We start from the raw sequence: 57,671 nt of genomic DNA on the forward strand, positions 1-57,671 counted from the left end.
TCAGCCCCTCCCCGGATCAGCAGGCCCCCGGGGACTTCCCGCAGCACTGGCTCGATGAGTCCGTATTCGGGCCGCGGCGCGAAGATCACAGCGACGCGGACGGCGCCCTCTGTGCAGTGGATCCGGCGGACCAGCGCTCCGGGGGCGCCCGCGCCCAGGTCGTGGCCGCGGTTCCCGGCGCCCATGATCAGCCCGTCGGTGACGGTCACCATGCCATTCCGGGTGCGGTAGGTGGTCTCGAGGACCATGGTGGGGCCCGCATAGCGGCGGGTGCGCGAGGTCTCGCCGTCGGGGCGGATCGACCAATACCCGGCCTCGTCCCCGAGCAGGCGGCCGAAGATGGCCGGGCTGTCGAAATGCGGGAAACAGAGCCAGTCCACTGATCCGTCCGAGCTGACCAAGGCAGCGGACCTACAGTCCGAGAGAACGGCATACTCCGTGATAGGGCGACGGCTCATTCTCCGACCTCCCTTCCGTATGGCAAACAATGTCCGGAATTCCGGTTTGAGCGGGGCCGGTCGGCTGGCGGTGATCGCGCCGACGGCCGGAGCCGCGCTGTTCAGCCTGAGTTTCGCGAGTTCACGTGTCTGTCCCGCCTCACCCCGCCCCTATAGGGCTTCATCCCGCTCGGGGCATCACGCCGCGTGCGGAACGGACAGGATCCCCAGATGATCCGGCACATCAGAACGGACCGCGGCCAAAAGGCTTCGGCTTATGAACATTGGCGCGCCGGGTCCTTCATTTGTCAAGAGAATCCTGGGACGGCCTCCGTTATGAATCTTCGCCTTACTGCCCGGTTACTTGCAAAGAGGCGTTCCGGACGTCAGCATTCCTTGGATCTGGCTCAGCCTAAGAGATTAGTCAGCACTCTTTCTACCGCACCATCGCCAAAGAGCCCGTCAGGCGGATCCTGTTCATCTATCCGGGGAAACGGTAGCGGCCATTTTCCTCGTTGCCAATCCGTGGGGTGGCCGAGAATCGGACGGCATGGTCAGATACGCCGAGACGAATTGACATAGTCACATGATCGAGGATAAACGCCGGGAACGCCTGTACAACGAAGGGAACCGCTTCACAGGTGGCGACGAAAAGCTGGCCCCAGGGCGCAAGATTCAGTTTTGATGTTTTGCCGCTTTTGACAGTGAAGACATCAAAGATTCTTTTGTGTGCGCTTATGAGGCGTCGGTGGCGCTGAAGACTGGTAACCGGGGCTGCTAGCGCTGGTTTTCAGGAGGGTTTGAATTGCGCGGCCAAAGAGTTGTGCGCGGACGTCCACGTCGTCGGCGGGCTCCTATGCAAGCAGCCTGGCTAGCCGCTTCGGCCAGAGTATGTGAACACCGGTGGTTGAGAACGAGCCGCCGATCTGGGGCCAGTCGGCTTCGACGAAGCACAGCGCCCCCGTGACGGGTGCATCCCCGGCGAGGTGCCGCACGGCGTCGACCTGCTTGAGCACTCCGTCCACCAGCTTCGTGCAGTCGCGGCCGCCGACGAGGACCTTCTCGTTGCGCGGCCGAATGATCCCGCCCTCGATCTTTAACTCGGGCCGCCCCTTGTAACGCTTGGCGTCGACTACCCAGATTCCCAGTGGGATCTGCTCTCTGCCTCCATCAACCAACGCATCGCGGACGCGGTTGAGCGCCTGTGGACGATGATGCTGTTTGTGGCCGGAACCATGCCCTAGGCGAAGCCGGAGCCATGTTCGGTTTCGAAATCCACTCCAACGCAGTACGCCGGCAGTAGTCACTGGAGCGTCGGCAGGACAGCTGTCATCAAACAACCGATATCTTTAGTCCCTTTCGCTCGGCTACCTGCAGACAAATTTATTCAGAGCATCTGGAGTGTCCGGTAAGGGATCGTTGAGCGGGCCTTGCTGGGAGCAGTTTCGCTGTGTTCATCGGCCCACGTCTGGGCGCCTTTGCTAGTACCAGTACCGGCGCCCAGCGAAGATGGGACGATTGAGCGCGCCGAGAATAAGCAGGATGACGCCAATGGCCAGCACAATCCAGCCGATGGTGGTGAGGATGCCGATGTTGAGTAGCCAGCCGGCGATCAGCAGAACAAGTCCCAGGACGATCATTTCTTTCCTCTCGCATTGTCGAGCAAGTAAGTACCCTTACTAAATCAAGATTACCTGAACGGTGAGGAAATGAGCAGGCTGCTAAACCCTTGCCCTGCCTACAAATCACACTGCCTTGGCCGGCATGATTACCCAGCCACCTGCTGCCGCACCCTGCACAAGAAGGTCCCAGGGATCTTCTCCCGAGACATGGTTCGCCAGCATGCCATCGTTGCGTATATAGACATCGGCCGCCCCATCACCGACCTGGATTTGAAGGAAACCGCCCGGATCTTCTAACACAACATGGGGATCTAGAACTTTGCGCATCGCTTCCTCGCCGAAAGAACCGGAGTCTCCGCTACCCAATGTTTGGAAGAACACGTCAAACACCCATACAGACACCATCACACGCCGCCGCGCAATGCCAGTCAACCCAACTCACCGATCCGTGTCTGGTGTGCAGCAACAAATGCTCGTCTCGCTGGAAGGCTATACTCGTGACGAAGCAGTACTTCAAGCGGCGTTGGGATGAATCCCGTGGCGATGAATTCGACATGTGGGGCGAAGCTACGTACTACTTCGCGGTGGGCGACGATGGCCTGCTGGCGCGTCAGGTCGAGGTTTACCAAAGCGGGCCTACGCTGAGTTACGGTCCAGATCGTCCTGAAGACCGCTTTGGCTTCTTGGGACACATCCGACTGGACGAGGTCGAAGACTGGACACCGTGGGCCATAACTCAGAGCGAGTTCGAGGCCATCTGGGCGATCGAGCAATGATGGTGCCTCCCACTGGCTCCGAGAGCTCGTCCGGTCGAGTCCCGGCTTGCCACTGGAGCTAACCAGTCCGCCTTGGTAGCTTCAACGCATGGCCATCAAACTTGAAAACGTGGGTATCGCCGTTCGCGATCTCGAAGCAACCATCGCCTTTTTCACAGACCTCGGGCTTACGGTCATCGGTCGTGATACGGTCAGCGGCGAGTGGACCGATATCGCCGTCGGGCTTGATGGCAACCACGCCAACATTGCGATGCTCCAGACCCCAGACGGTCATGGTCGACTTGAGCTCTTCGAATATATCCACCCCGATGCGATCGAGACGGACCCCACTCGTCCCAACGACATCGGCATGCACCGCGTGGCCTTCTCGGTCGACAACATCGACAAGGCCCTTGAGATAGCCGCGAAGCACGGATGCCATCCGCTTCGCGGCGTGGCAACCTACAAGGACATCTACAAGCTCACATACCTCCGAGGTCCCAGCGGCATCCTCGTGATGCTTGCCGAGGAGCTCAAGAAGAACTGACAGTCGGATCGGCGATGGGCCCTCCGGAGGGGGAACTGATGGCCTCTGACCTTGGTCACTCAGTCAGAGTGTTTGTAGTTGCTGGCCGGTTCCTACCTTCCGCCCTCGAGGTGTCGAATTCAGCCAGATTTGCCCCACCAAGTCATTCTCAGCGGGTTCCAGACATCCGATCGACCAGGAATTCGGCGTCCGCGCCAACCCCTGAGAGCAGGCCTGACTTGAAGGTGTGCATCCAGTGCAGCCCAAGGAAGTACAGGCCGGGAACTGGGGTGACGCCGCGCTGTTGGACCGGGCGGCCGCGCTCATCGAAAACCGGAATCCTGACCCAGCCGTAGTCGTAGGCGTACCCCGTCGCCCAGATGATCGTGGTGATGCCCTCATCAGCAAGGCTGAGCGACTCGACCTCTTGCACACGGGGAAGAGGACCCGGTTCCCCAGGCTCTTCCTCGGCAAACTCATCCTCGACGCCTTTGTTGATGAAGTCCCGTACCGCCGTCAAGAACCCGGCGTAAGCCTGATCGGCCTCATCGAGGATCTGATTCGCATTGGCCTGCACCCTGAACTCGCCGTCGGAAGCTGCGATGACCCTGCCGATCACCTTCGCGCCAGCTGCCGCGAGCTTGCGAACGTCGACGTCGTAGCCGCCGTCCACTCCCGTCAAGACCGACGACGGCGGGTACTGACGGTCGGGAAAGCTGTCTATGGTCTGCGCGAAACGTCCAAGCGCCTCGAACCACCAGTAGACATCCTTACCCCGAAAGCGCCGCGGGACTCGCCGGTGCCTGCTCACCGAAAGGTAGACACGGCGCCCGGCGCGCAGCAGCTCGTCTGCGATCTGGGTCCCGGAGGCGCCGCTGCCGACGACCAGTACAGCACCTTCCGGGAGGGCTTCGGGGTTCCGATAATGCGTGGGGTCGAGCTGCATCACCGAGGGTGAGACCTCGCGCGCCAAGTCGGGGATCCGAGGAAGCTGGAAGGGCCCGGTGGCGATCACCACGTTCCGCGCGTGGATGGAAGTGTCAGCCAAGGACAGCTCGAAGCCCTCATTCCCGTCGAGCGCAGCGAGAGCCCGGACTTCGGTGTGTTTACGCACGGGCGCTCCCACACGCCCCGCGTAGTCCTCCACGAGACGAACGATCTCGCCGTAGTGCGCAAAGCCCTCGGGATCATGCCCCTGGTATGTGTAGCCAGGCAGTTGCAGGGTCCAGTTCGGGAACTGAAAACGAAGGGAGTCCCATCGTTCGGTTCGCCAGCGTTCGCCGACGCGCCCACGCTCCAGGACGATGTGCTCCCGCCCTTGCTGCTGCAGCACCCGGCTCATCGCGAGCCCGGCCTGACCGCCTCCGATAACAACGATGTCCTGCTGTTCGTGCATGCTCAGCTCCTAAGAACCGGCGGACACACTGAGCGTATCAGCGGCACAAACACACTGGCAGCAGCCAGAACCGGTGGTTCCAATATTGCAGGCACGGTCACCACAGAACACGGTCAACACAGACACGAAAAGCGGAACCACCACGGCCCGTTACTTGGGACCGCCGAAACATTCCCGGCCCCCGCTATCCGTGAGCCTCGAGCCGCTCCTTGAGCCGCTTGTGGCTCGCCGGAGCACCTCGCGACGCGAGCTGGCGTACGGCGGATACGAGTGCCTTGCCGAAGCCGTGCCCCTCGAAATCGAGCTCGAACGTCACCCGGGACCTTTCGCCGTCGTCGAGCGGTTCGACGTCGATACTCGCGTGAGGCCGGATCGGACCGTCGACGCCGTGGGCGGCGAACCGACGGGGCGGCTGGACCTCCGTGATCTCCTGGGTCATCGTTCGCTCGTTGGGGCCGATCTTGCGGGTGGTGGTGAACCGCGACCCCACTTCCATGCCGCCCGTTCCCTCGAAGTGCACCTCGAGGACGTCAGCCTGCCACTCCGGGAAGTGCAGGGGGTCGCTCGCATACGCAAAAACTTCATCTGGCCGACGGTCGATTTCTATGGTGTTGGTAAGTGCTGACATGGCTCCTCCTTCTCCTCCATCGTCCCTCCGTTCAAGCGAATTCGGACCCCTGGGGGCCTGACCTCAATCGGACGATTCCCGTAACGGTTGACACGACTCCCATTACGTGACTTTCCGACGTTAGCTGCAGTCAAGGTAAGGGTGTTGACACGCATTAGTAACGCGCGTAACCTAACTCACACGTTCCAAGTAACGCGCGTTACTCACAAGGTTTCCGCGGGATAGTAAGACGGGCCGTGAACAACACAGAAGCACGGGCGCCCACCAGCACCCGAAGCACAGCAGCCAAAGCACAGCAGCACCACCCGAAGCAACACCCGCACACGGCACCACCCGAAGCAACACCCGCACACAGCACCACCCGCAGCACAGCAACACCCCGCACCACCACTAGCAAACAAAGCGCCAGCCACCCGGCCGGCGTCAACGGAGACCACCGGAGCATTCAATGGCGAAGCGCAGCCCCAACACCAAGTCCGCAGCAGTGCGGTCGCGGGGCGTCACCATGAACGACGTCGCGAACTACGCAGGCGTCTCCCGCACCACGGTCTCGTTCGTCCTGAGCAACCGGGCAACCGCCAATATCTCCGATGAGACCCGGGCCCGGATCTTCGAGGCAGTGCAGGTCCTGGGCTACCGCCCAAACGCCGGCGCCCGCGCCCTGGCCTCCCAACGGAGCGACTGGTACGGCCTGGTCACGGAGATCGTGACGGCACCATTCGCCGTCAACATCATCAAGGGCGCCCAGGACGAGGCATGGCGGGACCGTCGGTTCCTGCTGATCGCGTCCACCGAACAAGGTGCCGGCACCCCCGGACCGGCAGGCCAAGGCAGTAAAGGCATGGAAGATGCCGCCATCGAAAAGCTGCTGGAGCAGCGCGTCGAAGGACTCCTCTATGCGGCAACCTGGCACCGCGGCATCGACATCCCGGACATCGCCCGCGAAGTTCCAACAGTCCTTATCAACTGCTTCGACTCCAAAGGAGAACTACCTTCAATCGTCCCCGACGAACGGGCCGGCGGGCGCCGCGCCACAGAGCGGCTTCTCGCCGCCGGACACACCCGAATCGGAATCATCAACCTAGACCCTGACATTCCTGCCGCCGTCGGACGCCTTGAAGGGTGCCGCGAAGCGCTCGCCGAGGCGGGGCTGGAACTCGACCCGGGCCTTGTGGTCTCGGGACACGCGACGGCGGACGGCGGCTACGCGGCCGCCAGCACCATTCTGGACCGCGCCGGCTGGGGAAAACGCTCAGTCGGTGGAAGCAAAGGCAGGCCGACCGCGCTTTTCTGCCTCAACGACCGAATGGCGATGGGCGCCTATGACGCCATCAAAGAACGGGGCCTGACCATCCCCGGAGACATCGCCGTAATCGGCTTCGACAACCAGGAACTCATTGCGGCCTACCTCAGGCCAAAACTGACCACGGTTGCGCTGCCGTTTGAACAAATGGGCGCTCTGGGAGTCCGGACGCTCGCTGCTCTGACAGCAGGACAGCCGATCGCTGCCGACCAGCAGCTGGTCGACTGTCCGCTGCTAGAACGCTCCTCAGTCTGACCGCGAAATCACCACTGATGAGCAAACCCCAACCACCTTTCAGCATCTGCTGCGAAAAGAGGAAGAGAAAACCATCATGACACAATCCCGGTTCCTGAGGTCTGCCCGCATTACCGCGGCCGGCCTCGCCGTCGGAGCGTTGCTCCTGACCGGCTGTGCCGCCCAAGGCGGCAAGACCGCCGGTTCCGCGGACGCCGCCAACCAAAACGCTTTCCTCACCATCCCGCGCGAGGACATGGGAACGTTCGTGCAGAACTTCAACCCGTTCGCGCCCACAGTCAACCCGATGGTCCAGCAGTCGATTTACGAGTCATTGCTGGTCTTCAATCCCGCCAAGGGAAACACGACGCCGTGGCTCGCCACTGAATGGGACGTCGCCAAGGACGGCAAGTCCATCACGTTCACGCTACGGGACGGCGTCAAGTGGTCGGACGGCAAACCGCTGGTGGCCGATGACGTTGCCTATACTTTCGAGCTGCAAAAGAAGATCAAGGGCGGCTTTGATTACCTGGAGTCAGTGGCCGGCGAGGCCGGAAACAAGGTGAAGTTCACCTTCAACAAGCCGTGGTCACCTGCCCTGTACGACGTCGGCCAGCTCACCATCCTGCCCAAGCACATCTGGTCCACCTACGCGGACCCGGCCAAGGAAGCCAACGCCAAGCCCGTAGGCACCGGCCCGTACACGGAGATTGACAGCTTCCAGCCGCAGTCCTTCGTGCTGAAGAAGAGCCCCAACTACTGGCAGCCGGAGAAGCAGAAGATAGCCGGCATCAAGATGCTCGCCTTCGCAGGGAACGACGGCGCCAACCTCGCCGCAGCGAACGGCGACGTGGACTGGGCCCCGCAGTACATCCCCAACATCGAGAAGACCTACATCGCCAAGGACAAAGACCACCGCCACTACTGGTTCCCGCCGACGGGCGCCATGATCAACTGGCAGCTGAACACCACCAAGGCACCGTTCAGTGATGCAGAAGTTCGCAAAGCGCTCAGCATGGCCGTGGACCGCGATTCCGTCACCAAGATCGGCATGAGCGGTTATGCGAAGCCCGCAGACTGCACAGGACTTTCCGGCAACTACGAGACCTGGAAGGACAGCAAGGTCAAGGACAACTGCACCTGGACCAAACTGGATGTGGAGGGCGCCAATAAGCTCCTGGACCAGGCCGGCTACGCCAAGGGTGCCGACGGCAAGCGGACGCTCAAGGACGGCAAGCCGTTCGAGTTCAAGATCTCCGTCGGCGCTTCATCATCCGACTGGCTGTCCGTGGCCAACGTGATCTCGCAGAACCTGGCAGAAATTGGCGTCACTGCCAAGGTGGATTCACCGGACTGGGCGGCCGTCGTGGCCGGCTATGAGACCGGCACATTCGACTCCGGCATCGTCTGGAGCGCCAACGACCCCAGCCCGTACAAGTACTTCAACACCTCCATGGGCAGTTCTACGGTCAAGCCGGTAGGCACCAAGGCGTTCGACAACTACCACCGCTTCGGCGACCCCAAGGCTGACGAACTGCTGAGCCAATTCGCCGCCACGGGTGACGAAGCCAAGCAGCACGAGATCGCCAACAAGCTCCAGGAGGAGTACAACGCCGTCGCACCGCTGGTTCCTTTGTTCTCCGGACCGGAGTGGGGCGCCTACTCGGACACGCGATTCACCGGCTGGCCGACCCAGGACAACCCGTACGCGACGCTCTCCGTCAAGTCGCCCACTACGGTCCTGGTGTTGACTTCGCTGGAGCCCAAGTCCAAGTAAAGGCATTCTCCAACCCCGCTGCCCGGCGGCCCGGCACTGTGGCTGAGCTACCGCCGTCGAGCCCCAAGCGCCCGCCGGGCAGCGAACCATCCACTTTTCACGCTTTACCCGAACGGAGGAAACCGTGCGCTTCATCCTGCGCCGCCTGGGTTTCTACCTGATCGCCTTCTGGGTCTCCATCACCCTGAATTTCCTGCTCCCGCGTTTCATGCCAGGCGACCCGGTTTCGCGTATGTTTGCCCGTTCCCAGGCTCAGATGAAACCCGAGCAGATGGACCAGTTGCGCAAGATGCTCGGCGTCGACGACCGTCCGCTGTGGGAGCAATACATCGACTATTTGCACAACCTCTTCACGGGCAACATGGGCACGTCCATTTCCCGATTCCCAACCCCCGTCACCGAGGTCATCGCGTCCCAGATCGGCTGGACGCTCCTGCTGGGCGGAACAGCACTGGCGTTTGCCGCCGTCGTCGGCAATCTGTTGGGAGTCTTCGCCGCTTGGCGGCGCGGCGGGGCCATCGACTCGGCCCTGCCGCCGCTGCTGATCTTCATTGGCTCCTTCCCGTACTTCTGGCTCGCGATGGGCGCACTGTACCTGTTCGGGGTGGTGCTGGGCTGGTTCCCGCTGCGGCACGCGTTCAGCGACACATTGCAGCCGGATTTCAGCTGGGAGTTTGTGTCCGACGTCGGCGCGCACCTTGTGCTGCCGGCCCTCACCATCGTGCTGGTCACCATCGGCGGTTGGATGCTGGGCATGCGCAACACAATGATTGCTACGAATGCCGAGGACTACATCACCATGGCCGAAGCCAAGGGACTCCGGCCAGGACGCATCATGTTCCGCTACGCCGCCCGTAACGCCATGCTCCCGTCGGTGACCAGCTTCGGAATGAGCCTTGGCTTTGTGGTGGGCGGTGCGCTCCTCACTGAGGTGGTGTTCGCGTACCCGGGTGTCGGGTACCAGCTGCTCAATGCCGTGCAGGGCCTCGATTACCCACTCATGCAGGGGCTGTTCCTGACCATCACCGCGGCCGTGCTCTTGGCCAACTTCCTGGTGGATGTCCTCTATGTCCGTCTCGACCCCCGCGTTCGCGTCAGCTAGGCGCACGGCTATGAAGGAAGCAGAGTAATGACCGCTTCACTGGCATCAACCCCCACGGATCCGGCCATCCTGTCACCGCAAGCGGTGACGCCGGGTTCCGGAAAGTACGACGACGACAGCTCCGGCGGTTCGGACGCCCCGGGCGGCGCCGCGAACCCGGGAGGCTCGGGTGTTTCCGGCGGTCGCTGCCGCGCAACTCGACGATCGTTCACGCAGGGCCTGCTGACCAACAAGAAGGCCCTGGCAGGCACCGCGATCCTGTTGTTGTTCATCGCGTTGGCGCTCCTGGCACCTGTGTTGTTCCCGGACAATCCGTCCAAGATCACGGGTATGGCCTCCGAGGAACCGTCAGCTGAGCATTGGCTGGGCACCACGGCCAAGGGGCAGGACGTCCTGGCACTGACCATCCACGGCGCCCGGAGTTCCCTGCTTGTGGGTTTGACCGTTGGCTTGGCCTCCACGCTCATCGGCATCGTGGTGGGACTGGCCTCCGCGTACTTCGGCAAGTTCGTGGACGAGGCCCTGTCCGTCACCACCAACGTATTCTTGCTGCTCCCAGGTCTGCCGCTCCTGGTGGTGCTGGCGGCCTTCCTTCCGCCCGGCCTGGGCACCGTGATTGTAGTGCTCATTGTGACAGGGTGGGCAGGCTCTGCAAGGGTATTGCGATCGCAGGCCCTTTCCATCCGGTCCAAGGATTTCGTTGCGGCGGCAGTGGTTTCCGGCGAGGGACCGCTGCGGATCATGTTCCGGGAAATCCTGCCGAACATGGCGTCGAACGTGATGAGCACACTTCTGGGCTGCGTGATTTTCGGCATCGGGGCGCAGGCCGGGCTTGAGTTCCTGGGCCTCGGCGACGTCAGCACCGTGTCCTGGGGAACCAACCTGTACTGGGCCGGTAACGAGGGCGCTCTGCTGACGGGCAGTTGGTGGGTATTTGTTCCTTCGGGTCTGTGCATCGCCCTTGTTGCATTTGCGCTGGCACTCATCAACTACGCCGTGGACGAGGTAACCAATCCGCGCCTCCGCAAGATCCGGGCCCCCAAAGACCGCGTGCCGAAGACAGCTGCACACAAGTCCGGCTCCTCACACAGCAAGGCAGCACAATGACCATTTCCCAAACCTCATTCGGCTCCCATGAGCCCGTCCTGGAAGTCCGGGACCTTACCGTCCAGTACATCGGCGACGTCCGTTCCACCACCGCCGTCGACCGTGTTTCCTTCGATATCGGCGTTGGGGAGGTGTTCGGTTTGGCTGGCGAGTCCGGCTGCGGCAAATCCACCATCGCCAACTCGATCATGCGCCTCCTCAAGGAACCGGCCAGGATCGCGGGCGGCAGCATCCGGTTCGGCGGTCGCGACGTGCTGGCCATGAGCCAGGAAGAGCTGCGGCGTTTCCGCTGGCAGGACGTGGCAATGGTGTTCCAATCTGCCATGAACTCCCTGAACCCCGTTTTGACCATAGGCGAGCAGATCACGGACATCTTCACCACGCACGCTGGTTTTTCACGAAAGGAGTCCCTCCGCAGGGCCGGTGAATTGTTGGAACTGGTTCGTATTGATCAATCGAGGCTCAAGGCGTATCCCCATCAGCTGTCCGGAGGCATGCGGCAGCGCGCGGTCATCGCCATGGCGGTGGCACTCAAACCCTCGCTGCTGATCCTGGACGAGCCCACCACTGCCCTGGATGTGGTGGTGCAGCAGGAAATCATGGCCCAAATCAAGGAACTCCAGCGTGAACTGGGCTTTTCCGTCCTTTTCATCACGCATGACATGTCGCTCATGGTGGAACTCTCGCATCGGATGGGCGTGATGTACGCGGGGCGGATCGTGGAAACCGGGAAGGCCCACGACGTCCATAACAATCCGCACCACCCCTACACCCAAGCCCTAATGGGGGCCTTCCCGCCACTCACCGGGCCCCGGGTTCAGCTCAGGGGACTGGCCGACGGCGTGAAGTTCACCAACATCCCGGACCTTGAAGAAGTGGGGCCAGGCCACTACGCGGCCCCAGTACCAGCAACCTCGGTAGTCGGAACCACCGGAACCACCGGAACCGTCGGAACCGGGACCCCCGGAGCCACTGCCCCGATCCTGGAAGGAGCCAGCCGATGAGCCGGCATGCTGCCCCCGGAGCCACGCACGCCCCCGGAACCAGGCAAGCCCCCGGACCCACGGAGGCACCCGGAACGACGCAAGCCCCCGCAATCACCGAAGCAGCCGCCCTCGAAGTCCGTGGTCTCACCAAGACGTTCCCCATCGGCGGCCTCTTCTCGCGCAGCTCAGTACGCGCACTCGGCGGCGTGGACCTGAGCCTTGGCCGAGGCGAGATCGTCGCCTTGGTGGGGGAGTCCGGCTCCGGCAAGAGCACCCTTGCCCGCTGTGTGGCGCGGCTGGAAAAGCCGAGCTCCGGGCAAATCCTGCTTGACGGCGTCGACGTCCTCAAGAGGGACCGTTTCCAGGCCTCCAAGCACTACCGATCCCAGCTCCAAATGGTGTTCCAGGACCCGTTCGGCTCGCTGAATCCGGCCCACCGGATTGAGCACTTCCTCCTACGGTCGCTGCAGATCCACGGCAAGGCGGGCTCCTCCTCGCAAACGCAACAGCGGCTGGAAGAGCTCATGACAACCGTCGGCCTGCAGGCGGACATGCTGCACTCGTACCCCCACGAGCTGTCAGGCGGCCAACGGCAGCGCGTAGCCATTGCCAGGGCGCTCGCCGTGGAACCGCAGGTCATCCTGGCCGATGAGCCCACCTCCATGCTGGACGTTTCAGTCCGAATTGGCGTGCTCAACCTCATGGGCAAGCTTCGGGACAAGCAGGGTATCTCCATGCTCTACATCACGCACGACCTTGCCTCCGCACGTTACCTGGCCGACCGCATCGCCGTGATGTTCGCCGGGGAACTGGTGGAGGAAGGGGAGTCCCTGGAGCTCTTGGCGAATCCCGCACACCCATACACCCAATTGCTGGTGTCCGCCGTGCCGGATCCCGCCCGTGCAGGCTCCTACGATCCCGTCCAGCGGGCCAAGCTGCGGCAGGCCGTCTTGGCGTCAACGTCATGCGCGTACGACGGCGACCCGGACCAGCCCTGCTCCGCCGAGAAGCCGGTGCGGCACCGCGTCGGCACTACTGGCAACGACGGCAAGAACGCTCACTGGGTGCGCTGCCACCTCTACCGTCCCCGCTCCGGAGCAGCGAGCAACGCGCTCACTGTAGAACCCATCTCCGCGTAGAACCAGTCGCCGCCGAGCCGGACGGCACGCTTCCCTTCAATAGAAACAAAGGCTTCCATGACAGAACTGACCCATCCGCTGGCCACCGTGCCCCGGGACGAGCTCGTTGCCCGGGCAGAGGCAGACCCTCTGCGCCCCCGCTTCCACTTCGTGTCACCCGCTGGCTGGCTCAACGATCCCAACGGCGTCAGCCAGTGGGACGGTACCTATCACCTCTTCTACCAGTACAACCCGGATGGCGCGTTCCATCACCGCATTCATTGGGGCCACGCCACCAGCCGCGACCTCGTCAACTGGACGGACCAGCCTGTGGCGCTGTCGCCGTCGCCCGCTGATGACAGCTCCGCCGCGGTTGAGCAGGTCATTGACGGCGGGACGACCCCCGACTGGGACGGCTGCTGGTCCGGCGTTTTGGTCAACGACGGCGGCACGCCCACCATCGTCTACTCCGGCCGGCATGGGGACCGCGAACTGCCGTGCGCCGCAGTCGGGAGCCCGGACCTACTCACTTGGACCAAGGTGCCGGAGAATCCGGTAATCGCCGCGCCGCCAGCAGGGGTGGACATCACCGCCTACCGCGACCACTGCGTTTGGCGCGAGGGCGAGCGCTGGCGGCAGTTGGTCGGCTCCGGCATCCGCGGCCGTGGCGGCACAGCGTTCCTCTACGAATCGGCGGACCTTCGGAGCTGGGACTACATTGGACCGCTGTTCATCGGCGACTCCTCTGTCGGCGACCCCGCCAGTCCGGACTGGACGGGCACCATGTGGGAGTGCGTTGACCTCTTCAGGGCCGACGGAGGTGCAGCGGCACCCGTCCCCACACCGAGCGCTTCGGAGCCAGGCGGGACTGAGACAGTCCCGGACTCGCACGTCCTGGTCTTCTCGGCTTGGAACGACGGCGTAACCCACCATCCCCTCTATTGGACGGGCCGTTACGCTGGCGACACGTTTGAGCCCCACGACCTGCACCGGCTCGACTACGGCGGTCGCTACTTCTACGCCCCGCAATCGTTCCTGGACGAATCCGGCAGACGGATCATGTTTGGCTGGCTTCAGGAAGGCCGCAGCAACGAAGAGGCCATCGAGGCCGGCTGGTCCGGCGTGATGAGCCTGCCGCGTGTGGTCTCGCGCGATGCAGATGGATCGTTGTCCTTCGCGCCCGTTCCGGAGCTCACCGCGTTGCGCCGTGAGCACGTGAGTGTTCCCGCGGGGGAGATCCAGGCGCTCCTTTCCGAGGGAGCCATTGAGCCGCCGGGCATCGTGCCAGGCATCAACAGCCAACAACTAGACCTTGAACTCGAGCTGGAGCTGGAGCCGGGCGCTGTTGTACGGCTTGGGATTTTGGAGACACGGGACGCGGCCGGTAGCGCCGCCGACCAGCAGATCACCGAGCAGACCGCCAAGCAGATCACCGGGCAGATCACCGAGCCGATCGCTGGTCAGACCGCCGGGCCGATCACCGGTCAGACCGCCGGGCAGATCACGGAGCAGATGGCCGGTCAGACCGCCGGGCAGATCACGGAGCAGATGGCCGGTCAGACCGCCGGGCAGATCACCGAGCAGACCGTCGTCGAACTGTCCCGGAACCACCACGACGGCGGCGGCGCAGCTGACCACGGAACGCTCCGCCTCAACCGGAGCCGAAGCAGTGCTCGCGGCGAGGGCGGCCCGGATGCCACCGTAGACACCACTCCCAAGGAGGGCCCGGTCCCCATGCCTAACGGACGCGTGTCCCTGCGCGTCCTGGTGGACCGATCCGCCGTCGAAATCTTCGCAAACGGCAAGCCACTCACAGCCCGCGTGTACCCCCGGCTCGGCGGCGGAGGCATAAGCCTCCAGGCCGAGGGCGCAGCACGCGTGCACCGATTCGACGCCTGGACCATGGGCGAGATCTTTGGGGGTGAGCGAATCCTCTACCCCTGATTCCCCACGGCAACTTGTGATCAAAGGCGATCTGAATGAGCAAGCGAATGGTTTCCCGCATTACCGCAGCAGTTCTCAGTATCGGAGTCTTGGGAGGCAGCACAGTGATCGCACCTGCGGTACTGGCCGAGCCCGCCGTCGCTTTGGGGGGCGGCGGGCCCATCACCTTGGACAGCACCACCAGCCCCGTTCCCGACGTCGTCGGTGTCACCGGCGCGTGGACCCGCACCGCACAGGGCGGTTACACCGCGGCGGCGCAAGCGGAGCAGAATATCGCCGCCATCAGTGAGCAACTCGTGGACGGTACCGCGCGCTACACCGCGCAGGTAACGGTCGACGGCGGCACGCCGTTTGGCGTGGGAGCACTCCTTTTTAGGGCCTCGGCGGACGCGACCACGGGGTACGCGACCACGATCGACCCGAACCTTGATCGCGTGCGGCTCTTCGACCTGGCGACGGGCCAAGACGTGGCGACCCCTGCGTCAGTCCCGCTCAACGTGGGGCAGCCGTACTCCGTGGACGTGCACGTCGACGGTTCCCGGATCTACGTTGCGGTTGATGGCGTGGCCCGGATCGATGTCACGGACCACCGTTACTCCAGCGGCCACGTAGGCCTCCACGCGTACAACGGAACGGTAGCTTTCGGACCGCCGAGTGTCCGAAACGTGGACTCAACGGTCACAGGCTGGACAATTCCGGTAAGCGCGGGCGGCCCGGCGCCAGGTCAGTGGTCTGCGACGTCCACAGGACTTCGCGGGACGGCGCCGGCCGACACGAACATCCGGACCGTTGCCACGGATCAGGCTCCGGCGGACACCGATTTCACCGCCGACGTCCAGGTCAAATCCACGTTCGGCGTGGGTACGCTCTTGCTCCGGAGCAACGCCGAGGCGACTGCCGAATACGCTGTCGAGGTCGATCCGAATGCCGGGCGGCTGCGTCTCTACCGCATCGGGGACAACACCACGCTGGGAACGTTCGCTACGTCCATCCAGCTCAACAAGGTCTACAGGCTCCGCGTCACGGCAGTTGGTAATCAGCTTGCGGCATACTGGCAGACCGATTTCCTTGATCGCAACGGCTATATGCCCGTGATCACGGCTACGGACTCCACCCACGCCGCCGGCCACGTGGGACTTGGTGCCTACAACGGCACGGCAGTGTTCCAGGGGATGACGCTCAAGGGATTGGTTTCGCCGCTGCAGGGCTGGCGAACTGCCGCTGGTTCGTGGGAGCCGGACGTCCTCGGCCTTCGGGGAACCGCTGTGGCCGGCGACGCCGTGCGATTCCTTTCCGCGGCAGCGTCCGACGTGGTCGCGAGCCTGGATGTCACGGCCACCGCTCCGGCGACGGCCGCCGTCGTCGTGCGCTCCAATCCAGACGGCAGCGGCGGCACCGAGCTGCGCATCAATCCGGGCGCGGGCACTGTGATGCTGAGGGACAGGGGCACCGGAGGAACCTTGGTGAGCGGCACCATCCCGGCGGACAGCTTTGCCGGTCAGTCCGTCCCAGGGCAGGCCAATCGCGTCCAAATCACGGTTCGCGGCACGCAGGCGTCGGTCCTTATTAACGGGAGAACCGCCGTCGAAGGGCCGGCGGGAAGTGCCACGGGAACAGGCTTCGCACTGTTGGCCAGCGGCACCGCTTTCTTCCAGAATGTCCGGGCGGACGCTGTCGAGGACTTCATGAACGGGTTGTACCAGCCCGGCTATCACTACAGTCAGCAGTCGGGCACCAGCTCCGACCCCAATGGCCTGGTGTACTTTGACGGCGAGTACCACCTTTTTCACCAGGACCGCGGGCGTTGGGCGCATGCAGTCAGCAGCGACCTCCTGCATTGGAAGCAACTGCCCATCGCTTTGCCACACCTGGCTGCGGGGGAGTCATGGTCTGGTTCTGCCGTGGTTGACGCGGCCAACGCAAGCGGACTTTTCGCCGGGCAAGCCGGCGGCGGGCTTGTTGCGTTCTATACGTCCTTTAACCACGACGCCGCCAACGGTAACCAATCCATCCGTGCCGCCTACAGCCGCGACCACGGCCGCTCCTGGCAATTGGCACAGTCCCCTCCCGTGGTGGAGAACCCCGGCGGTCCCAATGGCAACTGGGATTTCCGCGACCCGAAGGTCACTTGGGATGCGGCGTCCGGGAAGTGGGTCATGGTGGTGGCCGCCTACGACAACATCCGCTTTTACACCTCCACGGACCTGCTGAACTGGACGTTCACCAGCGCGTTTGGCTACGGCGCGTGGGTGCGCGGCGGAGTGTGGGAGTGTCCGGACTTCTTCTCCATGCCTGTGGAGGGCCAGCCGGGAGTGTCACGCTGGGTCCTTTACTGGAGCACGGGCGCATCCCGTGCCACGAATGGTTCGGCCGCGCAGTACGTGACGGGCACGTGGAACGGGACCTCCTTCAGTCCAGATGTCCCCGCAGGCACGGTCCTCCAAGCCGATTACGGCCGGGACTTCTACGCCGCGATGAGCTTCTTCGGAGCGCCGAATGGCCGGCGGATCATGATCGGCTGGATGAGCAATTGGGACTATGCCTTCAGCCCACCAACAGGGCGTTGGAACGGGCAATTGAGCATTCCGCGCGAACTGAAGCTGGTGGACGTTCCGGGGCTCGGGTTGCGGTTGAGCCAGGAGCCAGTTCCTGAGCTCGCCTCGATCCGGAGTTCGGAGTGGCTGGCTTCGGACGTGTCCGTGGATCCCGGCTCGCCAAATCCATTGGCGGCATCCTCCGGGCGCTCCTTCGAATTGGAGGCGGAAGTGGGGATTCCGGCTTCAGGCGGGGCTGCGTCCTTCGCCTTTGGGTTGCGTAAAGGGAACGGTTCCACGGGAAACCAGGAGACTTTGGTGAGGTTCGACGCCGGAGCCGGCACCATGACGCTGGACCGCGGACTCTCCGGACGCGAGGACTTCACGCGGTACTTTGCAGGCTCCGCCGCGGACAATTCTTCGGCTCCCTGGGCCAGCGAGACAGTGGGTTCAGAGCGCCGCGTGAAATTGCGGGTCCTGGTTGATGCTTCCTCCATCGAGGTGTTCGGTGGAAACGGCACGGCTGCGATGACGTCGCTGGTGTTCCCGGACCCGTCCTCCACAGGGCTGTCCTTTAGCGCCCAGGGAGGCACAGCAAGGATTGTCTCTGTGGCTGTACGGCAACTGGGCGACGTCAGCCGACTCACCTCAGCGCCGCCGTCGAACCCATTGCCCCCGGCAGCAGGCACGGCCCGGCACAACCTCGGTACCTATACGGTGGTGCCCGGCGGGCGCTGGGAGAGCACGGGCGCGGGACTTGCCGGAACGTTCGACAAGGACTCCTCAGTCCTTACCCAAGGCACGTTTGCGAACGTCCGGGTCCAGGCGACAGTCCGCTTCGGCAGCGAACCCTACGCCGGAGCCATGCGCGGCCGGGAGTACGCTGAGCAGTACATTCCGGAACGCGGGTATGGCGGGGCCGGGTCCATCCTGCTGAGGTCGTCCGCGGATACCTCGAGCACCTACGCCGTGAACCTCGACCCGCAACTGCGCCTGGCAAGGGTGTTCAAGGTGGTCAATGGTGTGTTCGACCCGACCACAAGCATCATCGCCAGCGTCCCCGTAGCACTGAGCCACGGGGTGAGCTATGCCGTCGATGCTTCGGTGCTGGAGAATCGCATCACCCTATCCGTCGACGGCACGCAGCTCATCGACGTCACGGATACCCAGTTCTCGTCCGGACATGTAGGCGTCAACGTCTTCGACGGCCGCGCGGCCTACCAAGACGTGACCGTGACTGCGCTCCCGTAGGCCGTGACTCGCTCACCGAGGTGAGCGAGTGCGGCCAGGGAGCGGGCGCGGCCAGGGAGCGGGCGCGGCCAGGCGAGCGCCGGCACGTTAGACCGCGTCGAGGTCTGTTTCCAGCAGGGTAACCAGTGCGTCGAGGGCGGCGTCGGCGCCGTCGCCCTCGGCCCGCAGCACCACCACGTCTCCTCTCTCGGCGCCGAGCGTCATAAGGGACAGGATGCTGGCGGCGTCGACGGCGTCGTCTTCGGGTTCGCCAACTTTGGCGATGGTGACCTCAACCGGTTGCTCGCCGGCGGCCTCGGCAAAGAGGGCCGCCGGACGCGCGTGGAGACCGGAGCGGCTGGCAATAGTGGCTGTGCGTTCGGGCATTGTGGTGGTTCTCCTAGTGCGAATTTGCGGGGTTTAAAGGCCGAGTTCGTCGAGCACGGGAAGCTTTGCGCGCACCCAGGCACGGGCTTCCTCGGCACCCGGCGCGGACAGTGCCAGGCGGGCCAGTTCCTGGGCGTCCGCCAGGGTGACGGTCTTGAGGACCGCGGCGACGGCGGCAAGCGAGCGCGCGGTCATGGACAGCGTGGACACGCCCAACCCAACAAGCACGACGGCGAGGGCAGGGTCCGCGGCCGCCTCGCCGCAAACGCCAACCGGCTTGACGGTACCGGTCTCCGCCGACGCCTCAATGGAACCGACAACGGAGAGCTGCACGAGCCGCAGCACTGCGGGCTGCCACGGTGTGTTCAATTCGGCCAGGGGGCCAAGCTGGCGGTCGGCAGCCATGGCGTACTGAGTAAGGTCGTTGGTGCCCAGCGAAGCGAAATTGACGTTCCTTAGGACGGACCCCGCGGTGAGCGCGGCCGACGGGACCTCCACCATCACGCCGGGCGTCTGGATGCCCGCGGCCTGGCACAGCGACGCGAAGCGGGCAGCTTCCGCGGCCGTGGAAATCATCGGGGCCATCACCCACACATCGGCTTCGGACGCGGCGGCAGCCTGCGCCACCGCGAAAAGCTGGCGCTCCAGCACCCCGGGCGTGGTCCAGTCGGTCCGGTAACCCCGAACACCCAGGGCAGGGTTGGGTTCCGTAGCGTCGGTGAGAAACGGCAAGGGCTTGTCCGCACCGGCATCAAGAGTGCGCAGGACAACCTTCTTGCCGGGGAACGCGTCGAAAACTGCCTTGTACGCGGCCGACTGTTCTTCCACGGAGGGCTCGGTATCGCGCTCCAGGAAGCAGAACTCGGTTCGGAACAGCCCAACTCCCTGGGCCCCGAGCGCGGCAGCCGCCGTCGCATCCTTGGCGCCGCCCACATTGGCGAGCAGCGGCACCAAGTGGCCATCCGCCGTCGTACCGTTTCCGTCAAAAGCGCTCAGTGCGGCAGCGTTGTCCGCCCAGGCCTGCGCGGCTTCCTGCTGTTCCGCACCAGGGTCAAGGACGACGAGTCCGGCGGCGCCGTCCACGTACACTTCGGCGCCGTCGGGTATCTGCTCCACACCACGGGCAGCAACCATGGCGGGCAGTCCCAATGATCGGGCGATGATTGCGGTGTGCGACTGCGGCCCGCCCCCGGATGTCACCAACGCCAGCACCTTGGCGGGATCAAGCGTCGCGGTGTCAGCCGGAGCCAAATCTTCCGCCACAAGGATGAACGGCGTGTCCGACGTCGGGATGCCGGGCGCGGGGACGCCGCGCAGTTCCGCGACAATCCGGGCGCGCACATCCAGGATGTCCGCGGCACGCTCGGCCATGTAGCCGCCCAGGTTGTGCAGCATCTCCGACACCGAAGCGCCAGCTTCCCAGATGGCCCGCTCCGCCGACGTTCCGGCGTTGATGAGCTTGACCGCCGACTTCAGCAGCATGGCGTCCTTCGCCATCAAAGCCGTCGCCTCCAGGACAGCTTTGCCGTCCCCGCTCGCCATAGCGGCTCGCTCTTTGAGGTTGTTGTGTACGACGCCGGCAGCCGCCTTAAGCGCGGCGGCTGCGGTTTCCGGGCTGGTGTCCGCAGCCAGGCGCTCGCCGGCGGGTGGCTCGCTCACTGGGTGCGGCATATGGCGGATGGTCCCGATGATGCGTCCGGGGCTGACGCCCACTCCTGGGAGATTCTGCACTGAAGGTCCTCGGTTCTGTGGATTGAGTTCTGTGGATTGGGTTCTGCGGTGTGGGTTGTGCGGTGTGGGTTCTGCGGTTGGGTTCGTAGTTCTGCGGTGCGGGTTGTCGTGGATATGTGCTGTGTTGGTGCTGGGATTTCGCGGACGGCGTGCGGCGGCGCATGCCGTCGTGAACAAGTGCTGCAAAAAATTATGCTGTGAGCCAGTTCATATAGCAACGCTATAGGTGCTAGGGTAGCGGCTATGGGTTTCGATGACCAGCTCCCGCCAAAGACACGGCTGCTTCGCGCGGCGGCCGAGTTGCTGGCAAATTCGGAGGGGTCAGCGGTTTCCACGCGCCAGATCACCAAGCTTGCGGGGGTCACGGCGCCCACGCTCTACCACCACTTCGGAACCAAGGAAGGTCTGTTCGACGCGGTCGTATCAGCCGGCTTTGAGGAGTACGTGGCAGGGGAGCGGGATTTTGCACCTTCCGGGGAACCCCTGGAGGACGTAAGGCGAATGTGGGACAACCACGTGCGCTTTGGGCTCACGCAGCCTCACCTCTATTTGGTGATGTTCGGCAATATCCGCCCCGAAAGTCGCCCGAGCATCGTTGCCGATGCCGAGGCGCTAATGGAGGAGATGCTGAACAAGGCCGCGGCATCGGGCCAACTCAACGTGGCTCCCCGCGAAGCTGCCAGGAGCATCCTGGCAGCAAACGTCGGCGTCACGCTCATGCTGATCGCAGAACCGGTGGAAGACCGGAACCTCGAGCTCTCAACGATGACCCGGGATTCCATGATTTCCGCCGTGTCCACGGACAAAGCCCGTGGAGCCGCAACGGGAGACGCCGGCAAGTCTTCCGTCGTCGTTGCGGCCATCGCCCTGAATGCGGCACTGCAGGCCTCCCATTCGGACCAACTCTCCAGCTCGGAACTGAAGCTGTTCCTTGAGTGGCTTCACCGAATCTCCAGCAGCTCCTAAGGCTGCAATTTCTCGATCTATATCGAACTGACCCCGCGCCGCAGCGGGACACACGTTAGGAATACACATGGCAACAGAGACAGTTGCAAAACCGCGCACCAGCCTGCGCGTCGGTGTCCAGAAGTTCGGAACATTCCTCTCCGGCATGATCATGCCCAACATTGGTGCATTCATTGCCTGGGGCATTATCACCGCGCTCTTCATCAAGACTGGTTGGGTGCCCGTCCCCGAACTCGGTGGCTTCGGCAACAACGCCGCCGGTACGCCAAACGTGGGCCTTGTTGGGCCCATGATCACGTACCTGCTGCCGCTCCTGATTGCCTACACCGGCGGAAAGATGGTCTACGACGTCCGGGGTGGCGTGGTGGGTGCCATCGGTACGATGGGCGTGATTATTGGTGCCGGTATCCCCATGTTCATTGGCGCAATGATCATGGGTCCGCTAGGCGGCTGGACCATGAAGCACATCGACGCGATCTGGCACGGGAAGATCCGACCCGGCTTCGAAATGCTGGTCAACAACTTCTCCGCCGGTATTTGGGGCGCGCTCCTGGCACTGCTCGGCTTCTTCGGCATCTCCCCTGTGGTCCAGGCCTTCAGCCAGGCCGCGGGCAACTTCGTCCAGTTCCTGGTCCACAACGGCCTGCTGCCCCTGACGTCCCTGTTCATTGAACCTGCCAAGGTGCTCTTCCTCAACAACGCCATCAACCACGGTGTCCTGACCCCGTTGGGCATTCAGCAGTCGCTGGAGCAGGGCAAGTCCATCCTGTTCCTGCTCGAAGCCAACCCCGGACCAGGTTTCGGCATCCTGCTGGCGTACATGTTCTTCGGCCGCGGGGCTGCCAAGGCATCGGCTCCCGGTGCAGCCATCATTCAATTCCTCGGTGGTATCCACGAGATCTACTTCCCATACGTCCTGATGCGCCCGCTGCTGATCGTGGCTGCGATCGGAGGTGGCATGACGGGTATCGCTACCCTGGCCATCACGGGTTCGGGGCTCGTGGCTCCGGCCGCTCCGGGATCCATCTTCGCGGTGATTGCGCAAACCTCCCGCGACAGCTACGTCGGGGTCATCCTCGCTGTGGTGCTCGCGGCAACAGTTTCCTTTGTGATTGCCTCGGTGATCCTCCGGACGTCACGTAGCCGCGAAACTGAAGAGGACCTCCTCGTGGCCACCAGCCGCATGGAGGAGATGAAGGGTAAGAAGAGTTCCGTTGCTTCCGCACTGGTTGGTGCGGGCGGTGGTACCGCTGTACTGACCCGCCCCATCGAGAACATCGTCTTCGCCTGCGACGCCGGTATGGGCTCCAGCGCGATGGGCGCCTCCGTCCTGCGCAACAAGATCAAGGCAGCCGGCTACCCAAGCGTCAATGTCACCAACTCCGCTATTGCCAGCCTGAAGGACAGCTATGACGTAGTCGTGTCGCACCAGGACCTGACCGAACGGGCCCGGCAGGCAACCGCAAGCGCCGTGCACGTATCTGTGGACAACTTCATGAACAGCCCGCGCTACGACGAGATCGTGGAAATGGTGAAGTCCAGCCACGAGGGCGGGGCTGGCGTTGGAACGGCCGAAGCTGTTGCGCCCGCTGCCGGAGTGGCTGCCGGGGCCGCCGTAGCAGGCGGCGCACCTGCTGCGCCTGTTGCCGGTGGAGCACATGTTGCCGGGGCGCCGGCCACAGCAACCGCAAAGGACGTCCTGCGTCCGGACAGCATCGTCCTGAACGGTACCGCCACGGATCGTGACTCGGCGATCGATGAAGCGGGCCAGCTGCTGCTGGCGCGTGGCGCCGTCGACGAGGGCTACATCACTGCGATGCACGAACGCGAGGAATCCGTCTCCACCTATATGGGCAGTTTCCTGGCCATCCCGCACGGCACCAACGCCGCCAAGGACCACATCAAGCACTCCGCGGTGTCGTTCATCCGCTACCCGAACGGCATCGACTGGGCCGGCAAGCAGGTCAAGTTCGTGGTTGGCGTGGCCGGACTGAACAACGAGCACCTGCACATCCTGTCCTCGATCGCCAAGATCTTCACGGACAAGGAACAGGTGGCGCAGCTGGAGCAGGCCCAGTCGGCCGACGAGATCCTGGCCCTGTTCGGAAAGGTCAACGCATAGTGAAAGCAGTGCATTTCGGTGCAGGCAACATCGGCCGCGGCTTTGTGGGGCTCCTGCTCCACGAAGCCGGGTACGAGGTAGTGTTCGCCGACGTCGCTGACGCCTTGATCCACCAACTGGACGCGGCGGACAGCTACGAGGTCCACGAAGTGGGGGATCAGTCCGCGGTCAAAACCGTTGATAACTTCCGGGCGCTGAACTCGAGCACGCAGGAGGCCGCAGTCGTCGCGGAAATTTCAACGGCGGACGTGGTCACCACCGCGGTGGGTGCCAACATCCTGAAGTTCGTGGCTCCGGTGATCGCCCGCGGACTGGCCAGCCGGCCGGCGTCGTTGGCGCCTCTCCAGGTGATGGCGTGCGAGAACGCAATCAACGCCACCAACTTGCTGCGGTTCGAAATCGAGTCGGCCTGGGACAACGCGGCTGGCGAGCTGTCCGACGTCGCGGCCTTCGCCAACACCGCAGTGGACCGGATTGTTCCCAACCAAGAGCCAGGGCAGGGCTTGGACGTCACGGTGGAGACTTTCTACGAATGGGTGATCGACCGAACGCCGTTCGGGGATTCTGCACCGGTCATCCCCGGGGCGACGTTCGTGGATGAGCTGGGGCCGTACATCGAGCGGAAGCTGTTCACGGTGAACACAGGCCACGCTTCGGCCGCCTACTTTGGCTACGCTGCCGGGCTGGAGAAGATCTCCGAAGCCATGGCCGAGCCCGGAGTTGCTGGCAAAGTGCGTTCTGTGCTCGATGAGACCAAGCAGCTGCTCGTGGCTAAGCACGGCTTCCCGGAGCCTGAGCAGGAAGCCTACGTGCAGAAGATCCTGGGTCGTTTCAGCAACCCCTACTTGCCGGACACCGTTACGCGCGTGGGCCGCGCCCCGCTGCGGAAACTCGGCCGGCACGAGCGGTTTATCGGCCCCGCTGCGGAACTCGCGGAGCGTGGTGTCACCCCGGTGGCGTTGCTGGATGCGATTTCCGCTGCATTGAGGTTCGACGACGGCAACGACGACGAAGCGGTGGAGCTCGCCCAGGTCCTGGCCGAGTCGGACGCAGCCGAAGCGACGGAGCGAATAACTGGCCTTGCGGACACGCATCCACTGTTCCCGCAGGTGCAGAAGCTGATCGAGGCGCGGCAGGCCGAGGCGTAAGCCGTCACCGTCTCTCGCCAGAGTCCATAAAGTCACCAAGGCTTCGCAAGGACATAGGGGCCGTGCCCGCTTCGCGGTGCCCACCAGGCAGCCCCTATGTCCTCGCTGGGCGTGTGTCCTCGCTGGGCTGCGCGGCTCTACTGTGCTGCCGTTGCAGCCTCGCGGGTTTCGACGTCGGCCATTGCTTTCAGCTCTGCCATGCGGGCTTGGTGCGGCGGGGACTTGCGAATCACGGCATAAGCAACGCCGAGGACGGCGAACCAGATCGGTGTGACCACGTCGAAGGCCGCACCAACGTCCTTGGCCGCGTGGAGCAGCACGCCGCCGCGGTCTGGGCAGTGCGATTTTGTGCCGCCAGAGCAAGGATTCTGGCAGGCTGGTGCCGTGACCGAGACTTTGATGACAGCCGACGTCGATGCCGGAATTTTCCGCCTTCGCCGTGCCCGTCGCGACGACCTGCCGGCGATCCTGCGGATGCTGGCTGATGACCAGTTGGGTGCCGTGAGGGAGTCGACAGCGGATCTGGAACCATATGAGCGGGCCTTTGAGGCCATCAACGCCGACCCCTCCCAGTTGCTGGTGGTCGGAGAGCTCGACGGCGACCCGGTAGCCACCTTCCAGCTCACCTTTATCCCAGGGCTGAGCCGGCGAGGATCGTGGCGCGCGCAGATCGAGGCTGTTCGGGTGGCTGCGCCGGTTCGGGGCGGTGGGCTCGGTGAGGTGATGATCCGTTGGGCCATTGACGAGGCGCGGAGGCGCGGCTGCAGCCTGGTCCAGCTCACCACCAGCAAGTCCCGGACAGCGGCGCAACGCTTTTATGTGCGTTTGGGGTTTGAAGCCAGCCATGAAGGGATGAAGCTGCGCCTTTGAGCTGACCGTCTCCCTTTGTCAGTCTTGATTGTTAGGTAGCCTAAATGTTAGGCTGCCTAACATGAATCCCTCGCTCGACCGGCCCGATGGCGACAACTCCGGCCTTGAACAGCTTGCCCAGGACTTCCGGGAAGCCATGCGGCGGGCAGTGTACTTGGTGCGGCGATTGGATGCGGACGGTGAACTTGCCACCACTCAGCTCAGCACCCTGAAGATGCTCGGCACCGAAGGCCTGCGAGTTGGGGACATTGCACGCAACCTGGGTGTCAAAGTGCCTAGTGCCACCGAACAAATCATCAAACTCGAACGACTCGGCCTGGCCATCCGCCGCCCAGACCCGGACGACTCCCGCGCCGTGCGCGTTGTGATTACCGACGACGGCTTGGCCGCCGTCGCTGCTGCCGACCGCCGTCGAAACGCGAAGTTGGCCGGCGCGCTCAGCAAGCTGTCCGACGTCGAGCGCGCCAGATTAGCCGACGCCCTGCCTGTCATTACGCGGATCGGTGGCGCTCTGGGTCCTGAGTAGCGCGCGCAAAGCAGCCCGTTCCCAGCAATCCGCCAGCCAGCCCCGCAATTGCCCTGAAGGAGACAAACATGAGCCGCGAACCAGCGGACACCACCACCGTGGAGAATCTGGACGCCCACTCAACCGCAGAGCACGCACCCACTCCTTCGGCAACCCTCGCGGCTGAACGCGCGTCCTTCCTAAAACAACCCAAGGCAGTCTGGGCAACGGCTCTTGCCGCTGTGTTCGCGTTTATGGGCATCGGATTGGTCGATCCGATCCTCCCGGCGATCGCCGTGAACCTCGACGCCACGCCCAGCCAGGTGTCACTGCTGTTCACCAGCTACTTTCTGGTTACCGCCGTTGCGATGCTGATCACCGGCTTTGTGTCCTCCCGCATCGGGGGCAAGAAGACTCTGTTGGTGGGTCTGGCATTCATTGTGGTGTTTGCGTCCCTGTCGGGACTGTCGGGCAGCGTTGAGGCGCTGGTTGGCTTCCGCGCAGGGTGGGGCCTTGGCAACGCGATGTTCGTGGCCACTGCCCTCGCGGTGATTGTCGGCGTCGCCAGTGGCGGAACGGCAACCGCCATCATCCTGTACGAGGCCGCCCTGGGCTTGGGCATCTCGCTTGGTCCGTTGCTTGGCGCCTTGCTGGGCGGTTGGCAATGGCGGGCGCCGTTCTTCGGAACGGCCGCGCTGATGGCGGCAGCATTTATCGCCCTCCTGACGTTGTTGCCCTCGACGCCGGCGCCAGCCAAAAAGGCACGCCTCCGCGATCCGTTGCTCGCCCTGGGACACAATGGCCTGCGTGCCACGGCAGCCAGCGCACTGTTTTACAACTACGGATTCTTCACGATCCTTGCGTTTACTCCCTTTATTCTCGGCATGGACGCCTACGGCATCGGCGCTGTGTTCTTCGGTTGGGGTGTCGCCGTCGCTGTGTTCTCGGTATTCGTCGCGCCGCTGCTGCAGAACAGATTTGGAGTCGTCAAGAGCCTCATCGGCACATTGGTCCTCCTTGCGCTCGACCTGCTGGGGCTGGCTTTCGCCGCGGGGCAGTCAGTACCTGCCGTCGTCGCGCTGGTCATTGCGGCTGGCGCCCTGCTCGGGATCAACAACACGCTGTATACCGAGTTGGCAATGGGAGTCTCCGATTCGCCCCGCCCCGTGGCATCGGCGGGTTACAACTTTGTGCGGTGGATGGGTGGAGCCTTGGCACCGTACCTGGCTGCGCAGCTTGGCGAACACTTCGGACCGCAGTTGCCGTTCGCTGCTGGTGCCACTGCCATGGTGGTAGGAGCGGGCATCGCATTCGGTGGCCGCCGCTACCTTTCGGCGCACGAGCCACATGGGGTTTAGTTAGCTTGGATTCCAACGGGGCACTCATCTGCATGGGTCCTTTGGCGGAGTGCTTCCTCCCTTTGCCGGAAGTTAGGCGGGGGCGTTGAGGCCGAAGAACATGCGGGGAGCGTGACGTTCCTAGCCGTTCAATTGCGGTCCAGCCCGTGTGGAAGAACATGCGTCCTTAACACCACTCAAGCGGACGTGTTGCTGCGGAGTTATGCACATAGCGGGGTTTGCGCACATACGGGTTTTTGGGTGCTGGGATCCGTTCGTGTGGGTGTGAGGGTTGATGCATGGAACCGTTCGTGCAGCGTGACTCTTCCCGGGGCTCTGGTCCTGGTTTGGGTGCTGCGCGGATTCCGGATGCGGACGGGGTTCTTGCGTCGGGTTCGAGTTCGGGTGCTGGGTTTGTTGCGCTGGACGGGTTGGGGGTTGGTTCCGGTGCTGAACCTGCGGCTGGAGACGGTGTGGGGGCCGGAGACGGCGTGGGGTCCGGTTTCGGTGCTGGACATCTCGCGCCGCTTGGTTCGGGGGTTGGTTTTGAGCTGCTTGGGCGGTTGCTTGCTGATTCTGTGGAGCTTCGGGGGCAGGCTGTGGCGGAGGCGGCCGTGTTTGATGTCTTTGAGGCCGCTGATTTCGCCGGGCAGGTGGAGGAGTTGTCCCGGTCGGTGGAGTTCCTGCAGTTGGTTGCCGCGCAGGCGGTGGACAGGACCCGGCGGGAGGCGCTGACGGCTGCGGCGAGGCTGGATGCGCCTGCGGGCTGGCGGACGGGGTGGACCGAGGCCCACGGCCCCGGCAATCCCGACGGCCCCGATAATTCCGCAGGCCCTGATGATTCCGTGGACGCTGATAATTCCGCCGGCCCCGATGATTCTGCAGGCCCTGATAATTCCTTGGGCCCTGGTATTTCCTTGGGCCCTGATGATTCCGGCTCGCGGGCGGCCGGACCGTCGGGGGACATCCCGGGCCGGGCCGCGGCAGAAAACAGCGGACCGGGGCTGCGGGAGGTCTCCGGGGACGGGCCTGGCCTGTCTCGGCTGGCTTCCTCGATGGCGTCCGCTGGCCCGGTATCCGCGGCGGTGGTTTCTGCTGCGGTGAGGGTGGTGGCGGATGACGGGTTTCGGACTGCGGCTGAGTTTTTGCGGGTGCGGTTGCGGATTGGGATCAGGGAGGCCAAGCGGCGTCTGGCTCTTGCCGGGGCGGTGCTGGATTCGCGGGGGATCGCAGGGCAGTTGGTTCCGGCGCGGCTTGGTGAGCTCGCCGGGGCGGTGGCCGCGGCGGAGGTGCCCTCGGCGTCGGCGACTGCTGTGAGTATGGCGTTGGAGAAGGTCAGGCATGTGGCCGAACCGGCTCTGTTGGCCCGGATGGAGCGGGCGTTGACGCGCACCGCGGCGGAGTCCGACCCGGATTTTGTGCACCGTGTCGCTCAGCGCTGGGTGGATGCGGTGGACCAGGATGGTGCCGAGCCTGGTGAGGAGGAACTGCGCCGCCGTCAGGGCTGGTTCCTGCGCCGGTCGTACCGGGGTTTGCAGCACATCGAGATCTTCGCCACGCCTGAGCAGTTCGAAACCCTCGCCACCGTGATCAGCACCGCCACCAATCCCAGACTCCGCGCGAACGGCACCGGCAGCACCGGCAGCACCGGCGGGCCCGGCCAGGCCGCGGCGGGGAAGGCCGCGGCGGGCAACGCCTGCGCGGGCCAGGAAGCGTGGAGCGGGGATAAGGCAGCCCAGGCCACTGCGGCAGAGGATCAGACAGCCCCTGACGCTTCCGGCCCAGCTTCCGCGGGCCCAGCTCCCGCGGGCGGGGCTTCGGCGGGCTCTGAATCCACAGACCACGCATCCGCCGGCAGGGAATCGGCGGACACAGCTTCCGCGGGTCGGGAGGGGCAGGCAGCCGGGGTGAACAGCGTACTTCCGTCCGCGATCGCCCCGCACGGTGCGGTGACGGCGTCAGCCAACGAGAGCGGCGCGGCGGGTCGCGGCGATGGTGGCGGTCCGGTGCTGGACCGGCGCACTCAGGCCCAGAAAGCGCTGGACGCCGTTGTTGATGCCTGCGCCCTGGCCCTGGCCACCGGAAAGCTGCCCGCCCACGGCGGGGTCCGCCCGCAGGTCACCGTCACCATCAGCTACCCCGACCTCTACCGCACCCTCACCGGCACCACCGGGAACACCGCCACCAAATCCGGCACGGACACGCTCTCCGACACCACCGGAGGCTTGGGCACCGCCACCAACACGCGCACCACCGGCGGCTTGGGGACGGGCACGCTCTCCGACACCGCCGAAGGCACGGGCGCCGGCTCGGGCATCGCCGCTGGCTTGGGTGCGGCCACCGACACGCGTACCACCGGCGGCACGGCCAGCGGCCTGGGCGCCGCCATTGGTTTGGGCGCGGCGATTGGTGCGGGTGCCGCCACTGGTTTGGGTTCAGGTACCGGGACGGCGATGTTCACCGGCCCGATCACCGCCGCCACGATCCGCAAGATCGCCTGCAACGCTGAGATCATCCCGGTGCTGATGGGCTCCGAGGGCCAGGTCCTGGGCATCGGGAGGGCCAGCCGGATCTTCCCGCCGCACATCCGCAAGGCCATCACCGCCCGCGACATGGGCTGCGCCTTCCCGGACTGCATCCGCCCCGCGCACTGGTGCGAGGCCCACCACATCACCTACTGGTCCCGCGGCGGGGAAACCAGCACCGACAACGGCGTGCTGCTGTGCTCCCACCACCACAAACTCATGCACAAGGAGCAATGGCGCATCCACGTCAAAACCGGCATACCCTGGTTCATCCCGCCACCCCACATCGACCCCCACCAAACACCCCGACGAAACCACTACTTCCGACCCCTCCGGGCATAGGAACCCCGAACGCGCGCCCCGACGGGTTCAACACCACCCACAACCCCTCCCCACCCCGGGCGGACCCGCCCCACAAAGACCAAGACCAGGAACTGACGCACGCCTGACGATGAAATCGCACCTCCTGAGGCACCGCACCTGCGACCGTGCGCGAGGTAATACCGACGGGGGGAGCGAAAGCTTGCTGACCGCGTCGGCGTCGTCGTAGCGGGCGCGCCGCCGACGGTCAATGCACCAGGTGGCGTCGCAGTGGTGCCGCGTCGCCGATGGTCAATGCACCAGGTCAATCCACCAGCTGGCGTCGTAGCGGCGACCGCGTCGCCGGTGTACGACGGACCAGATGGCGGCAATTAATCCCGACTACGTTTGCGACGTTGTACCGATGCGGAGTAAGTAGCCCGCCCGGGACTGGAGCTGAACCCCGAAAGCTGGGGTGACAATAGGTCTGCGTCTCGGGGACCAGTTCAATGCCAGCCCGACGTGGCTCCTTCCAGGTCGCTTAAGAGCGGACTTCCGTCGGGAAAGAACCCTTCGGCACAAACAACGTCTCGGCCTGCTCCAGTGACATACCGTTGGTCTCGGGAACCTTGAACTTCACGAAGAAGAATGAAGCCGCAGCAAAGAGTGCGTACATGGCGTAGGTCAGCGGAAGCGAGCCCGCCGCCATGACCGGAAAGCTGAGTGTAATGGCGAAGTTGGCCACCCATTGAGCCGCCGCAGCTAGGCCGAGTGCACGGGCCCGAATGCGGGAGGGGAAGATTTCGCCCAGGAGAACCCAGACCAGGGGACCCCATGAAGCGCCAAAACTGACCACGAAAACGTTGGCAGCCACTAGGGCAACAGGACCCCAAGCACCCTGGAGTGAAATCTCGTTCCCGGTGCCATGCGCGGAGCCGAAGGCCAGGGCCATAACACCTAGGGACAGTGCCATACCAATTGATCCCACCAACAGAATGGGCCGTCGGCCAATGCGGTCCACGAGGGCGATAGCCACCAAAGTCACAAGGATGTTGGTCACGGATGTTGCAACCGAGATGGCCAGCGAGTCCTGCTCCTGGAAGCCTACGGCCTTCCACAGGGTTGTGGAGTAGTAGAAGATCACGTTGATGCCAACGAACTGCTGCAGAACGGACAGGATAATGCCGATCCACATCACGGCCTGAAGTCCCAAGATAGGTCCCTTCAGAGAACCTTTGCGGCTGGACAGGCGGTCGTCTTCAATGGTCTGGCGGATTTCCCGGATGTGCCGCTCAGTGTCGTCGTCGGGCATAACGGTGTCGAACACCGTGCGTGCTGCATCGTCTTTGCCCTTCATCACCAGGAAGTGCGGAGATTCGGGGAGCCGGAATGCGGTCCAGCCGTAAACGGCAGCGGGTACGGCACAGGCAATGAACATCCACCGCCACGCCTCGATCCCGAACCAGAACTGCTGCCCGGCCCCGCCTGCAGACGATGCCAGGACGGCGTCGCAGAGCAATGCGGCGAAGATGCCGGTGGTGATGGCGAGCTGCTGCAGCGAGGCCAGGCGACCACGAACCTGCCTGGGTGAGATTTCGGAAATGTAGGCCGGAGCAATGACGGAGGCGAGCCCGATGCCCAGCCCTCCCACGAACCGCCAGAACACGAGATCCCAGACGCCGAATGCCAGGCCCGTGCCGATCGAACTCACAAGGAACAGCACCGCACCGAGCTTCATGGCGGGGATTCGACCGTACCGATCTGCCACCTTGCCCGCCAGATACGCCCCGACAGCACAGCCGATCAGCGCAACAGCGACTGCAAAGCCGGTAACAGCCTCGCTCATGAGGAATTCTTCCTTCATGGCGTCCACGGCACCGTTGACCACAGACGAATCAAATCCGAAGAGGAACCCGCCGACTGCCCCCGCGACCGCGAGGCCGACGACCTTGGCTGTGACACCTGCCGGTTTGCCGTTTGGGGCAGGCTTTTCCGTCGTGGAAATGGACATAGTTCTCCCTTTGGGAATGTTGTGTGGGAATGCGTGCAGGCTACGTCGGCTGTGTCCGACGAATGGGCGCCGGTGCACACGCGCTAAACAGTGTGGCACGTCACCCGTGTGAACTTCCACTCAAGAGCTGCGCGTGACATTCATTCACTCTGTAAACACAAAGTCTCCATAAAGACACCTTGTGCTAAGCTGTGAAGAGTCCAGCCTTCGAAGATATTCGTAATTCAAGCCGTTGGAATAAAGAATTGAACGCAAAGACCAGCGTCAGCACACTTTTTGTGAAGATTCATGTTCAACAAAGATGGCGGTCCCGCGTTGTCGATTGTTGCCCGCCGTTGGGCACAATCGCCGCCCGCCTGCCCCCGCAGGTCTCGGTGAAACGAACGAAAACTATCGAAAAAATAAAAATGGGAGGCAGGTATCAACCTGCCTCCCATAATGCGCCCTGCCAGAAGCCTGCCCGCGTGACGCCGAAGCTCCCCGGAAACCTCCTAGGCGCCCACCTGACGCGGACACCTCCGGAGGCCGCCCACCGGACGGCGCCCACCTGACGCGGACACCTTCGCGGATACCTCCGGAGGCCGCCCACCTGGTGCGGAAACCTCCGGAGGCCGCCCACCTGGCGCGCGCACCTGACGCGGACACCTTCGCGGACACCTCCGGAGGCCGCCCACCTGGTGCGGAAACCTCCGGACGCCGCCCACCTGGCGCGCGCACCTGACGCGGACACTCCCCGCGGAAATCTCGCCAGAGCCAGCAAACCCCGACGGCGGAACTCGCCTCGTGGGCCTCTCTAGCAGCTCTAGTGCGCCGCGACTTCCTCGCGTGCCTTGGCAGCAGCGGCCGGGTCTGTCAGCTTCTTGTTCGGCAGTGCGAAACTGATGAGGAAAGCAATGCCGGTGAGCACGGCTGCGGTGAGCATCACGACGTCGATGGACTGCGCGAAGCCCTCGGTGATCGGTCGGGTCAACGTGCTGTTGGCGGCGTGCAGCCAACTGGTGTCGTTGAGCGAATCGTTGGACGCACCGTTCTTGAAGAAGTCGAACAACTTGGCATTGGCGGGGTCGGACGCGACCGCGGGATCGCGCATCACCTTGATGTAGTCCGCGTTCGAAACTGCGGACTTCATGCCAGCACCGATCTTGTCCGCGGCCAAACTGAACAGCATGGAGATGAACACGGCCGTCCCAGCCGCACCGCCCATTGAACGGAAAAATGCCGCGGTGGACGTGCCCACGCCCATGTCCTTGGGCGGCACGGAGACCTGCATGGCGAGAGTAAGCGGCTGCATGCAGAAGCCCAGGCCAACGCCAAAGAAGACGGCAATGAGGCCTGGCACCCATAGGGGAGTATCCACGCCCAAGGTAAAGCCCATCACCAAAGCCGCGGCAGTTAGGATCGCTGTGCCAAGGATCGGGAAGACCCGGAAGGTGCCCGAGGCAGAAATCGTGCGGCCAGCCGTGATGGAACCGGAGAGGATGCCCACGGTGAAGGTGATCATCACCAGACCGGCCTCGGTGGGAGTGAGGCCCTTCACGAGCTGCAGGTACATGGGCAGCATCGCGATGGCACCGAACATGCCAATGCCGATGATGAAGTTCAGCAGCGACGACAGCCCAAAAGTGGCGTTCCGGAAGAGCCTCAGCGGAATGAGTGCATAGTCCCCGGCGAACTTCTCAGCAGCCAGGAACAGTGCGATGCCAACCGCGCCCAGCCCGTAGCAGAGCCATGCACCGCCCGAGTTCCAGCCCCAAACCCTGCCTTGCTCAGCAACCAGCAGCAGCGGCACGATGGCCAAAGTGATGGCGGCGGCACCCCAGTAGTCGATCTTCTGCTTGACGTGCCTGGGTGGCAGGTGCAGGAAGAGGAAAACCACCACCAGCGCGGCGATGCCAATGGGCAGGTTGATGAAGAACACCCAGCGCCAGCCGTCGAAGCCCAGGATGCTGGCCGTACCGGCGAAGGCGCCGCCGATCACGGGTCCAAGCACGGAAGAGATCCCAAAAACGGACATGAAGTAGCCCTGGTACTTGGCCCGGTCCTTCAGCGAGACGATGTCGCCAATGATGGTTAGCGCCAATGCCAAAAGTCCACCCGCGCCGAGGCCTTGGATGCCACGGGCGATAGCCAGTTCGGTCATCGAGTGGACGGCGCCTGCGTACAGGGAGCCGGCCAGGAACACCAAAATCGCTGTCAGGTACAGCGGCCGTCTGCCGAAGATGTCACTCAGCTTGCCATACAGCGGAGTGCTGACGGTGGAAGTAATGAGGTAGGCGGTGGTGGCCCAGGCCTGCAGGGAGAGGCCGTCGAGGTCGTTTGCAATCGTGTAGATGGACGTCGAGACGATCGTCTGGTCCAGGGATGACAAGAACATCCCGAGCATTAGGCCCACCATCACGGTGAGGGTCTGACGATGGGTCAGGACCTCCCCGGGTGCGCGCACGGCTGTGGCTTTGGACATGGGTGTCTCCAAGGGGAATTAGGAAGCAGATTAGGATAGTTGCTTTCAGTAACTATCCTAACGCCTGAATCATTCCCTCCGGAGTGAAAAAAGTTTCGCTAACGCTCTACAAGCACGCCATCCGGGTCGCAGTAAACCATGACACCGGGTGTGATGTGGACACCGTCGATCACGAGTGGGACGTCCACTTCGCCGGTTCCGGTCTTGGTGCTCTTCTTCGGGTTGCTGCCCAGTGCCTTCACACCAATCGGCAGCTTCGCCAGAGCCAGCCGGTCCCTGATGGCACCGAAAATAACGACGCCGGCCCAACCGTTTTCCACGGCGCTTTCGGCGATCATGTCCCCCATCAGGGCGGTACGCAATGAGCCGTGACCGTCCACCACCAGGACCGCACCTTCCCCGGGTGTGCCGAGGACGGTCTTGACGAGAGCATTGTCCTCGAAGCAACGGATGGTCCGGGCCGGCCCGCTGAAGTGGGTGTGGCCGCCGAGATCCTGGAACTGCAGCCCGATGGATTCGAGTTCCTCGCCCCGTTCGTCATACAGATCTGCGGTGCTGATCGGTTCGTTCGCCATTGAATCCTCCTGCTGTGCTCGGCTGCGTACCTGGCATTGGGGCGGTGCCGGACCGACGAGTGCTCCCTTCAGCCACCATAGTCCTTCGGCTAGGGGGACGCTGACTCCGTGGCGCGATAGGCTGAAACCGCACCGTTCTGGAGCCAAAGGGGGAGCCCGTCATGACCTTGTCAGACCTGCCAGATGCGGAGCGTCCGGTGCCTAGCGGGGACCGCACACTTCCCGGCGGGGACAGCACCCTTCCTGGCGGGGACCGCCTCCTTCCCGGCGGGGACCGTACCCTTCCCGGCGGGGACAGCACCCTTCCCGGCGGGGACAGCACCCTTCCCGGCGCGGACCGTACCCTTCCCGGCGGGGACAGCACCCTTCCCGGCGGGGACCGCCTCCTTCCCGGCGAGGACCGCCCGTTTCCCGAAGCCGCGCGCCCGCTTCCCGAAGCCGCGCGCCCGTTTCCCGAAGCCGCGCGCTCGACGACGGCGCTCGCCGAGCCTGTGGAGCGTGTCCGGTCGCTGTGGATCACCGGCGTCGTGCTGGTCAACGTGGGCATAAACGCCGCATTCTTCGGACCCATCCAAGTACTCCTCGGCCAACAGGCAATCCACTTCGACGAGTCGCAAAAGGAAGCCATCCTCGCCCTTGTGACGGGCTGCGGCGCCGCCGTTTCCCTTGTGGCCAACCCTCTTTTCGGCGCTTTCAGTGACCGCACCACATCCCGCTTCGGCCGTCGAGTCCCCTGGGTTGTGGCAGGAGCGGTGCTCGGTGCAGCAGCGTTGATGGCTCTCGCCGGAGCCCCCGATGTGGCCTTTATGACCATCCTCTGGTGCTTGGTGCAGGCCGGCTGCAACGGAGCCTACGCCGCCATCACAGCGGCCATTCCAGACAGGGTGCCGGTGCCGCAGCGTGGCACCGTCGGCGGCCTCGCCGCAATGGGCCAGACGGTGGGCATCCTGCTCGGCGCTGTAATTGCGGCCGTCGTCTCCGGAAACTTCGCACTCGGCTACATGATCTGCGCCGCCGCGCTGCTCGCCGGCGTCGTTCTTTATTTGTTCAAGAACGACGACGACCCGCTGCCTGCCGCCGATCGCCCGCCCTTCCGCATCGCCGGGTTCCTTAAGGGCTTTTGGGTTTCCCCCCGGGCCTATCCGGACTTCGGCTGGGCCTGGCTGACGCGTCTGCTGGTCAATATCGGCAACCATATGGTCACCCTCTATCTGCTCTTTTTCCTGCGGGATGCGGTTCAACTGAAGGACACGCAGGGCCTCGAGCCGGAAGTGGGCGTTCTGGTCCTGACCGGCCTCTACGCAGTTATGGTGATCATCACCAGCATTATCGGCGGAGCCCTTAGCGACCGCATGGGGAAACGGAAGCCGCTGGTTATCGCCTCATCGGGAATTATCGCCGTTGCCGCGCTGATCCTCGCCTTCGCTCCCAGCTGGGCAGGGGCGATTGCGGGAGCAGTGGTGCTGGGGATCGGTTTCGGTTCGTACCTCGCCGTGGACTTCGCCCTTATCACCCAGGTCCTGCCGACAGCCCTGGACCGCGGCAGGGACCTGGGAGTCATCAATATCGCAAACTCGATGCCCCAGGTTCTCGCGCCGCTGATCGCCTACCCGTTCGTTGCGTTCCTTGGTGGGTACGTGTCCCTGTTCATCGCGGCAGCGGTGATTGGTGTCTTGGGAGCGGTGTTCGTCGTCAAGATCAAGAGTGTGGCGTGAACCGTCTGGCTGATCTTGTGAGCACAGAGTCTTCGGCGAAGCCAGACAAGTCAGACAAGCTGCGCTAAAGGAAGGATGACCCCGATGACGCCGTTCCTCGCCGCCCGCCACCTCTTCGGTCCGGGTCCTACCAACTGCTATCCGGAAGTCACAGCGGCCCTCGGCCACCCCGTTATTGGCCATCTGGACCCGGTGTTCATCGAGATGCTCGACCGCACCTGCGCTGGCCTCCGCGAGGTGTGGGGCACCGCCAATGCACGGACCTGGCCCCTCAGCGCCACGGGCTCTGCGGGTATGGAGGCCTCCTTCGTGAATACCGTAAACCCCGGGGACATTGTGGTTATCGCGGTCAACGGGCTCTTCGGCGAACGGATGTGCGAGGTCGCCCGACGCTGTGGCGCCGAGGTAGTCCGGGTTGAGCACGAGTGGGGCCATCCGGTGGACGTTGAGCGTGTGCTGGGTGCCCATCCCAATCCATCCGTCATCGGTGTGGTCCACGCCGAGACGTCTACGGGCGTTCTCTCCGACCTCACTGGCCTTGGGGAAGGCAAAGGCGATGCCCTCCTGGTGGTCGACGCCGTCACCTCGCTCGGTGGAATGGAGGTCCGCGCCGACGATTGGGGGATAGACATCGGCTATTCCGGTACCCAGAAATGCCTTGGTGTCCCGCCAGGGCTCTCCCCTTTCACCGTTTCGGAAAGAGCCTTCGAGCGGCGGGTGCAGGACCCAAGATCCTGGTACTTGGACATCGGTCTACTCGGCGGGTACGTCGGCGCCGCCCATGGTTCCACACGTACCTACCACCACACAGCGCCTGTCACCATGGTGGCCGCCTTGGACGCGGCACTGCAGAGGATCATGGCGGAGGGCCTTGAAGCTGTGTGGGCGAGGCATCAGGCAGCAGGGGAAGCTCTTCGCTCAGGCTTGGAGGGGCTGGGCCTCAGCCTGTTCGCCGCTGAAGGCTCCCGGCTCCCGAGCCTCACTACGGTTATGGTCCCCGATGGAGTGGACTCCGCCCGGGTTCGGGACATCCTTCTCAATGTCTTCGGCATTGAGATAGGTTCGGGCATCGGCCGGTACTCCGACTCAGTGTGGCGCATTGGGATGATGGGGCCGAATGCGAGCCCGACAGGAGTAGCGCTGGTGCTCGGTGCCCTTGGGGAAGCCCTCGCGATGGCGTGACGCGATTCGGGTCGCGGCGGTTTTCTGGTTGCCTGGAAAAGGATTCCGGGTCGCCTCCGTCCCGGCTGGGGGACAGTGACTGTACAGGGAGCCATCATGTGTCTGCCGTATCATTATCTCGGTCGGCGGGTCGGCAGACCATGGGGGTACTGACGGCCAGCCGTGTCAGTTTCCCTCCCAGAAGAACGCCGGACAATGCCGCAAGCAAACCCCCTGGAACCGTATTCGCTGGACCTTGTTGCGGGGCTGCCCCAGATGGCAGCCGCCCCCACCACACCTCGCCAAAAACTCCGCTACGCGCGGATCCTTAAGACAGCGGCCGGCTTTGCCCAGCGGCACCTGGATACCCTGAGCTTGGCCGACGTTGCCGCGCGGGCCGATATTCCCCTGGGCACGTTGTACCGGTACTTTCCCTCTACCACCCACCTTATGCTCGCCCTCCACCGGGAGCAGCTTCAGGAACTGCTGACCGAGATCACTGAATCCCCGGCTTGGTCGCGAACGCATGCACTCTCCGGCGTGGCCATGGAGATCTTCCACATGCGCGTGATGCAGCCGGCTGTGGAGCAGGCCCTTGTTCGCACGCCCTATGGCAGGGAAGAGGACACCACCGTAATACTCCGCGAGATTGACGCCCTGGCAGAAAAGGTGGTGGCCAGCGCAGCCGGCCGGGCCTCCAGCGCCCGGATTATCCTGCATGTCATCAGTGGTCTGGTCCACTCAGTCCGGTCGCGTCGCCTTTCGCTCTTCGAAGCTGAGGAAGACCTGAAAAAGGCCTGCAACCTGCTGGCCCGGCCTTAGACGGTCACCTCGGTTTGTGTAGCCGCCTCGTAACAGGTCTAGGCCAATTCTCGAATAAATAATACTTTCTAAGTGACATCCATCACTGATTCTGACGCTAAAACGATTTGTCGCTCGACGGACCTGTCAAGGCCCCGCAAAACGGCCGGACCGCCGTCGTCGAACCTCTTACGATTGCAGAACCGCAGCGGCTAGCAGCCCAAAATTGCGGGAGCGAAGCAGGCGGGGTCAGCCACCCTTGATCCCTTGCGAGGCTCCGCGACCGCCCCGAATTGTGCCGTGGGTTCACGGCTAGCCTATGAGGAGACAACGACGTGTCCATTGAGACGATCACTGATGAGCTCGAGTCCGCCGCGAAGCTGACTGAAGAAGAGATCTTCGCAGCGCACGAGGGCGGCAAGCTCTCCATTTCCAGCACTGTTCCGCTGGCAGACAAGCGCGACCTGTCCATCGCGTACACGCCCGGTGTTGCCGAAGTGAGCCGCGCGATTCACGCTAAGCCGGAGCTCGCCCGCACCCACACCTGGGCTCAGCGCCTGGTTGCCGTCGTTAGTGACGGTACCGCCGTCCTTGGCCTCGGCAACATTGGAGCCAGCGCTTCCCTTCCGGTGATGGAAGGCAAGTCCGCATTGTTCAAGGCCTTCGGCGACCTGGACTCGATCCCGCTGGTACTGGACACCACCGACGTCGACGAGATCATCGAAACCCTGGTCCGTCTCCGGCCGAGCTTTGGGGCAGTCAACCTTGAGGACATCTCCGCTCCGCGTTGTTTCGAGCTTGAAGAGCGCCTCATCGAGGCCCTCGACTGCCCGGTGATGCACGATGACCAGCACGGCACCGCCGTCGTCGCCCTCGCTGCCCTGACCAACGCCGCCAAGGTGACCGGCCGCGAGCTGTCCGAGCTTAAAGTGGTTGTCTCCGGTGCGGGCGCAGCCGGCATTGCCGTGTCCGAAATCCTGCTGACCGCAGGCGTCACCGACGTCGTCCTCCTGGACTCCAAGGGTGTGCTCAATGCTGAGCGCGCCGACCTCGCAGCGGACCCGTCCAGCATCAAGGCACGATTCGCCTGGCGCACCAACCCCCGCGGCGTCAGCGGCGGACCTGCCGAGGCACTGCTCGGGGCGGATGTGTTTATCGGCGTTTCCTCGTCCAAGCTGGCCGAAGAACACTTGGCCTTGATGAACCACAGCTCCATCGTGTTCGCACTGTCCAACCCGGACCCGGAGGTCCTCCCGGACGTTGCCGCCAAGTACGCTGCCGTCGTCGCCACTGGCCGCAGCGACTTCCCCAACCAGATCAACAACGTCCTTGCATTCCCGGGCATCTTCCGTGGCGCACTGGACGCCGGTGCCCGCCGCATCACCCCGGCCATGAAGCTGGCGGCGGCCCGCGCCATTGCCGAACTGGCGGAGGAGGACCTCTCCGCCAACTACATCGTGCCCAGCCCGCTCGACCCGCGTGTTGCGCCGGCTGTGACGGCTGCCGTCGCAGCCGCTGTCTCCGAATAGGCCGAGGCACGGCCTGCAGGCGTCGGCCAAGCGGTGGCTGCCGGCCGCCGGTTCCCTGAACCGGCCCACGACGACGACGGCGACGTTCCCGTGCTGGGGAGCGTCGCCGTCGTTTCCAATTAAGGTCCGCAACGCCGAGGCGGAAGCGGGGTTGCGGCTCACCCTGATTCCGACGTGTCACCGCCCTCATAGACTGGGCCCCATGAATGCCGAGATTTTGGTGACCATCCTGTGCGGCCTGGCCATTCTGGTGGGGATCGCAGGGACCATCATCCCGGTGTTGCCCGGATCGATCCTGATCGGTATCAGCCTGCTCGCGTGGGCCCTGTGGGGTGGTGGTGGAGCGGCGGGCTGGGTGGTGTTCGGCATCGGCCTTGCATTCTTGCTCGCGGGGACGGCCGCGAGTGCGATGTTGACCGGCCGGCGCCTCAAGCAGCACCGTGTGCCGGGCCGCTCGGTGGTGGCAGGGGCGGTGTTGGGCATCGTGGGGATGTTCATCATCCCGGTGGTGGGGCTGGTAGTCGGTTTCGTCGTCGGGCTTTTTGCCAGCGAAGTGCTGAGGACGCGCGACGCCGGCACGGCCGTCCGTTCCAGTGTCGCCGCGCTTAAGGCGACCGGGCTGGGGATTTTGGTCGAATTCGGCCTGGCCTGCCTTGCGGCCAGCACATGGCTGATTGGTGTGTGGATCAGCGCGATCACGTGATAACGCAAATCAGGACAGCCCACGTCGTACGGACTGCCCTGATCTGCGTCTTATCGGGGGACGAACCCCTGTCTGGTTACATGGTGCGGCTCTTCATGTCCTCTCGGACGTCACGGCCAAGCCAGACGCCAAGGGCAACCATCGCGACGCCTAGCACGAAGTGCAGCCAGTTGTCTGCGGTGTTGAACGGAACAAAGTTTGTACCGCTCATCTGATCGATGAACAGGCCGTAGAGCCACAGGACCAGGTAGACAATGCCGCCGCCCAGCAGGAACCAGCGGGCCATTTGATTGGTCCTGGCCATGGCAACGCCCACTACGCCGAACAGCAGGTGGACGATGTTGTGCAGGATGGACACTTGGAAGACTCCAAGCAACATGGCGCCCGACTCATGACCAGCAAAAGTCATAGCGCCGTAATTGGTGGTGATACCCGGAATGAATCCGAGGACACCAACAGCCAGAAATACGATGCCAGCACCCAATGCGGTGTTGTGCAGCGACAGTCCCATCACGTGGTGGTGCTGGGCGGGGTGCGATGCGGTGCTCATGTTTCCTCCCATACCCGTTTTCAACCGGTCCTTCTGATGAAGGGCCGGCGCGGCAAGGAGTTGTCGGAACCCTGCCGACGCCCACATTTTACTACTGTTGGCCTCCTTAGCTAAGGGGAGTCCGGGCCCTGTTTAGCCCGGTCATTGGGGCATTTAGGGGCGCAAACCGGGCAGAAAAGCGCCCAGCGTACCCCGCTAGCATGGGTCCATGGACCATGCCCAGGACCCGTGGGAGCCCCCACCTCCCTATCACGACAGCAGGGACTTCACACCTTTCCGGGACCCGCATGTCCGTACGCAGGTACGTGGCTTGGCGGAGGGACTCGGCGGCGCGATCTATAGTGCCCTGGGTGGCCGCGAGCTGGACCGCATCTCCGTGGTCGGCGATGTGCCCCGGCTCAAGCGCCTGTCCGGCAAGCCAGCCAAAGCCGTCCATGATGCGATCTTCAAGGGGACAGCCCCGGACAGGCTCATCGCACTCGCACGCGCCTATCCCGGCTGGGCGGGACTCTGCACAGTGATGGCGGGGCTTCTTGCGTACCGGCAGGGCAGTTACCTGAGGGCGGCGGAGTTGCTGCGGCGGGGGCTGCAGACCCGGATCGACGACGACGCCAGCCAGTTTTCCGCGACGTACCTCACCACGGTGGTCACCCGGGTGGAAGTGGCGGAACGCATCGAGGTGCCAGTCCTTTTCAGCGAGGAGTCGGTTTTCCTGGCCCTGTCGCACTGCCTGCGGGAGACGGGCCAGACGAAAGCGGCGCTGGAAGCGCTCGAGTCCCTGCCGCCGTCGTTGCCCACCGCCTTGGCGAGGTGCACCGCAGCGGCGGCGCTGGGCCGCCACCGTGATGTCATCAACTGGACCGAGGGGCTGCTGAACGCTAACGATCTGTCCGCAGCCCTGCTGCTTATCCGGGCGCGCTCGCTACGGGCCCTGGAGATGTACGGCTCGGCTTTTGATGTATTGCGTGAGGTCCTGCGACGGCGGAAGACCAGTTTGGCGTTGCGGAATGACGCGTTAACTGACCGCGCGCTGTTGGCGCTCGACGTCGGACGCCGGGCCCTGCTTCCGCGTCGCCCGGTGGAGGTGGAGTCCAAGGTCGACAAGCATGTGGAGATGCACCGATTGTGGGATAGCGACTTCAAGGACTTGGGTGGCAAAGGGAAGGACTAGCCTCTGTGGCGCCCTTTGGGGCCACGGGCCACAAAGGGCGGCCACCAGGCGGCAAGGCCGGTGCGGCGATGGTATTGCCGCACCGGCCTTACTTTATCCGCCGCAAAAGGGTCCGTAGGAAAGATCAGACGCTCTCACGTACCGGCTCAGGGGCGGATTGAGTTTAGCCGTCAGCCTGGGCCAGGGACATCCCGTGTCTCCTCTGCCATGAATAGGCAGAGGAAGGACCCGGCGATCGTCACGACGCCAGCCATAATCATGGTTTGCCCGAGTCCCCAGGCATTGAGCGCGAACGGGAGGCCGAAAGTACCGAGGGCTCATGAAGAGGCTTTACCGTAATTCATGTTTGCCCCTACCAGACAGGCCTGGGCTTCGTCTTCGTAGAGGTCGAAAGGAACCCTGTCCTGGGTTGATTGTCCAGGGCTGCCGGGCTCTGTCATTGCCTTCGTGAATTCCTCAAGGGAGAAATCGGGGGTGACGAGTCCCTTGGCTTCGAGGCACTCATAAGCGATTTGGTCTGGGTTGGCTAGGAGCTTTGGGTTTGCCTGCTGTATGCCGTAGAGGTTCGCGATGTGGAAAATGGTCCCCTTGGCACACTCGATGTATACGTTGCCCGCTGCCTCGAGACTTTCATCGGGAGACAGAGGAGTCGTATCCACTCGATAAAGACCATTGCCGAACTTCTTAAGCGTCACGGGTTCTCCCGACGTGCGCATGCATTGTTCGAAGCGGGAGTGGGCCTCGTCGTAATCGCTCTGCTCAATCCGTCCCGTCTCTTTGGCTCGTTCCAGGACGCTGCGATCGAATTCCTGTAGAAATGGACTTTCCAGGTCGCGCTCAATGAGCTCACGGAAATTCTTGGCAATGTATTTCCGTTCCAGATTGTCGTAGCCGCCTGTTGAGCAGGCGGCCACGGCAAAGAGAGCGGATGCGATCACGCTTGCCGTCCCAACATGTCCAAAGGGACGCCAAATGTTTTGCCCCGCCACACCTAGCCCTTCGAATACGACATGTTTGCCCCCACTAAGCAGGCTTGTGCTTCATCTTCATAGAGGTCGAAAGGAACCCTGTCTTGTGTCGATTGTCCAGGGTTGCCGGGTTTCGTCATTGCTTCGGTGAATTCCTCAAGGGAGAAATCAGAGCTGACGAGTCCCTTGGCCTCGAGGCATTCGTAGGCCACTTGGTCAGGATTTGCCAAGAGCTTGGGGTTTCCTTGTTGAATTCCGTACAAGCCTGCAATGTGGAAGGTGGTTCCCTTGGAACACTCGGTGACTTTGTCCATGGCGGAGTCAAGGCTTTCACCAGGCGACAAGGGAGTGGTCTCCACTTTATACAGTCCATTGCTGAGCTTCTTGAGCGTCACAGGTTCGTCGACGGCACGCATGCATTGTTCGAAGCGGCTGTACGCCTCGTCATAGTCTGCCTGCTCAATCCTTCCCGCAACTTTTGCCCGCTCCAGAACGCCGCGGTCGAATTCCTGGAGAAACGGACCCGACAAAGATTCCTCAATGAGCTCGCCAAAATTGTTGGCGATGTAGACCCTCTCGGGGCCATTTGTGTTATCTGAGCACGCGGCAATCGTGGGTGTGACGAAAGCAAGCATTCCGATCGCCAGAATGCAATTGAGATGATCCCTAAAAGCCATCCTCGGACAGCGCTATCTAGCGAAAGCGGACCTGGAAGGCATTGTGCGTCCAATTGAAGTCGTCAACCCGGGCTCGCGAATAGTCATTTCGGATTTCGCCAAAGCTCCATTTGTCGCCAAGTCGGGCCTGAGATTGCAGCCACATGCCCTTGTTGTAGATCCAGATCTCCGCGTGTGCCGTCCACCAGTTCGACCAGTTGTTGGTCATGGCATCAAGCGCTGCCGCAGACGGCACCGCAGTCGAAAACGCGATACCTCCAGCCACTGCCATTGCTGCAACGACGGTCCTGACTCTTCTGCCGCGCAGTACAGTCGCCCTGGATCCACCGTCGCCCAGTACTTGACAACCGGACAGCCCCGAATTCATTGCTGGATTAGCAGCCGACATGGTTCGCTCCTTACCTTTTCGTGGCAGGGGTCCACAGCCCCCTCGTACACCCGAAAAATAACCGCGCGATCAACCGCCCGGATGCCAAGGGACCCTCATCTAGGTGGAAGAAATCGATTTCTCAGTGGCTAGCGTCTCAAAGATAGGTGGTGATGCGAGAAATCTAGGTGGAGTTGCCGGGCTTTCTAGGTGCTGCTGGCAGGCGGCCTAGGTGGTGGCCGACACGATGAAGGGCAGCAATTGCTCAACGAGCAGCACCCCGCCGAGCAATAGCATGACCAGTCCGCTGGCCAGCGTCACTCCCCGAGCCGCGGAAGGTCGGGATGAAAGCAGTCTTCGTGATCCCAAGGCCACAGCGGTGTACACCGTCGCTGTGAGGATCACAAAGGTTAGGCCCAACACACCCGACTGCACCGGGATAGGCAGGGGAGCGTCGGAACTGACGAACTGTGGGACAAGGGCCACGAAGAACAGCAGCGCCTTCGGGTTGATGCCACTGGTTCCCATGCCCTGTAAGAAGGTGCGGAACTGGCTGCTGCCTGCCATGTTGCCAGTAGGCGAAGAGGGGGCATCTGACCCCAATCCCACCGCAGAACCCATATCCACCGGAGAGCCCAAGCCAGCCGCAGAACTCAAACCCACCGGAGAGCCCAAGCCAGCCGCAGAACTCAAACCCACCGGAGAGCCCAAACCCACCGGAGAGCCCAAACCCACCGGAGAGCCCAAGCCTGCCGAAGAGCCCGAGCCTGCCGGAGAGCCCAAGCCTGCCGGAGAGCCCAAGCCTGCCGCAGAACCCAAGCCTGCCGCAGAACCCAAACCTACCGCAGAACCCAAACCTACCGCAGAACCCAAACCTACCGCAGAACCCAAACCTACCGGAGAGCCCAAGCCTGCCGGAGAGCCGGTGGCCGCGCCGCCCGAAGCCGCCATGCCGCCGTCGGGCACTGTGAAGCTGGCGTCGCGCCACGAGCGCATCGTCAGAATCCCCAGCCAGATGAGGTAGGCCGCGCCGGCAATAGTCAGCCAGCCAAGCAAGCCAGGCACCCCGGCGAGAACGGCGGCCAGCCCTGCCACCATCAGCGTTGTGTGGAGCACGTACCCTCCGCACAGTCCCGCGATGGCGGGGACAAAGCTCCGCTGGCGCAGTCCGGCGGCGATGGAGTACGCCCAGTCCATCCCTGGTGTACACACAAGGGCCACTGCAACAACGACAAAGGCGAGGAAAAGCTGCGGATTCATGATGGCTCCCGTGGTTTCTGCTGGTGAGAAAACTCTAGGAAAAATCGGCCGAGAAGTGTTCGCCTTTTTCGCTCGAATTAGGAGTAACTGGGTAAGATAATCGTGTGATTGATGGGATTGATAGAAGTATTTTGCGTCATCTTCGCGAGGACGGACGAATGACTGCTACGGCCCTCGCGGACAAGGTGGGGTTGACGGTCGCTCCGTGCCACAGAAGGCTCCGCGAACTCGAGTCCAGCGGCGTCATCCGCGGCTATCGTGCAGACATCGATCCGGCGGCCCTTGGACTTGGCTTCGAAGCGATCGTTTTCGTCACCTTGCGGACGGTGGATCGGCCCACAGTCTCAGACTTCGAGGAGCGGGTTGCCGCCCTGCCAAACATCGTCGAGGCGCAGCGGCTCTTCGGTTCGCCCGACTACCTGCTGCGCGTCATTGCAACAGACCTTCCCGGCTATCAACGCTTCTATGACGACCAGCTGGCGGCCCTGCCCGGCGTCGAGCGTCTGCAATCCACCCTAGTGATGAAGAACCTCAAGCCGAACGTCGGCCCGCCCGTGTAGTCAGTCGCGCCGGCCTGGTCCACCTTGGAACGCGTCGGTTGTCTGGGCCTACCGCTGCCAGACCGCTGCCCAGGGGTCAGGAACGCAGCAGCCCCGTGGTCCGGTACGGGATGACCTCACGCAGGAACATGCTGGTGGATGTGCGCACGATACCCGGACAGAGGCGGATTTCTTCCGAGACGCGGTAGAGGTCGTCGGGGCTGGTGGCCACCACGCGGATAATGAGGTCCGTGTCGCCGGCAGGGGCGTGGCATTCGAGGACTTCGGGGATGTCTTTCAACGCCGCAATGGCCTCGTTCAGCCGACTTTGGTCAAGCTCCGCGCTCACGGAAGCCGCCACCCCGCGGCCCAGTGCCGCTGGGAGGACACGGCTGCTATGGGGACGAAGGGCTCCCGACGACGACAGCCGTTCCAGGCGTGCATGGACCGTTCCGCGGGCCAGTCCCAGTTTCTGCGCAAGCACCATGACCGGCACGCGTGGATCGTCATCCAAAGCGTCAAGGATTCGTCGGTCAGTTGCGTCCAGCTCCTGCAAAGTGTCCAACTCCTGTACTGACAAGTCCCCTTGGAGTGATCAGATTGTCCAGTGATCGGGGTCTCTATTGCGCCAACTGTAGGCCTTCTGCTGAAATCATGGCAACAAGGGCGCCAAGACAGATGGATGCCCGATGGCTCAAGGACCCGCCGGTACACCACCCGGAGGTCTGGATATAGGGTCCCGCAAGGATGCTGCCGCTGATTGACTCTTGTTCACACCATGGTCATTCTGCTTTTCCTGGTCCACCCCTCAGGGGGCCGGACCGCAAGGGCCCCTGAGTCACCGGTTCGTTCGGTTCCCCGAACGTCGTGCGGTGGCTGAGGGGCCCTTGTCTTGCTCGGTGCTTTTTGTGCCGTGCGTTGTGTACGGGGTGCTCTCTGGTACGGGGCTTCTTTACGATGCTTTCTCTACCGCGGGTGGCGCCCTGCCCCGGGCAGCATGGCTTCCCGCCCCGGGCGCCCTGCCCCGGGCCGCGCGGCTCCTGCCCCGGGCCGCCATGGATTGTCTAGGCTGGTGCCATGACCTCCGCCGGCCGCTTTGCCCCCAGCCCCTCGGGTGCGCTGCATGTCGGAAATCTGCGCACGGCAATGTTGGCTTGGCTGTTCGCCCGCTCCAGCGGCCGCCGCTTCTTCCTGCGCATCGAGGACCTGGACCGCACCCGGGCGGGAGCTGAAGCCCAACAGCTGAGGGACCTCCACGCCGTCGGCGTTACGTGGGAAGGGCCAGTGGTCAGGCAGTCCGAACGCGAGCCCCGCTACGACGCCGTGATCGAGGATCTTGCCTCCTCTGGCCTGGTGTATGAGTGCTATTGCACCCGCCGGGAAATCCAGGATGCTCCCACGGCTCCGCACGCACCCCAGGGGGCTTACCCGGGCACCTGCCGCGACTTGTCTACGGCCGAACGGGAAATCCGCCGGGCGACTCGCCCCGCGGCAATCCGCCTGCGTTCCGAGGCCAACGAATGGACCGTGAGCGATGTCCTCCACGGTCACTTCACAGGAGTGGTGGATGACTTTGTCCTTCGCCGCAATGACGGCGTGGCGGCCTACAATCTGGCCGTGGTTGTGGACGATGCCCAGCAGGGAATCGACCAAGTGGTCCGCGGAGACGATCTCCTGTCCTCCACACCGAGGCAGGCTTACCTTGCGTCCCTCCTCGGGTATCTGGCCCCGGAATACGCCCACGTGCCGCTAGTGGTAAACGACGACGGCGCGAGGCTGGCCAAGCGCGACGGTGCCGTCACGCTGGACGACCTTGCCGCCGTCGGACTTTCCGCTGACGAGGTGCGGGACCTGATCCTCGCGTCGCTTAAATTGCCGCCGGGGCCGCTGGAAGCTGCGCTGGCCGTCTTTGACGCTTCGGCACTGGGCAACATTCCGGAGACCAGGAAGCCTTGGGTTTGGGATCCGCGGCATGGGGTGCTCCACGCTAAGCTCATCGAGGGGAAGGGGACCCGATGAACAGGCACCGGATGCAGGCGTTTGTGCTGTCACGCTACGGCGGCCCGGACGCCATGGAGCTCCGGGAAATTCCCATTCCCGTTCCGGACGAGGGCGAACTGCGCGTCCGAGTCATGGCCGCGGGCCTCAACCCGGTCGATTACAAACTGCGCGAGGGCGGACTGCGCCTCATCAACCGGATAGACCTGCCTGTGGTTGGCGGCTTTGAGCTGGCCGGGGTTGTTGAGGCTTTGGGACCGGACGTCAGGAGGTTCGACGTCGGAGACCGGGTTTACGCCCGTGTGGACACCGCGCTTTTGGGCGCCTTTGCGGAGCACGCCGTGGTGCATGAAGACTTTGCCGCGGTGATGCCCCGATCGCTGAACTACGCGCAGGCAGCCAGCCTCCCGCTGGCCGGACTGACGGCGCTCCAGGCACTTAGGGACGAGCTGCACGTGGGGCCCGGAACCAAGCTGTTTATCTCTGCCGGTGCCGGGGGCGTGGGCACCCTGGCCATCCAGCTCGCCAAGTATTTTGGTGCTGATGTCACCACCACCGCATCACCCAAGGGCGAGGATCTCGTGCGGCAGTTGGGCGCCGACGTCGTCGTTGACTACACGGCGGGCGACTTTGCGGCAGGACTTGGCGGCTTCGATGCCGCCCTCGACCTGGTAGGCGGGGAAACCCTGGAGCGGACGCTAGGCATCGTCAAACCCGGCGGTTCGGTTGTGAGCATCGCAGGGGTGCCTGAGCCGCAAACAGCCGTCAAGGATTTGGAAGAGTCGGCCTGGGTGACGGCTATCTTCTGGACCATGAGCATGTCCATCCGGAGGAAGGCGCGGGCAGCAGGTATCCGCTACCGGTACCTTTTTATGCATCCCAGCGGGGCTGATCTGCGCCAACTGGCCAAGCTGGTGGCCGAGGGTTCCCTCAAGCCGGTCATTGACAGCACCTACCCCTTGGAGCGGATTGCCGATGCCTTCATCGCCTTGGAAGCTGGCCACGCCAAGGGGAAGATCGTGGTGACCATGGAAGGGCACCGAACTATGTAGCCTGTCAACACGAACTCAGCCCTCCATCAACCTGCGCCGGTGCTTGAGTTCCTACCAGTCCCTGGTTCGGGCCGGGTTAAGGTGACCATGGAAGGGCACCGGACTATGTAGCCTTCGGCACGAACTCAGCCCTCCATCAACCTGCGCCGATGCTTGAGTTCCTTGATCCAGTCCCTGGTTTGGGCCGCGTTAAAAGGCGAGGCACCGGCGTCGAGATCTCCAGCCAGCGGCCCTGATGCCTTCAGTGCGATGTCCAGCACCGAATCGGCCGCGCGGGCCGGCAATCCAAGCCCTGCGGCCCACGTGAGGAAATGCTTGCGGGAGATGCCCGTCCGCTTCCCGCCGAGAGCAAGGGCCAACGTCTTGTCACCGTAGACCACTGTGGAGGGGATGTCGTATACGGGGGCAACTGTGTATTCAGTTGGTGCCCCGCCTTCGTCGTCGGCCCTCTGTGTGCTGGGAACCTCCACCATCGATACGTTTTTGGCGTGCAGGTCGCCGTTGCCAACCAGCCATGCAAAAGCTCCCTGGATGGCCAAGTTCCGCAGCGCCGGCAGGGGAGCTGCGCAATGTTCGGCCAAGGCATGGCATACCTGCTCGTACGGGATGCTGTATTTGTCGGCAGGGTACAGGCCCAGGATCTGCGCTCCGTCCTCCACGGCGAGCCGAAGCGGGGTACCACCGGCTGTGACCCGATCGAAGCGTTCCACCAACAGCCCGGCCCTGCCCTCCACGTCGTGCACCAACTCCACGCGGCTCACCGGGATCCGAAGCTTACGTGCGTAGCGGAACATCAGGAACTCGTTTTCCACCACAAAGGGGAATTCCGGGGCGTTCAGTTTGAGGATGTAGCGGCGTCCAGCCTGTGCCACAGGGAGCGAAATCATGCCCGCCGACAACTTGTCCTGCACACCTGCCAAGGCCACTGGGTCAATGAGTCCCGTGTCGCCCAACAGGGCGTCGAAGTCCAACGGCAGCTTACGGTCAATAACGACGGCGGCACCCCCTTCCGTGGGTGGCTCGCCGTGGGGGAGTGTCTGGACATCACCCACAGCGTCCCCGCCGGCCGCCATCAGCAAGGCGAGTTCGTCGTCGGCGCTCGCCTTCACTGCGCGGCGCAGTGTGTTGAGGCGCCGGCCCTCCGGCAACAGGCCGGTGAAGTACGGGGGCACGGCGCCGCTCGGCGTGAGAACGGGCTCAGGCGTGATCGGAAGCGTCGTGGCAACGGCGGGCAATCCGGCGTCGAGGTATTTGGGCAGGTAGCTGAAGCGGGTTCCGCCGCCCTGCCGCTCGATCCTGGCAGCCAGCACTCCGCGCTTCCAGACGTCGGCAATTCGGTGGTGCGTCATGGCAGCGGGTGGTTGTAGGCCTGGGGTTCCGCGTGCTGCGTTTCGGCAGGCGACTGGGCATGCCGTACGGTGAGTTCCAGGCCCAGGGTTCCGAGAACCGCGAGCAACGGCTCCAACTGGATGGTGGGCTTACCCTGTTCCACAAAACGGATGAACCGTTCGGAAACCCCGGCAAGATCCGCCACGTCGAGCTGGTTGAGGCCCAGGCTGATTCTGCGGCTTCTGACTTCGCTGCCAAGCGTTGAGCTAAAGGTGCCGTTGGCGGTGGTGCTCGGTTGGTTCATGGGCCCTCCGAAAGAGTGCTCAGTTGCGCAGAAGTATCGGCACGATCGTACCGATATGGCCATTTTGCACCTTTAGAACCCGGCTCGACAAGCCTTTGAGGAACAATTCGGAACGATCGTACCTATAAGTTCGCGGGGATTCTTTCCCTCGAATTCGCCGGAAACTTGCCAAGATGCCGGTGCTTGCCGAGATGCCGGAAACTTGCCGAGACGCCGGAAATTGCCGAGATGCCGGTGCTTGCCGAGATGCCGGTGCTTCCGAGACGAGCGCAAGTTTCAGCCGTTATGACAGGTTCCGGCGAATTCGGCAGTTCCGCGCGCTTAGCCGAACTTGGTTTCCAAGCGTTCCAACGCGGCTGCCCTGTGCCGGTGGCCTACAGCTTCGTCGATCCCAATGGCGACAGCGGGTCCCAGCATGATGACCAGCAAGCATACCGTTACGGGCACATTTACTGCGGCCAAGGCGATGCTCAGTGCCGAGCCAAGGACCACCAACCCGGTTGTCGTGAGGTGGAGCTTGTCCACGCCGACGAGTGAGCCATACACATAAGTCAGGGCCACCTTGTAGATCGCGACGGGCACAGCCACCGTGGCTACGGCCGCGGCAGCGCTGATGTGCGCTTCGTGGTCGATGTAATAGGCCAGGACGTGCAGGCCAGCCCCGGTGGCCGCGATCGCGGCGAAGACCACCATATGTCCGTAGCCGAAAATGAAAGATTTATCGCGTCGCAGGTGCAAAGCCCTCCCGGAGGGGAGGATGAAGTACACCCACCACATGGTGAAGGCTAAGCCGGTCCCACCCAGCCCAATTAGTGCGGTTTCCAAACTCAAACCGTGGAGGGCCACGATGGAGCGCAGGGTCTCGATCGCGCCGATCAGGCATTCACCGAACGTAATGATGGCCATCAGTCCATAGCGTTCCGAGATGTGATGCGCATGCCAAGGCGTTTTCGTCTTGCGCTCGGCAATAACAGGAATGGCCATTTCCATGACGAAAAGCGGACCGGAGAGTAGGAATGTGGTGGCGATGTCCGTCTTGACGAAGATTACGCCCACCCAAGCGAGTTGGACCACGGCCAGGTATCCGGCGTAGGTGAAGGCCACCTGCCGCCTCTCCGGGTCCTGCCGAGCTGCCCGGAGCCACTGGAAAATGAGGGCCACCCGCATCACCACGTACCCAATGATTATCACCTCGTTGTCCACTTGGCGGCCCTCCACCAGGGAATGGAACAGCGGCTCCAACCCCATGGCCAGGATGAGCACCCCAACCATCTGGATCATGGTGACGAGGCGGAAGATCCAGTCGTCGGTGTCGTAAGCGCTGGCAAACCAGGTGAAGTTGATCCACGCCCACACCACGGCGAACATCGCGAAGGAAAAGCCGAGGAGGCCTGCGCCGAAGTGGTCCTCGGCGGCGGCATGTGCGAACTGGCTGCCGGCAACGCTGAACGCGATAACGAAAGTGAGGTCGAAGAAAAGCTCCAGCGGTGTGGCCGTACGGTGTCTTTCGTGCGGATCCCGCCCACCCATACGTTCCAGGGAGTGCCGAAGGGGATTTGAGGACATGATCCTCAGGTTACCTCTGCGGAGGTCGGCCGGTTTAGCGGTGCAATTTGTGGGCACCCTAGTAATGGTTCCTGGCGGCGATAATGGTAAGTTGCTCGTGCTCTGCTACGTAAGCGAGCCTATGCTCATCGGTTGATGCGGCGCGACCAAACACCCGAGAGTTGGTGCTTGAGTGCTCCGGGTTTGCCGATAATCTCAAAGGATCTCGCGGGCAGTCTACGTTCGGGGACTCAGGCCCCTAACCCACCGCAACCTTGCGGGGTTCAAGCGATGGTACTCCTGCCCTCCAGCGCCACAGCAGCGCAATATAAGTGAGGTCAAACACGGTGCATAACGTTCCGAGGACCAGGACCAACGGCGATCCTTCCATTACCCCGAAGAGGATGGTCGGAGCCAGGGTACCGATCCACTTGGCAAAGGCAATCACCAGGCTTTGCCCTCGCGGACCACGACGAGCCACGAGCATGGCGATAAACAGGCCGGACATCAGCAGGTTCTGGAGGAATGCCGCATAGCGGGCAGCATCATGCCAGTCGAACTGCACCACAAAGAACCACTGCACCAATGCGGCCATCACCAGCAATAGCGTGGCCCATCCCGCAAAGAGGCCCCGACCGATAAACGCCGGCAATTCGGAACGGCCAAATCGCAGGAACGTGTAAACAATTACCAAGTCGGCCAGTCCCCAAATGAAATTGACCACGGTCTGGACGTCGGTGCCGTGGGAGAAACCATACCCCGTATAGAGGATTTCCCATGCGATGTTCAACGCCAGCGCGGCGGCCGGAATCGCATACGAACGGTCTCGGAAGCCTACTCGGATCGACTCGACATAGACCACCGACCACGCGATGCCGCTCAGCAGCGTCAGGAAGAGACTCATGTTCCTAGCCCTTCAAAACTGGTTCGCCTGTTCTGAACTGAAGTAATCCGCCTACACGCGGGCCAGAGCGTCGATATCCTCCAGGAACTCTGCCTGGACCTCTTCGCTGACGGTGGTACGGGTGTCGGCGATGGCATCCAGATAGTCCTGCGTTACCGGACCACGACGGCGGTTGGGCGCCAGCGTAACTCCCGCCCCAACGCCGCTTCCCCCGTTGTAGACGGCCTTCTCCAACGCACGCTGGGAGGCGCTGCGTGCCGCGAACTCGATGTCTGCCGGAGAGAAGCCCTGGGTGCGGTCCACAAGCAAGGCGATGTCGACGTCGTCCACCACTGTTGCGGGGATGAACCGCTCCCACATGGCCTGGCGCGCTTCGGCGTCGGGCAGTCCGATGGGGATTACGTAGTCGAAGCGGCCGTGGCGCAGGAACGCCGAGTCCAGGGCGCGGATGAAGTTGGTGGCGCAGACCAGCAGGCGGCCGGGCTGTTCACGGAACGCCGGGATGATCTTGAGGAGTTCATTGGTGACGCCCTGCAAGGGCGACGGCGGATCGCCGGCGCGTTGGGAGGCGATCTCTTCCACCTCGTCGATGAACACCACGGCGTGCTCCAGCTCGGAGATCTCCAGGAAGGTTTCGCGCAGGGCCCCCGCAAGTCCCTTGGGGTCTGAGGCAAGGCGGGACGGGAACACCTCGACAAACGGCCACTCGAGCCGCGAGGCGATGGCCTTCGCGAACGTCGTCTTCCCGGTGCCGGGAGGGCCGAACAGCACAACGGCGCGGGGCGGCACCACGCCGTACTCATCAGCAAGATCGGCTTCCGCGAGTGGCAGCACCAGCCGTCGCTCCAGCAGTTCCTTTTCGCGGCGCATGCCCGCCACGTTTTCCCAAAGGTCTCGGGCCAGGATACGTCCGCCCAGCTGGCTCAACGGCTCGAGCTCCTGCCTCTGCACCGGGATGGTCCGTTCGAAGTAGCGCAGGTTCTTCTTCACCACAAAGCCGCGGCCCAGAAAGGCCTCTACGCGGGTTTCGGTCTCCGGCATGAGCGCGGACAGTTTGTTGAGCCCATGCGGTGCCATTCGGTTCTCGACGGCGGCCAGCATCGACGTGCCGATCCCTCGCCCTCGGAACTCCGGGAGGGTCGCAAGGAAAACGATCCAGCCCTGGTCGTGGGCGGCACGTCCGACGGCGGCACCCACCACCTGCTCACCGACCACAGCCACCACGGCGTGGTCCTTGGCGCACGAGGCGAGCACCTCGGACAGCGCATAGACCGGGTCCACGTTGTTCGCCTTGAGGGATTCCCACAGGTGCAGGATCCCGTCCATGTCCGATGAATGGAAATCCCTGATGCGCCAGCTGGTCATGGCTTGTCTCCTTGCCGCAATCGTCTTTGAGAGCCTGATGTTGAGCTTAGGCGATCACGGTTGCGGAGGGGGTTGCGGTTGGGTTGCGTTACGGCAGGGAAGCCCCGATGACTATTCCCCCACAGGCGCGGCCCGGTGGAACTCCTGCCGCTGCTTTCCGAGACCCTCGACCTCCAGCTCCAGGACATCCCCGGGTTGCAAATATGGGAATCGGCCGCTCAAGGCGACGCCAGCCGGCGTGCCCGTGAGGATCACGTCCCCCGGTTCGAGCACCATGAACTGGCTAACGTGGTGCACCAGCGTTGGCACGTCGAAGATCAGGTCCGAGGTGGTGGAGTCCTGGCGGATCTCGCCGTTGACCCAGCTGCGGAGCCGCAACGAACCGGCGTCGAGCTCGTCGGCTGGAACCAGCCACGGACCAATTGGCGTCGATCCGGGCAGCGCTTTGCCCTTGGCCCACTGCCCGCCGGCTCCCGGCAGCTGGAGGCTCCGTTCAGACAGGTCGTTGCCCACCACGTACCCTGCAACGCATGCGGCGGCTTCTGTGCGGCTGCCCAGATAGGACGCCGTCCGGCCGATCACCACCCCGAGCTCCACTTCCCAGTCATAGGTGGTCGACGACGGCGGGATGGCGGCGGCGTCGAAGGGTCCGGCGACGGTATTGGACGGCTTCAGGAACACGATGGGAACCTCGGGTGTGGCCGCTCCGGATTCCGCGGCGTGGGCGGAGTAGTTCAAGCCGATGCCCACCACATTTCCAGGCCGGGCGATAGGGGATCCGATCCGTTGGCCCTCGGCCTCGAGCTCCGGCAATTCACCTGCCTCAAGAGCCGTACGCGTGCGCGTGATGCCGTCGGCTGCGAGGAATGTGCCGTCGATGTCCTGTGTCAGGCCAGCCAGGCTGTACAACTTCTCACTCCCGGAGCCGTCCGAGGCGATGACCACGGGCTGCTCGAGTCCAACGGCTCCCAGGCGGGCGAACTTCACGGTATCTCTCTCCTTTGAGGCAACGGACGCTACTTGCCACGCTACGCGGTGGCCGTCTGGCGTCGAAATGTGACCCGGCGCGGCACTGTCCTGACCTGCTTTGACGTGAGACGCGGACAAGACCCCGCGTGTCGCCGTCTAAAACGCCTCCTCGCTGCCCAAAGAGTTCAGGGCGGCACCCGCCTTAAAGCCCGACGGCGGCACCAAAGTTCCGTTGTAACGGAACCCGGGGCCGCCGTCGTACTCTGCGCCGGGGCTGGGCGCGTCAAAGGCGCGCTGGAAAGGCTAGCGGATTTCCTCGCCCTGGAGTGGACGGTTGGCGATCACCGGGGAGAGGCCCGTGAAGCCGTCGCGGGCTTCGGCGATCTCGTGGATCCGCTTACGGCAGGCGTACCAGCCCGCCACCATCAGGCCGCACGCGATCAAGGTGACCAGGAGGGTGAGCGGCGAATCGATGAACACCATCACCAGCACGCCCACAAGGAACAGTAGCGTCAAGTAGCCGGTGAATGGTGCGCCCGGCATCCGGAAGGCCGGCCGCTTGAGCCAGCCCTTGTCAGCCCAGCGCTTCAGCTGGATCTGGCAGAGGACAATTGTGGCCCAGGTGGAGATGATGCCCACCGAAGCGACATTCAGCACGATTTCGAAGGCGTCGGCCGGAACCAGGTAGTTCAGCGGAACACCCAGCAGGGAGACACCCGCCGTGATGGCGATGCCACCGTAGGGGACACCTGCCTTGTTCATGCGCTGGGCGAACTTCGGGGCGGAGCCAGCCACGGACATGGAGCGCAGGATGCGGCCGGTGGAGTACAGACCGGCGTTCAGCGAGGACAGGGAAGCGGTGAGGACCACCAGATTCATGATGGTGTCCACGCCCTCTACACCAATGGAGCCGAAGAACGTCACGAAGGGGCTGACGCCCTTCTGGTACGAAGTGAAGGGCAACAGCAGCGAGAGCAGGATGACCGAGCCGACGTAGAACACGGCGATACGGAAGACCACGGAGTTGATGGCCTTCGGCATGATCTTTTCCGGGTTCTGGGTTTCGCCTGCGGCTGTGCCGACCAGTTCAACGGAAGCGTAGGCGAACACGACGCCCTGCATGAGCA

51 protein-coding genes and 2 pseudogenes (1 of these 53 running past the window's edge) are annotated in these 57,671 nt (G+C 63.4%); 26 read left to right on the forward strand and 27 right to left on the reverse strand.

The window, feature by feature from the left end:
• The 4 genes from LD110_RS18850 to LD110_RS18865 all read right to left on the reverse strand — a co-directional run.
• Positions 1–458, reverse strand: a 458-nt coding sequence (locus tag LD110_RS18850; protein WP_225501063.1) for a trehalase-like domain-containing protein, incomplete at its 3' end; no start/stop codon positions are given.
• Between the two features lie 833 nt (positions 459–1,291).
• The gene (locus LD110_RS18855; protein WP_225501065.1) at positions 1,292–1,744 is read right to left on the reverse strand and encodes a hypothetical protein; all 453 of its coding nucleotides are present in this window, start codon (positions 1,742–1,744) and stop codon (positions 1,292–1,294) included.
• Positions 1,745–1,918: 174 nt separating this feature from the next.
• On the reverse strand, positions 1,919–2,077 hold the full coding sequence (locus tag LD110_RS18860; protein WP_225501067.1) for a hypothetical protein: 159 nt from the start codon (positions 2,075–2,077) through the stop codon (positions 1,919–1,921).
• A 105-nt stretch (positions 2,078–2,182) separates the two neighbouring features.
• Complete coding sequence (locus tag LD110_RS18865) at positions 2,183–2,449, reverse strand: hypothetical protein (protein ID WP_225501069.1); 267 nt, start codon at positions 2,447–2,449, stop codon at positions 2,183–2,185.
• A gap of 107 nt (positions 2,450–2,556) precedes the next feature.
• Here LD110_RS18865 and LD110_RS18870 point away from each other — a divergent pair, with 107 nt between their 5' ends.
• Positions 2,557–2,835, forward strand: a complete 279-nt coding sequence (locus LD110_RS18870; RefSeq protein ID WP_225501071.1) for a hypothetical protein — start codon at positions 2,557–2,559, stop codon at positions 2,833–2,835.
• 88 nt (positions 2,836–2,923) lie between these two features.
• Positions 2,924–3,361 (forward strand): VOC family protein, encoded by a 438-nt coding sequence (locus LD110_RS18875; protein WP_225501073.1) that lies wholly within the window; start codon positions 2,924–2,926, stop codon positions 3,359–3,361.
• A gap of 148 nt (positions 3,362–3,509) precedes the next feature.
• On the opposite strand, the gene LD110_RS18880 is transcribed toward LD110_RS18875, so the two are convergent.
• Positions 3,510–4,736, reverse strand: a complete 1,227-nt coding sequence (locus LD110_RS18880; RefSeq protein WP_225501075.1) for an NAD(P)-binding domain-containing protein — start codon at positions 4,734–4,736, stop codon at positions 3,510–3,512.
• A 184-nt stretch (positions 4,737–4,920) separates the two neighbouring features.
• Positions 4,921–5,364, reverse strand: coding sequence for an SRPBCC family protein (locus LD110_RS18885; RefSeq protein WP_225501077.1), 444 nt, complete (start codon positions 5,362–5,364; stop codon positions 4,921–4,923).
• Between the two features lie 448 nt (positions 5,365–5,812).
• On the opposite strand from LD110_RS18885, the gene LD110_RS18890 reads away from it, so the two are divergent.
• The 8 genes from LD110_RS18890 (at position 5,813) to LD110_RS18925 (ending at position 18,720) form a co-directional block, all read left to right on the forward strand.
• Complete coding sequence (locus LD110_RS18890) at positions 5,813–6,922, forward strand: LacI family DNA-binding transcriptional regulator (RefSeq protein ID WP_225501079.1); 1,110 nt, start codon at positions 5,813–5,815, stop codon at positions 6,920–6,922.
• Positions 6,923–6,998: 76 nt separating this feature from the next.
• Positions 6,999–8,678: an ABC transporter substrate-binding protein gene (locus LD110_RS18895; protein ID WP_225501081.1), complete on the forward strand. Its 1,680-nt coding sequence runs from the start codon at positions 6,999–7,001 to the stop codon at positions 8,676–8,678.
• Positions 8,679–8,802: 124 nt separating this feature from the next.
• Positions 8,803–9,780, forward strand: coding sequence for an ABC transporter permease (locus LD110_RS18900; RefSeq protein ID WP_225501083.1), 978 nt, complete (start codon positions 8,803–8,805; stop codon positions 9,778–9,780).
• A gap of 27 nt (positions 9,781–9,807) precedes the next feature.
• The gene (locus tag LD110_RS18905; protein ID WP_225501085.1) at positions 9,808–10,887 is read left to right on the forward strand and encodes an ABC transporter permease; all 1,080 of its coding nucleotides are present in this window, start codon (positions 9,808–9,810) and stop codon (positions 10,885–10,887) included.
• Positions 10,884–11,891, forward strand: coding sequence for an ABC transporter ATP-binding protein (locus LD110_RS18910; RefSeq protein WP_225501087.1), 1,008 nt, complete (start codon positions 10,884–10,886; stop codon positions 11,889–11,891). Before LD110_RS18905 ends, LD110_RS18910 begins: the two co-directional genes overlap by 4 nt.
• Positions 11,888–13,012 (forward strand): ATP-binding cassette domain-containing protein, encoded by a 1,125-nt coding sequence (locus LD110_RS18915; RefSeq protein ID WP_225501088.1) that lies wholly within the window; start codon positions 11,888–11,890, stop codon positions 13,010–13,012. The genes LD110_RS18910 and LD110_RS18915 overlap by 4 nt, the downstream gene beginning before the upstream one ends.
• Positions 13,013–13,069: 57 nt before the next feature.
• A complete protein-coding gene (locus LD110_RS18920) occupies positions 13,070–14,935 on the forward strand; it encodes a glycoside hydrolase family 32 protein (RefSeq protein ID WP_225501089.1) in 1,866 nt (621 codons plus the stop codon).
• 35 nt (positions 14,936–14,970) lie between these two features.
• Positions 14,971–18,720, forward strand: coding sequence for a glycoside hydrolase family 32 protein (locus LD110_RS18925; RefSeq protein ID WP_225501091.1), 3,750 nt, complete (start codon positions 14,971–14,973; stop codon positions 18,718–18,720).
• A gap of 87 nt (positions 18,721–18,807) precedes the next feature.
• On the opposite strand, the gene LD110_RS18930 is transcribed toward LD110_RS18925, so the two are convergent.
• Positions 18,808–19,086 carry an HPr family phosphocarrier protein gene (locus LD110_RS18930; protein ID WP_225501092.1) on the reverse strand — a complete coding sequence of 93 codons (279 nt, stop codon included), beginning with the start codon at positions 19,084–19,086 and terminating at the stop codon, positions 18,808–18,810.
• Positions 19,087–19,119: 33 nt separating this feature from the next.
• Complete coding sequence (gene ptsP / locus LD110_RS18935; protein ID WP_225501094.1) at positions 19,120–20,817, reverse strand: phosphoenolpyruvate--protein phosphotransferase; 1,698 nt, start codon at positions 20,815–20,817, stop codon at positions 19,120–19,122.
• Positions 20,818–21,060: 243 nt separating this feature from the next.
• On the opposite strand from ptsP, the gene LD110_RS18940 reads away from it, so the two are divergent.
• The 3 genes from LD110_RS18940 (at position 21,061) to LD110_RS18950 (ending at position 25,053) form a co-directional block, all read left to right on the forward strand.
• Entirely contained in the window at positions 21,061–21,783 is a 723-nt protein-coding gene (locus tag LD110_RS18940) for a TetR/AcrR family transcriptional regulator (protein WP_225501096.1), read from the forward strand.
• A gap of 67 nt (positions 21,784–21,850) precedes the next feature.
• Entirely contained in the window at positions 21,851–23,905 is a 2,055-nt protein-coding gene (locus tag LD110_RS18945) for a PTS mannitol transporter subunit IICBA (RefSeq protein ID WP_225501098.1), read from the forward strand.
• Positions 23,905–25,053, forward strand: coding sequence for a mannitol-1-phosphate 5-dehydrogenase (locus tag LD110_RS18950; protein WP_225501100.1), 1,149 nt, complete (start codon positions 23,905–23,907; stop codon positions 25,051–25,053). The genes LD110_RS18945 and LD110_RS18950 overlap by 1 nt, the downstream gene beginning before the upstream one ends.
• A 137-nt stretch (positions 25,054–25,190) precedes the next feature.
• Here LD110_RS18950 and LD110_RS18955 read toward each other — a convergent pair whose 3' ends face one another.
• Positions 25,191–25,373 carry a hypothetical protein gene (locus tag LD110_RS18955; protein WP_225501102.1) on the reverse strand — a complete coding sequence of 61 codons (183 nt, stop codon included), beginning with the start codon at positions 25,371–25,373 and terminating at the stop codon, positions 25,191–25,193.
• Positions 25,374–25,452: 79 nt separating this feature from the next.
• Here LD110_RS18955 and LD110_RS18960 point away from each other — a divergent pair, with 79 nt between their 5' ends.
• The 4 genes from LD110_RS18960 to LD110_RS18975 all read left to right on the forward strand — a co-directional run bounded on the left by LD110_RS18960 (position 25,453) and on the right by LD110_RS18975 (position 30,632).
• Positions 25,453–25,923, forward strand: coding sequence for a GNAT family N-acetyltransferase (locus LD110_RS18960; RefSeq protein WP_225501183.1), 471 nt, complete (start codon positions 25,453–25,455; stop codon positions 25,921–25,923).
• 61 nt (positions 25,924–25,984) lie between these two features.
• Positions 25,985–26,449, forward strand: coding sequence for a MarR family winged helix-turn-helix transcriptional regulator (locus tag LD110_RS18965; RefSeq protein WP_225501104.1), 465 nt, complete (start codon positions 25,985–25,987; stop codon positions 26,447–26,449).
• Positions 26,450–26,517: 68 nt separating this feature from the next.
• The gene (locus LD110_RS18970) at positions 26,518–27,786 is read left to right on the forward strand and encodes an MFS transporter (RefSeq protein ID WP_225501106.1); all 1,269 of its coding nucleotides are present in this window, start codon (positions 26,518–26,520) and stop codon (positions 27,784–27,786) included.
• A 278-nt stretch (positions 27,787–28,064) separates the two neighbouring features.
• Positions 28,065–30,632: an HNH endonuclease signature motif containing protein gene (locus LD110_RS18975; RefSeq protein ID WP_225501108.1), complete on the forward strand. Its 2,568-nt coding sequence runs from the start codon at positions 28,065–28,067 to the stop codon at positions 30,630–30,632.
• A 499-nt stretch (positions 30,633–31,131) separates the two neighbouring features.
• Here LD110_RS18975 and LD110_RS18980 read toward each other — a convergent pair whose 3' ends face one another.
• The 3 genes from LD110_RS18980 to rraA form a co-directional block, all read right to left on the reverse strand.
• Positions 31,132–32,601 carry a sugar porter family MFS transporter gene (locus tag LD110_RS18980; RefSeq protein ID WP_225501110.1) on the reverse strand — a complete coding sequence of 490 codons (1,470 nt, stop codon included), beginning with the start codon at positions 32,599–32,601 and terminating at the stop codon, positions 31,132–31,134.
• 802 nt (positions 32,602–33,403) lie between these two features.
• Positions 33,404–35,062, reverse strand: a complete 1,659-nt coding sequence (locus LD110_RS18985; RefSeq protein WP_225501112.1) for an MDR family MFS transporter — start codon at positions 35,060–35,062, stop codon at positions 33,404–33,406.
• Between the two features lie 98 nt (positions 35,063–35,160).
• Positions 35,161–35,637, reverse strand: a complete 477-nt coding sequence (gene rraA / locus LD110_RS18990) for a ribonuclease E activity regulator RraA (RefSeq protein ID WP_225501113.1) — start codon at positions 35,635–35,637, stop codon at positions 35,161–35,163.
• A 161-nt stretch (positions 35,638–35,798) separates the two neighbouring features.
• Here rraA and LD110_RS18995 point away from each other — a divergent pair, with 161 nt between their 5' ends.
• The 5 genes from LD110_RS18995 to LD110_RS19015 all read left to right on the forward strand — a co-directional run bounded on the left by LD110_RS18995 (position 35,799) and on the right by LD110_RS19015 (position 41,546).
• Positions 35,799–37,352 (forward strand): MFS transporter, encoded by a 1,554-nt coding sequence (locus tag LD110_RS18995; protein WP_225501115.1) that lies wholly within the window; start codon positions 35,799–35,801, stop codon positions 37,350–37,352.
• An 84-nt stretch (positions 37,353–37,436) separates the two neighbouring features.
• Positions 37,437–38,534, forward strand: a complete 1,098-nt coding sequence (locus LD110_RS19000; RefSeq protein WP_225501185.1) for an alanine--glyoxylate aminotransferase family protein — start codon at positions 37,437–37,439, stop codon at positions 38,532–38,534.
• A gap of 195 nt (positions 38,535–38,729) precedes the next feature.
• Positions 38,730–39,335 (forward strand): TetR/AcrR family transcriptional regulator, encoded by a 606-nt coding sequence (locus tag LD110_RS19005; RefSeq protein ID WP_225501118.1) that lies wholly within the window; start codon positions 38,730–38,732, stop codon positions 39,333–39,335.
• Between the two features lie 314 nt (positions 39,336–39,649).
• On the forward strand, positions 39,650–40,843 hold the full coding sequence (locus LD110_RS19010; protein ID WP_225501119.1) for an NADP-dependent malic enzyme: 1,194 nt from the start codon (positions 39,650–39,652) through the stop codon (positions 40,841–40,843).
• A gap of 202 nt (positions 40,844–41,045) precedes the next feature.
• Positions 41,046–41,546, forward strand: a complete 501-nt coding sequence (locus LD110_RS19015) for a DUF456 domain-containing protein (protein ID WP_225501121.1) — start codon at positions 41,046–41,048, stop codon at positions 41,544–41,546.
• A gap of 76 nt (positions 41,547–41,622) precedes the next feature.
• Here LD110_RS19015 and LD110_RS19020 read toward each other — a convergent pair whose 3' ends face one another.
• Positions 41,623–42,096: a DUF4383 domain-containing protein gene (locus tag LD110_RS19020; protein WP_225501123.1), complete on the reverse strand. Its 474-nt coding sequence runs from the start codon at positions 42,094–42,096 to the stop codon at positions 41,623–41,625.
• Between the two features lie 208 nt (positions 42,097–42,304).
• Between LD110_RS19020 and LD110_RS19025 the strand changes: the two genes are divergently transcribed.
• Positions 42,305–43,267 (forward strand): hypothetical protein, encoded by a 963-nt coding sequence (locus tag LD110_RS19025; protein WP_225501125.1) that lies wholly within the window; start codon positions 42,305–42,307, stop codon positions 43,265–43,267.
• A gap of 317 nt (positions 43,268–43,584) precedes the next feature.
• Here LD110_RS19025 and LD110_RS19030 read toward each other — a convergent pair whose 3' ends face one another.
• The 5 genes and pseudogenes from LD110_RS19030 to LD110_RS24125 form a co-directional block, all read right to left on the reverse strand.
• Positions 43,585–44,205, reverse strand: coding sequence for a hypothetical protein (locus LD110_RS19030; protein WP_225501127.1), 621 nt, complete (start codon positions 44,203–44,205; stop codon positions 43,585–43,587).
• A gap of 53 nt (positions 44,206–44,258) precedes the next feature.
• Complete coding sequence (locus LD110_RS19035; protein ID WP_225501129.1) at positions 44,259–44,912, reverse strand: hypothetical protein; 654 nt, start codon at positions 44,910–44,912, stop codon at positions 44,259–44,261.
• Positions 44,913–44,928: 16 nt separating this feature from the next.
• Positions 44,929–45,300 carry a hypothetical protein gene (locus LD110_RS19040; protein WP_225501131.1) on the reverse strand — a complete coding sequence of 124 codons (372 nt, stop codon included), beginning with the start codon at positions 45,298–45,300 and terminating at the stop codon, positions 44,929–44,931.
• A 207-nt stretch (positions 45,301–45,507) separates the two neighbouring features.
• Positions 45,508–45,834: pseudogene (locus LD110_RS24120) on the reverse strand (LysE family translocator); the annotation flags it as partial.
• A gap of 384 nt (positions 45,835–46,218) precedes the next feature.
• A pseudogene (locus LD110_RS24125) lies at positions 46,219–46,539 on the reverse strand (LysE family translocator); the annotation flags it as partial.
• 104 nt (positions 46,540–46,643) lie between these two features.
• On the opposite strand from LD110_RS24125, the gene LD110_RS19050 reads away from it, so the two are divergent.
• Entirely contained in the window at positions 46,644–47,099 is a 456-nt protein-coding gene (locus LD110_RS19050; RefSeq protein WP_225501134.1) for an Lrp/AsnC family transcriptional regulator, read from the forward strand.
• Between the two features lie 76 nt (positions 47,100–47,175).
• Here the strand turns inward: LD110_RS19050 and LD110_RS19055 are convergent, their stop codons facing one another.
• Positions 47,176–47,634, reverse strand: coding sequence for an Lrp/AsnC family transcriptional regulator (locus LD110_RS19055; RefSeq protein WP_225501187.1), 459 nt, complete (start codon positions 47,632–47,634; stop codon positions 47,176–47,178).
• Positions 47,635–48,155: 521 nt separating this feature from the next.
• Here LD110_RS19055 and gluQRS point away from each other — a divergent pair.
• Positions 48,156–49,097: a tRNA glutamyl-Q(34) synthetase GluQRS gene (gene gluQRS, locus LD110_RS19060; RefSeq protein WP_225501136.1), complete on the forward strand. Its 942-nt coding sequence runs from the start codon at positions 48,156–48,158 to the stop codon at positions 49,095–49,097.
• Entirely contained in the window at positions 49,094–50,128 is a 1,035-nt protein-coding gene (locus LD110_RS19065) for an NADP-dependent oxidoreductase (RefSeq protein WP_225501138.1), read from the forward strand. The genes gluQRS and LD110_RS19065 overlap by 4 nt, the downstream gene beginning before the upstream one ends.
• A gap of 125 nt (positions 50,129–50,253) precedes the next feature.
• Here LD110_RS19065 and LD110_RS19070 read toward each other — a convergent pair whose 3' ends face one another.
• The 8 genes from LD110_RS19070 to LD110_RS19105 all read right to left on the reverse strand — a co-directional run.
• Positions 50,254–51,477 carry a type II toxin-antitoxin system HipA family toxin gene (locus LD110_RS19070; protein WP_225501140.1) on the reverse strand — a complete coding sequence of 408 codons (1,224 nt, stop codon included), beginning with the start codon at positions 51,475–51,477 and terminating at the stop codon, positions 50,254–50,256.
• On the reverse strand, positions 51,474–51,761 hold the full coding sequence (locus LD110_RS19075; RefSeq protein WP_225501142.1) for a helix-turn-helix transcriptional regulator: 288 nt from the start codon (positions 51,759–51,761) through the stop codon (positions 51,474–51,476). The genes LD110_RS19070 and LD110_RS19075 overlap by 4 nt, the downstream gene beginning before the upstream one ends.
• 321 nt (positions 51,762–52,082) lie before the next feature.
• Positions 52,083–53,327: a low temperature requirement protein A gene (locus tag LD110_RS19080; protein ID WP_225501144.1), complete on the reverse strand. Its 1,245-nt coding sequence runs from the start codon at positions 53,325–53,327 to the stop codon at positions 52,083–52,085.
• A gap of 125 nt (positions 53,328–53,452) precedes the next feature.
• A complete protein-coding gene (locus tag LD110_RS23960; RefSeq protein ID WP_308012460.1) occupies positions 53,453–53,542 on the reverse strand; it encodes a type II toxin-antitoxin system YoeB family toxin in 90 nt (29 codons plus the stop codon).
• 23 nt (positions 53,543–53,565) lie between these two features.
• The gene (locus LD110_RS19090; RefSeq protein ID WP_225501146.1) at positions 53,566–54,210 is read right to left on the reverse strand and encodes a hypothetical protein; all 645 of its coding nucleotides are present in this window, start codon (positions 54,208–54,210) and stop codon (positions 53,566–53,568) included.
• 51 nt (positions 54,211–54,261) lie between these two features.
• Positions 54,262–55,575, reverse strand: a complete 1,314-nt coding sequence (locus LD110_RS19095) for an ATP-binding protein (RefSeq protein WP_225501148.1) — start codon at positions 55,573–55,575, stop codon at positions 54,262–54,264.
• 111 nt (positions 55,576–55,686) lie between these two features.
• Positions 55,687–56,562: a fumarylacetoacetate hydrolase family protein gene (locus tag LD110_RS19100; RefSeq protein WP_225501150.1), complete on the reverse strand. Its 876-nt coding sequence runs from the start codon at positions 56,560–56,562 to the stop codon at positions 55,687–55,689.
• A 285-nt stretch (positions 56,563–56,847) separates the two neighbouring features.
• Positions 56,848–57,671: the 3' portion of an amino acid permease gene (locus LD110_RS19105; RefSeq protein ID WP_225501153.1), read on the reverse strand. It continues 688 nt past the right edge of the window; 824 of the gene's 1,512 nt are visible here — the last part of the coding sequence; the start codon falls outside the window, past its right edge; its stop codon occupies positions 56,848–56,850.

The organism is Arthrobacter sp. M4, from assembly GCF_020251205.1.
Classification (GTDB): domain Bacteria; phylum Actinomycetota; class Actinomycetes; order Actinomycetales; family Micrococcaceae; genus Arthrobacter.

Bases quoted from the DNA above. Each gene is read 5' to 3' on its own strand.
- LD110_RS18975 (WP_225501108.1), top strand. From the start codon at position 28,065: ATGGAACCGTTCGTGCAGCGTGACTCTTCCCGGGGCTCTGGTCCTGGT.
- LD110_RS18985 (WP_225501112.1), bottom strand. From the start codon at position 35,062: ATGTCCAAAGCCACAGCCGTGCGCGCACCCGGGGAGGTCCTGACCCAT.
- LD110_RS18880 (WP_225501075.1), bottom strand. From the start codon at position 4,736: ATGCACGAACAGCAGGACATCGTTGTTATCGGAGGCGGTCAGGCCGGG.
- LD110_RS18995 (WP_225501115.1), top strand. From the start codon at position 35,799: ATGACCTTGTCAGACCTGCCAGATGCGGAGCGTCCGGTGCCTAGCGGG.
- LD110_RS18925 (WP_225501091.1), top strand. From the start codon at position 14,971: ATGAGCAAGCGAATGGTTTCCCGCATTACCGCAGCAGTTCTCAGTATC.
- LD110_RS19080 (WP_225501144.1), bottom strand. From the start codon at position 53,327: ATGTCCTCAAATCCCCTTCGGCACTCCCTGGAACGTATGGGTGGGCGG.
- LD110_RS19015 (WP_225501121.1), top strand. From the start codon at position 41,046: ATGAATGCCGAGATTTTGGTGACCATCCTGTGCGGCCTGGCCATTCTG.
- LD110_RS19075 (WP_225501142.1), bottom strand. From the start codon at position 51,761: ATGAACCAACCGAGCACCACCGCCAACGGCACCTTTAGCTCAACGCTT.
- LD110_RS19040 (WP_225501131.1), bottom strand. From the start codon at position 45,300: ATGTCGGCTGCTAATCCAGCAATGAATTCGGGGCTGTCCGGTTGTCAA.
- LD110_RS19035 (WP_225501129.1), bottom strand. From the start codon at position 44,912: ATGGCTTTTAGGGATCATCTCAATTGCATTCTGGCGATCGGAATGCTT.
- LD110_RS18910 (WP_225501087.1), top strand. From the start codon at position 10,884: ATGACCATTTCCCAAACCTCATTCGGCTCCCATGAGCCCGTCCTGGAA.
- LD110_RS19090 (WP_225501146.1), bottom strand. From the start codon at position 54,210: ATGAGTCTCTTCCTGACGCTGCTGAGCGGCATCGCGTGGTCGGTGGTC.
- LD110_RS18915 (WP_225501088.1), top strand. From the start codon at position 11,888: ATGAGCCGGCATGCTGCCCCCGGAGCCACGCACGCCCCCGGAACCAGG.
- LD110_RS18885 (WP_225501077.1), bottom strand. From the start codon at position 5,364: ATGTCAGCACTTACCAACACCATAGAAATCGACCGTCGGCCAGATGAA.
- LD110_RS19065 (WP_225501138.1), top strand. From the start codon at position 49,094: ATGAACAGGCACCGGATGCAGGCGTTTGTGCTGTCACGCTACGGCGGC.
- LD110_RS19070 (WP_225501140.1), bottom strand. From the start codon at position 51,477: ATGACGCACCACCGAATTGCCGACGTCTGGAAGCGCGGAGTGCTGGCT.
- LD110_RS19095 (WP_225501148.1), bottom strand. From the start codon at position 55,575: ATGACCAGCTGGCGCATCAGGGATTTCCATTCATCGGACATGGACGGG.
- LD110_RS19000 (WP_225501185.1), top strand. From the start codon at position 37,437: ATGACGCCGTTCCTCGCCGCCCGCCACCTCTTCGGTCCGGGTCCTACC.
- LD110_RS18930 (WP_225501092.1), bottom strand. From the start codon at position 19,086: ATGCCCGAACGCACAGCCACTATTGCCAGCCGCTCCGGTCTCCACGCG.
- LD110_RS18860 (WP_225501067.1), bottom strand. From the start codon at position 2,077: ATGATCGTCCTGGGACTTGTTCTGCTGATCGCCGGCTGGCTACTCAAC.
- LD110_RS18890 (WP_225501079.1), top strand. From the start codon at position 5,813: ATGGCGAAGCGCAGCCCCAACACCAAGTCCGCAGCAGTGCGGTCGCGG.
- LD110_RS19025 (WP_225501125.1), top strand. From the start codon at position 42,305: ATGGACCATGCCCAGGACCCGTGGGAGCCCCCACCTCCCTATCACGAC.
- LD110_RS18940 (WP_225501096.1), top strand. From the start codon at position 21,061: ATGGGTTTCGATGACCAGCTCCCGCCAAAGACACGGCTGCTTCGCGCG.
- LD110_RS18920 (WP_225501089.1), top strand. From the start codon at position 13,070: ATGACAGAACTGACCCATCCGCTGGCCACCGTGCCCCGGGACGAGCTC.
- LD110_RS18895 (WP_225501081.1), top strand. From the start codon at position 6,999: ATGACACAATCCCGGTTCCTGAGGTCTGCCCGCATTACCGCGGCCGGC.
- rraA (WP_225501113.1), bottom strand. From the start codon at position 35,637: ATGGCGAACGAACCGATCAGCACCGCAGATCTGTATGACGAACGGGGC.
- LD110_RS18905 (WP_225501085.1), top strand. From the start codon at position 9,808: ATGACCGCTTCACTGGCATCAACCCCCACGGATCCGGCCATCCTGTCA.
- LD110_RS18960 (WP_225501183.1), top strand. From the start codon at position 25,453: ATGACAGCCGACGTCGATGCCGGAATTTTCCGCCTTCGCCGTGCCCGT.
- LD110_RS18875 (WP_225501073.1), top strand. From the start codon at position 2,924: ATGGCCATCAAACTTGAAAACGTGGGTATCGCCGTTCGCGATCTCGAA.
- gluQRS (WP_225501136.1), top strand. From the start codon at position 48,156: ATGACCTCCGCCGGCCGCTTTGCCCCCAGCCCCTCGGGTGCGCTGCAT.
- LD110_RS19020 (WP_225501123.1), bottom strand. From the start codon at position 42,096: ATGAGCACCGCATCGCACCCCGCCCAGCACCACCACGTGATGGGACTG.
- LD110_RS18970 (WP_225501106.1), top strand. From the start codon at position 26,518: ATGAGCCGCGAACCAGCGGACACCACCACCGTGGAGAATCTGGACGCC.
- LD110_RS19005 (WP_225501118.1), top strand. From the start codon at position 38,730: ATGCCGCAAGCAAACCCCCTGGAACCGTATTCGCTGGACCTTGTTGCG.
- LD110_RS18980 (WP_225501110.1), bottom strand. From the start codon at position 32,601: ATGTCCATTTCCACGACGGAAAAGCCTGCCCCAAACGGCAAACCGGCA.
- LD110_RS18945 (WP_225501098.1), top strand. From the start codon at position 21,851: ATGGCAACAGAGACAGTTGCAAAACCGCGCACCAGCCTGCGCGTCGGT.
- LD110_RS18965 (WP_225501104.1), top strand. From the start codon at position 25,985: ATGAATCCCTCGCTCGACCGGCCCGATGGCGACAACTCCGGCCTTGAA.